Source organism: Caballeronia humi, from assembly GCF_001544475.1.
Taxonomy (GTDB): domain Bacteria; phylum Pseudomonadota; class Gammaproteobacteria; order Burkholderiales; family Burkholderiaceae; genus Caballeronia; species Caballeronia humi.
Map to the genome: position 1 here is coordinate 1 of NZ_FCNW02000003.1, position 56,578 is coordinate 56,578.

53 protein-coding genes and 1 tRNA gene (1 of these 54 cut by a window edge) are annotated in these 56,578 nt (G+C 63.6%); 26 read left to right on the forward strand and 28 right to left on the reverse strand.

Annotation, left to right across the window (positions count from 1 at the left end):
• From AWB65_RS36835 to AWB65_RS04675, 4 genes are all read left to right on the forward strand, one after another.
• Positions 1-181: hypothetical protein (locus tag AWB65_RS36835; protein ID WP_235007505.1), on the forward strand; the 181-nt coding region annotated here is incomplete at its 5' end.
• Between the two features lie 128 nt (positions 182-309).
• Positions 310-1,194, forward strand: coding sequence for a translesion DNA synthesis-associated protein ImuA (imuA, locus tag AWB65_RS04665; RefSeq protein WP_087666049.1), 885 nt, complete (start codon positions 310-312; stop codon positions 1,192-1,194).
• Complete coding sequence (locus AWB65_RS36840) at positions 1,127-3,691, forward strand: Y-family DNA polymerase (protein WP_235007520.1); 2,565 nt, start codon at positions 1,127-1,129, stop codon at positions 3,689-3,691. The genes imuA and AWB65_RS36840 overlap by 68 nt, the downstream gene beginning before the upstream one ends.
• A gap of 5 nt (positions 3,692-3,696) precedes the next feature.
• Positions 3,697-7,146: an error-prone DNA polymerase gene (locus AWB65_RS04675; protein WP_087666307.1), complete on the forward strand. Its 3,450-nt coding sequence runs from the start codon at positions 3,697-3,699 to the stop codon at positions 7,144-7,146.
• Here AWB65_RS04675 and AWB65_RS04680 read toward each other — a convergent pair.
• Both AWB65_RS04680 and AWB65_RS04685 read right to left on the reverse strand, forming a co-directional pair.
• Entirely contained in the window at positions 7,140-8,069 is a 930-nt protein-coding gene (locus AWB65_RS04680; protein ID WP_087666050.1) for a dTDP-4-dehydrorhamnose reductase family protein, read from the reverse strand. The genes AWB65_RS04675 and AWB65_RS04680 overlap by 7 nt on opposite strands.
• Entirely contained in the window at positions 8,066-8,272 is a 207-nt protein-coding gene (locus AWB65_RS04685; RefSeq protein ID WP_087666051.1) for a heavy-metal-associated domain-containing protein, read from the reverse strand. Before AWB65_RS04685 ends, AWB65_RS04680 begins: the two co-directional genes overlap by 4 nt.
• Positions 8,273-8,364: 92 nt before the next feature.
• On the opposite strand from AWB65_RS04685, the gene cueR reads away from it, so the two are divergent.
• Both cueR and AWB65_RS04695 read left to right on the forward strand, forming a co-directional pair.
• Positions 8,365-8,751: a Cu(I)-responsive transcriptional regulator gene (gene cueR / locus AWB65_RS04690; RefSeq protein WP_087666052.1), complete on the forward strand. Its 387-nt coding sequence runs from the start codon at positions 8,365-8,367 to the stop codon at positions 8,749-8,751.
• A 242-nt stretch (positions 8,752-8,993) separates the two neighbouring features.
• A complete protein-coding gene (locus tag AWB65_RS04695) occupies positions 8,994-9,140 on the forward strand; it encodes a DUF3563 family protein (RefSeq protein WP_087656293.1) in 147 nt (48 codons plus the stop codon).
• A 94-nt stretch (positions 9,141-9,234) separates the two neighbouring features.
• On the opposite strand, the gene copM is transcribed toward AWB65_RS04695, so the two are convergent.
• Complete coding sequence (gene copM / locus AWB65_RS04700) at positions 9,235-9,627, reverse strand: CopM family metallochaperone (RefSeq protein WP_087666053.1); 393 nt, start codon at positions 9,625-9,627, stop codon at positions 9,235-9,237.
• A 133-nt stretch (positions 9,628-9,760) separates the two neighbouring features.
• On the opposite strand from copM, the gene AWB65_RS04705 reads away from it, so the two are divergent.
• Positions 9,761-10,102, forward strand: a complete 342-nt coding sequence (locus AWB65_RS04705) for a hypothetical protein (protein ID WP_235007506.1) — start codon at positions 9,761-9,763, stop codon at positions 10,100-10,102.
• A 5-nt stretch (positions 10,103-10,107) separates the two neighbouring features.
• Here the strand turns inward: AWB65_RS04705 and AWB65_RS04710 are convergent, their stop codons facing one another.
• Positions 10,108-10,953, reverse strand: coding sequence for a 23S rRNA (adenine(2030)-N(6))-methyltransferase RlmJ (locus AWB65_RS04710; RefSeq protein ID WP_087666309.1), 846 nt, complete (start codon positions 10,951-10,953; stop codon positions 10,108-10,110).
• Between the two features lie 287 nt (positions 10,954-11,240).
• On the opposite strand from AWB65_RS04710, the gene AWB65_RS04715 reads away from it, so the two are divergent.
• Together AWB65_RS04715 and AWB65_RS04720 are read left to right on the forward strand one after the other, a co-directional pair.
• Positions 11,241-12,035: a 3-hydroxybutyrate dehydrogenase gene (locus AWB65_RS04715; protein ID WP_087666054.1), complete on the forward strand. Its 795-nt coding sequence runs from the start codon at positions 11,241-11,243 to the stop codon at positions 12,033-12,035.
• Positions 12,036-12,051: 16 nt separating this feature from the next.
• On the forward strand, positions 12,052-13,287 hold the full coding sequence (locus AWB65_RS04720; protein WP_087666055.1) for a DUF3734 domain-containing protein: 1,236 nt from the start codon (positions 12,052-12,054) through the stop codon (positions 13,285-13,287).
• Between the two features lie 60 nt (positions 13,288-13,347).
• Here AWB65_RS04720 and AWB65_RS04725 read toward each other — a convergent pair whose 3' ends face one another.
• A complete protein-coding gene (locus AWB65_RS04725) occupies positions 13,348-14,547 on the reverse strand; it encodes an amino acid aminotransferase (protein ID WP_087666056.1) in 1,200 nt (399 codons plus the stop codon).
• 387 nt (positions 14,548-14,934) lie between these two features.
• Between AWB65_RS04725 and uvrB the strand changes: the two genes are divergently transcribed.
• From uvrB to AWB65_RS04755, 6 genes are all read left to right on the forward strand, one after another.
• Positions 14,935-17,025 (forward strand): excinuclease ABC subunit UvrB, encoded by a 2,091-nt coding sequence (uvrB, locus tag AWB65_RS04730; protein WP_087666057.1) that lies wholly within the window; start codon positions 14,935-14,937, stop codon positions 17,023-17,025.
• 300 nt (positions 17,026-17,325) lie between these two features.
• Positions 17,326-17,874 carry an iron transporter gene (locus AWB65_RS04735; protein ID WP_087656300.1) on the forward strand — a complete coding sequence of 183 codons (549 nt, stop codon included), beginning with the start codon at positions 17,326-17,328 and terminating at the stop codon, positions 17,872-17,874.
• 48 nt (positions 17,875-17,922) lie between these two features.
• Positions 17,923-18,255, forward strand: a complete 333-nt coding sequence (locus tag AWB65_RS04740; RefSeq protein WP_087666058.1) for a cupredoxin domain-containing protein — start codon at positions 17,923-17,925, stop codon at positions 18,253-18,255.
• A 67-nt stretch (positions 18,256-18,322) separates the two neighbouring features.
• Positions 18,323-19,168 (forward strand): FTR1 family iron permease, encoded by an 846-nt coding sequence (locus AWB65_RS04745; RefSeq protein ID WP_087666059.1) that lies wholly within the window; start codon positions 18,323-18,325, stop codon positions 19,166-19,168.
• Positions 19,165-20,571, forward strand: a complete 1,407-nt coding sequence (locus AWB65_RS04750) for a 4Fe-4S binding protein (RefSeq protein ID WP_200821663.1) — start codon at positions 19,165-19,167, stop codon at positions 20,569-20,571. The genes AWB65_RS04745 and AWB65_RS04750 overlap by 4 nt, the downstream gene beginning before the upstream one ends.
• Before the next feature lie 15 nt (positions 20,572-20,586).
• A complete protein-coding gene (locus tag AWB65_RS04755) occupies positions 20,587-21,000 on the forward strand; it encodes a GlcG/HbpS family heme-binding protein (RefSeq protein ID WP_087656304.1) in 414 nt (137 codons plus the stop codon).
• Between the two features lie 272 nt (positions 21,001-21,272).
• On the opposite strand, the gene hemP is transcribed toward AWB65_RS04755, so the two are convergent.
• From hemP to AWB65_RS04775, 4 genes are all read right to left on the reverse strand, one after another.
• Positions 21,273-21,521, reverse strand: a complete 249-nt coding sequence (gene hemP / locus AWB65_RS04760; protein WP_087666311.1) for a hemin uptake protein HemP — start codon at positions 21,519-21,521, stop codon at positions 21,273-21,275.
• 141 nt (positions 21,522-21,662) lie between these two features.
• Positions 21,663-22,157, reverse strand: a complete 495-nt coding sequence (locus AWB65_RS04765; protein ID WP_087666060.1) for an SRPBCC family protein — start codon at positions 22,155-22,157, stop codon at positions 21,663-21,665.
• Positions 22,158-22,201: 44 nt separating this feature from the next.
• A complete protein-coding gene (locus tag AWB65_RS04770; RefSeq protein WP_087666061.1) occupies positions 22,202-22,600 on the reverse strand; it encodes an OsmC family protein in 399 nt (132 codons plus the stop codon).
• A 129-nt stretch (positions 22,601-22,729) separates the two neighbouring features.
• Positions 22,730-23,602 (reverse strand): pirin family protein, encoded by an 873-nt coding sequence (locus AWB65_RS04775; protein WP_087666062.1) that lies wholly within the window; start codon positions 23,600-23,602, stop codon positions 22,730-22,732.
• A gap of 121 nt (positions 23,603-23,723) precedes the next feature.
• Between AWB65_RS04775 and AWB65_RS04780 the strand changes: the two genes are divergently transcribed.
• Complete coding sequence (locus tag AWB65_RS04780) at positions 23,724-24,686, forward strand: LysR family transcriptional regulator (protein WP_087666063.1); 963 nt, start codon at positions 23,724-23,726, stop codon at positions 24,684-24,686.
• A gap of 334 nt (positions 24,687-25,020) precedes the next feature.
• Here the strand turns inward: AWB65_RS04780 and AWB65_RS04785 are convergent, their stop codons facing one another.
• The 9 genes from AWB65_RS04785 to AWB65_RS04825 all read right to left on the reverse strand — a co-directional run bounded on the left by AWB65_RS04785 (position 25,021) and on the right by AWB65_RS04825 (position 32,336).
• Positions 25,021-25,443: an ExbD/TolR family protein gene (locus tag AWB65_RS04785; RefSeq protein ID WP_087666064.1), complete on the reverse strand. Its 423-nt coding sequence runs from the start codon at positions 25,441-25,443 to the stop codon at positions 25,021-25,023.
• A 12-nt stretch (positions 25,444-25,455) separates the two neighbouring features.
• Complete coding sequence (locus AWB65_RS04790) at positions 25,456-26,202, reverse strand: MotA/TolQ/ExbB proton channel family protein (RefSeq protein ID WP_087666065.1); 747 nt, start codon at positions 26,200-26,202, stop codon at positions 25,456-25,458.
• Positions 26,203-26,234: 32 nt separating this feature from the next.
• Entirely contained in the window at positions 26,235-26,978 is a 744-nt protein-coding gene (locus tag AWB65_RS04795) for an energy transducer TonB (protein ID WP_087666066.1), read from the reverse strand.
• Positions 26,979-27,233: 255 nt separating this feature from the next.
• Positions 27,234-27,476 (reverse strand): (2Fe-2S)-binding protein, encoded by a 243-nt coding sequence (locus AWB65_RS04800; protein WP_087666067.1) that lies wholly within the window; start codon positions 27,474-27,476, stop codon positions 27,234-27,236.
• A gap of 153 nt (positions 27,477-27,629) precedes the next feature.
• On the reverse strand, positions 27,630-28,511 hold the full coding sequence (gene murI / locus AWB65_RS04805; protein WP_087666068.1) for a glutamate racemase: 882 nt from the start codon (positions 28,509-28,511) through the stop codon (positions 27,630-27,632).
• Positions 28,512-28,524: 13 nt separating this feature from the next.
• Positions 28,525-29,001, reverse strand: coding sequence for a bacterioferritin (gene bfr, locus AWB65_RS04810; RefSeq protein ID WP_087666069.1), 477 nt, complete (start codon positions 28,999-29,001; stop codon positions 28,525-28,527).
• 185 nt (positions 29,002-29,186) lie between these two features.
• Positions 29,187-30,710 carry a fumarate hydratase gene (locus AWB65_RS04815; protein ID WP_087666070.1) on the reverse strand — a complete coding sequence of 508 codons (1,524 nt, stop codon included), beginning with the start codon at positions 30,708-30,710 and terminating at the stop codon, positions 29,187-29,189.
• 48 nt (positions 30,711-30,758) lie between these two features.
• A complete protein-coding gene (locus tag AWB65_RS04820; RefSeq protein WP_087666071.1) occupies positions 30,759-31,346 on the reverse strand; it encodes a TIGR00645 family protein in 588 nt (195 codons plus the stop codon).
• Positions 31,347-31,436: 90 nt separating this feature from the next.
• Complete coding sequence (locus AWB65_RS04825) at positions 31,437-32,336, reverse strand: DMT family transporter (RefSeq protein ID WP_087666072.1); 900 nt, start codon at positions 32,334-32,336, stop codon at positions 31,437-31,439.
• 359 nt (positions 32,337-32,695) lie between these two features.
• Between AWB65_RS04825 and acs the strand changes: the two genes are divergently transcribed.
• From acs to AWB65_RS04845, 4 genes are all read left to right on the forward strand, one after another.
• A complete protein-coding gene (gene acs, locus AWB65_RS04830) occupies positions 32,696-34,678 on the forward strand; it encodes an acetate--CoA ligase (protein WP_087666073.1) in 1,983 nt (660 codons plus the stop codon).
• Positions 34,679-34,784: 106 nt separating this feature from the next.
• A complete protein-coding gene (locus tag AWB65_RS04835; RefSeq protein ID WP_087666074.1) occupies positions 34,785-35,114 on the forward strand; it encodes a DUF4212 domain-containing protein in 330 nt (109 codons plus the stop codon).
• On the forward strand, positions 35,111-37,150 hold the full coding sequence (locus tag AWB65_RS04840; protein WP_087666075.1) for a sodium:solute symporter family protein: 2,040 nt from the start codon (positions 35,111-35,113) through the stop codon (positions 37,148-37,150). Before AWB65_RS04835 ends, AWB65_RS04840 begins: the two co-directional genes overlap by 4 nt.
• Before the next feature lie 50 nt (positions 37,151-37,200).
• Positions 37,201-37,290 (forward strand) — tRNA-Ser (locus AWB65_RS04845).
• Positions 37,291-37,441: 151 nt separating this feature from the next.
• Here AWB65_RS04845 and gluQRS read toward each other — a convergent pair.
• Positions 37,442-38,317, reverse strand: coding sequence for a tRNA glutamyl-Q(34) synthetase GluQRS (gene gluQRS, locus AWB65_RS04850; RefSeq protein ID WP_235007507.1), 876 nt, complete (start codon positions 38,315-38,317; stop codon positions 37,442-37,444).
• The gene (locus AWB65_RS04855) at positions 38,314-39,180 is read right to left on the reverse strand and encodes a sulfurtransferase (RefSeq protein WP_087666077.1); all 867 of its coding nucleotides are present in this window, start codon (positions 39,178-39,180) and stop codon (positions 38,314-38,316) included. Before AWB65_RS04855 ends, gluQRS begins: the two co-directional genes overlap by 4 nt.
• Before the next feature lie 215 nt (positions 39,181-39,395).
• Between AWB65_RS04855 and dnaE the strand changes: the two genes are divergently transcribed.
• Both dnaE and AWB65_RS04865 read left to right on the forward strand, forming a co-directional pair.
• Positions 39,396-42,950, forward strand: a complete 3,555-nt coding sequence (dnaE, locus tag AWB65_RS04860; RefSeq protein WP_200821670.1) for a DNA polymerase III subunit alpha — start codon at positions 39,396-39,398, stop codon at positions 42,948-42,950.
• Positions 42,950-44,020, forward strand: a complete 1,071-nt coding sequence (locus AWB65_RS04865) for a glycosyltransferase family 4 protein (RefSeq protein ID WP_087666079.1) — start codon at positions 42,950-42,952, stop codon at positions 44,018-44,020. The genes dnaE and AWB65_RS04865 overlap by 1 nt, the downstream gene beginning before the upstream one ends.
• A gap of 4 nt (positions 44,021-44,024) precedes the next feature.
• Here the strand turns inward: AWB65_RS04865 and AWB65_RS04870 are convergent, their stop codons facing one another.
• Positions 44,025-44,786 carry a glycosyltransferase family 2 protein gene (locus AWB65_RS04870; protein ID WP_087666080.1) on the reverse strand — a complete coding sequence of 254 codons (762 nt, stop codon included), beginning with the start codon at positions 44,784-44,786 and terminating at the stop codon, positions 44,025-44,027.
• 517 nt (positions 44,787-45,303) lie between these two features.
• Here AWB65_RS04870 and AWB65_RS04875 point away from each other — a divergent pair.
• The 4 genes from AWB65_RS04875 (at position 45,304) to waaC (ending at position 50,658) form a co-directional block, all read left to right on the forward strand.
• The gene (locus AWB65_RS04875; protein WP_087666081.1) at positions 45,304-46,434 is read left to right on the forward strand and encodes a glycosyltransferase family 9 protein; all 1,131 of its coding nucleotides are present in this window, start codon (positions 45,304-45,306) and stop codon (positions 46,432-46,434) included.
• A complete protein-coding gene (locus AWB65_RS04880) occupies positions 46,431-47,714 on the forward strand; it encodes an O-antigen ligase family protein (RefSeq protein ID WP_087666082.1) in 1,284 nt (427 codons plus the stop codon). The genes AWB65_RS04875 and AWB65_RS04880 overlap by 4 nt, the downstream gene beginning before the upstream one ends.
• A gap of 198 nt (positions 47,715-47,912) precedes the next feature.
• On the forward strand, positions 47,913-49,631 hold the full coding sequence (gene msbA / locus AWB65_RS04885) for a lipid A export permease/ATP-binding protein MsbA (protein ID WP_200821671.1): 1,719 nt from the start codon (positions 47,913-47,915) through the stop codon (positions 49,629-49,631).
• Between the two features lie 49 nt (positions 49,632-49,680).
• Positions 49,681-50,658, forward strand: coding sequence for a lipopolysaccharide heptosyltransferase I (gene waaC, locus AWB65_RS04890; protein WP_087666084.1), 978 nt, complete (start codon positions 49,681-49,683; stop codon positions 50,656-50,658).
• A 12-nt stretch (positions 50,659-50,670) separates the two neighbouring features.
• On the opposite strand, the gene rng is transcribed toward waaC, so the two are convergent.
• The 7 genes from rng to purD form a co-directional block, all read right to left on the reverse strand.
• Positions 50,671-52,140 carry a ribonuclease G gene (rng, locus tag AWB65_RS04895; protein WP_087656346.1) on the reverse strand — a complete coding sequence of 490 codons (1,470 nt, stop codon included), beginning with the start codon at positions 52,138-52,140 and terminating at the stop codon, positions 50,671-50,673.
• An 8-nt stretch (positions 52,141-52,148) separates the two neighbouring features.
• Complete coding sequence (locus AWB65_RS04900; RefSeq protein WP_087666085.1) at positions 52,149-52,775, reverse strand: Maf family protein; 627 nt, start codon at positions 52,773-52,775, stop codon at positions 52,149-52,151.
• Positions 52,776-52,848: 73 nt separating this feature from the next.
• Complete coding sequence (gene rlmH, locus AWB65_RS04905) at positions 52,849-53,319, reverse strand: 23S rRNA (pseudouridine(1915)-N(3))-methyltransferase RlmH (RefSeq protein ID WP_025527716.1); 471 nt, start codon at positions 53,317-53,319, stop codon at positions 52,849-52,851.
• A 25-nt stretch (positions 53,320-53,344) separates the two neighbouring features.
• Positions 53,345-53,788: a ribosome silencing factor gene (gene rsfS / locus AWB65_RS04910; RefSeq protein WP_087666086.1), complete on the reverse strand. Its 444-nt coding sequence runs from the start codon at positions 53,786-53,788 to the stop codon at positions 53,345-53,347.
• A 2-nt stretch (positions 53,789-53,790) separates the two neighbouring features.
• Positions 53,791-54,531: a nicotinate-nucleotide adenylyltransferase gene (locus AWB65_RS04915; RefSeq protein ID WP_087666312.1), complete on the reverse strand. Its 741-nt coding sequence runs from the start codon at positions 54,529-54,531 to the stop codon at positions 53,791-53,793.
• Between the two features lie 16 nt (positions 54,532-54,547).
• Positions 54,548-55,471, reverse strand: coding sequence for an oxygen-dependent coproporphyrinogen oxidase (hemF, locus tag AWB65_RS04920; RefSeq protein ID WP_087666087.1), 924 nt, complete (start codon positions 55,469-55,471; stop codon positions 54,548-54,550).
• Between the two features lie 109 nt (positions 55,472-55,580).
• Positions 55,581-56,578, reverse strand: partial view of a phosphoribosylamine--glycine ligase gene (gene purD / locus AWB65_RS04925; RefSeq protein WP_087666088.1) — the 3' portion only. Its footprint extends 292 nt past the window's final position; the window shows 998 of its 1,290 coding nt (coding positions 293-1,290); its start codon lies beyond the right edge, outside the window; it ends in the stop codon at positions 55,581-55,583.

The following is a 56,578-nucleotide window of genomic DNA, read 5'->3' on the forward strand; positions in this document are numbered from 1 at the left end:
CCGTGTGAAAGTAGGTAATCGTCAGGCTCCTCATGCCTCAAACAAAAACCCCACCCCAAAAGTGGGGTTTTTGCGTTTCTACGCCTCAGTATCGTTAGTTTTAGTTTTCACCGAATCTTTCCGGGATAACAAAAACGTCCTTACCAATGGCGAAAACGCAGCAAAATCCTCCGATTCCTAGTCACCCCTCCATACCATTTTTTCCTTACTTCTACCTCTGCAATACTGTATAAATATACAGTAAATCGAGAGGTTGCCAATAGCTCGCGCATTGAGCAGGCCCCTTATTCGTATCGCACCGGGGAGTTCATGGGCGCAGCAATTTCACTGATCGAGATCGGGTTGGAGTCGTCCCTGGAGCGCCAGCTATGGATTGGCGACCCGTCCAGCGAGTCCGATCCCGGCATCATTTCCAGTGGCCATCGAAGGCTTGATTGCGTTTTGCCTGGCTCGGGCTGGATGGCTGGCGTGCTCACCGAACTTCTTGTCGAGGACAGTGGGGTCGGGGAGATGCGGCTGCTTTCGCGTGCGCTCCGCGAGTTGACGACGATCCAAAACCGATCCGCCATCTTCGTGGCTCCCCCGTGGAAGCCCGGTCTGGCGGCGTTTCGTGCGTGGGGCATTGCGACGGAAAAGCTGTTTTGGGTCAAGGCCCCGGACGATCAGGCGCTCTGGGCGGCGGAGCAATCGCTGAAGCAGAAGGGCGTTGGCGCGGTGTTGATCTGGTTACCGAAAGCGCGTCCCAAAGCATTGCGGCGTTTGCAGGTAGCCGCGCAGGAATCGCAGGCACTGGCGTTTTTGTTTCAACCGATCGACGCGGCGTCGCAATCGTCGGCGGCGCCGTTGCGCATGATCTGCCGCCCCGTGTTGCCCGACGAGGCGCAGACCATGAACCGCCGCGAATGGATGCAGCAGGTGATGCTGGAGATCGACATCATCAAGCGGCGCGGGCCGATGCTCGAAAAGCCGCTGCGTCTGCGATTGCCGCTGCAAATGCCGGCACTGCCGGAGCATATCCGTCAGTCGCGCCTCGCCCGATTGGCCAGGAAAGTACGAGAGGTCAACCATGTTGTGGATAGCGGTGACATTGCCGCTTTTGTCGCTCGAAGCAGTCAAGCCGCCCTCGATGGCGACGCCGGAGACGAATTCGACCTTGCCTGGAGTGAAAACCGCCTCCGCCCCGTCGATCAGTGATGAAGGGCAGCCGTGCTTCGCGCTCGCGGATCATGCGCGCATCCTGCTGCCCGATATCGTCGCGTTCCGGCTCGGCGTGCGGCCGGGCAGCACGCGCTCGCATGCCTTCGCGCTCGCGCCGCGGTTGACCCTGCTTGTCGAGGACAGCCGTCTCGAAATGCAGGCGCTGGAGGCCGTTGCGCTCGCGTTGCTCACTTTCACGCCGAAAGTCGTGCTGGCTCACGCGAATACGGTGCTGCTGGAAGTGAGCGGGAGCGTGCGGCTGTTCGATGGCCTGAAGGCGCTGTTTTCGAAAGTGACAGCGACGGTGAAAGACAGCGGCTTCACGTCGCGGATGGGTTGCGCGCCGACTGCCTGGGGCGCGTGGCTGCTCGCCCACGCGCGTACGCGTCGGGTGATCAGGCGCACGCGCATCGTGAAATCGACGACGCTCCCCCACATTCTCGATGTGCTGCCGGTGTCGCTGTTGCCGTCGGCGGCGACGCACGCGAATCTCTTCGAGCAGATCGGCTGCAATACGCTCGCCGATTTGCGTCGTTTGCCCCGCTCGGGCGTGGCGCGCCGTTTTGGCGCGGGCGTCCTGCAACTGCTCGCGCAGGCGTATGGCGAGGCGCCCGATCCGCGCGCGGCGTTTTGCGCGCCGGCATCGTTCGAGGCGCGGCTCGAGTTGCAGGCGCGCGTCGAGAGCGCGGAGGCATTGCTGTTTGCCGCGCGACGGCTCGTGCTGCAGCTTGCCGGCTGGCTGAGCGCGCATCACGCGGCCGTCAGCGAGTTCACGCTTTTGCTCGAGCACGAACTCGCCGCGCGCAACGCGCCGAAGACGTCGACGATGAAAGTCGCGTGGGCCGTGCCGACGCGCGACGCCGATCACGTGCTCTGGCTCCTGCGCGAAAAGCTGAATCAGACGGCGCTCGCCGCGCCCGTCATCGAGATGAAGCTGCTCGCCGACAAGGTCAGCGAGCATGCACCACCACCAGACACACTTTTTCCGATGCCTAACTCCGATAGCGAGTCGATGGCGCAATTGCTCGAGCGGTTGAGCGCGCGTCTTGGCGCGGAGAATGTGTTGCAGCTTGTCGCGCGCGACGATCATCGGCCGGAAGCGGCAATGGGCGTCGAGGTTTATCAGCCGGCGGTGGAGGGAAAGACCAAAGTGAAAGCGAAGGCGACGCGCAAGAAAAAGGCGCCCGTTCAAGCGAGGGGCGCCGCTGCCGCTGAACCGACGCCCGAAGAAGATCAGGAGGATTTGGAGGGAAACGTTGGGCGCGATCTTGGCGAGGAATCCGGGCAAAGTCTTCGGCAAAGCTCGGTCGGACTAAATCTCGAGTCGAATCTTCGGCAAAACGTTGAAGGAAGACTCGAAGTCTCTTGGGAAAGCTACAAACAAAACTCCACGCCAATCGATCAAAGCTTCGACCGAAGCCTCGGGCAAAACTCCGGAGAAAGCCTCTCAGGAAATCTCTCGGAGAACCTCTCGGGAAACCTCTCGGGAAACCTCTCGGGAAACCTCAGACAAACCGAGCAAAATCCCAAGAAAAACTCCGGGAACAACCTTGAGAAAATAGTAGGACCAAACCCCGGGAAAAATCTTGGAAAAAAAATCGGCAAAAACTCCAAGCCAGCTAGCGAACAGTGCTCCGGGCCCACCACTGAACAAAATCCAGGGAAAACTTCCGAACAGGAACTCTGGCAAAAGATCAGGCAAAACGTCGTGCAGAGTCTCGACCTGAATCTTTGGCCAAGCGTCGGGTTAAACCTCGGAGACAATCTCACGTCGAGGCTTTGGCCAAACCCTGCGGAAAATCTCTTGCATTCCGGGCCAGGGCTTGGTCAAAATTCCGGGGAAGGCGGCAAAAGCTTCAGGGAAGCCTCCACGAGGAATCCCCATCCAAACTTAGGGAAAAAGCGAAGCCCCGCACCTAGCTCCGGGCAAAATCTCGGGAAGAGCTGCGAACAAGACCTCAAGCAAAAGCGCAAACAAAGCGGCGAAAAAAGCGGCAAACAAAACAGCGAGCAAAGTCTCAAGCCAAACCTTGGAGACAATCTCGATCCGAAGCTTGGGCAAAAAGCGCACCTCGATCATCGCGAGCCAAGCCTTGAGCACGACTTCGCAAAGCGCTTCGAGCAAAAAATCGAGGCAGATTTTCGCCAAAATTCCGGAGAAAGCCTTGGGCAAAACTTCGACCAAAGCGCCAGCCCAAACCCCGAGCCGACCCCGGACTCCCCCCTAAACCTCCCCGACCGCGCCGTCCCCTCCCAACCGAGACCCTGCTGGATCCTCGAAACCCCGCTAAAGCTCCTTCTACGCAACGAGCGCCCGTTTTACCGCCGTCCGCTGAAAATCATCAGCCGGACCGAGCGGATCGAAGCCGGCTGGTGGGACGGCAACGGCGTGCAGCGCGATTACTACATCGCCTCCGACGATCGCGGCCGCATGTTCTGGCTCTATCGCGAGCGGCTGTCGGGCGACTGGTTCCTGCACGGATTTTTCGGATGACGATGATGGACGGCATAGCCCTCAAAAAATCCGCGCGCTCGGCATCGATGAAGTCGTCGGCGTTGCTGCCCGACTATGCCGAACTGCATTGCTTGAGCAATTTCTCGTTCCTGCGCGGCGCCTCACATCCGCAGGAACTGGCCGAGACCGCGCTGGAACACGGCTACACTGCGCTCGCGATCACCGACGAATGCTCGCTCGCGGGCGCCGTGCGCGCGCACGGCGCGATCAAGGACATCGAGGCGCAAGCCAAAGCCGCTGCCGATGCCGCCTCGAAAGCCGGTCAGCCGATGCCCGAGATGCGCCTCCTGAAGCTCATCATCGGCAGCGAACTGCATCTCACCGATGCCGACGGCGCCCCGTTCTGCACGCTGATCGCGCTCGCGACCAACCGGACAGGCTACGGCAATCTAGCCGAACTGATTTCGCTCGCGCGCTCGCGCGAACGCAAGGGCAGCTACCGGCTTAGCCCCAAGGATTTCACGAATCCGGCGGATTCAGCGGCCGATGTGAGGGATTCGACCGATCTTCGCGGCGACGTCGCGCATCTGAAGCATCTGCCCGACTGCCTGCTGATCCTCGTCCCGCAACGCTCGGCGACGCTCGCGCAAACGCTCGGCTGCGCGCACTGGCTCGCCGGTTTCGCCGCCGGCCGCGCGTGGCTCGCGCTGGAACTGTGGCAGGACGGCAGCGATGACGAGCGGCTCGCGTCGTCGCGGCTCATTTCGCAGGAGAGTGGCCTGCCGCTCGTCGCGGCCGGCGGCGCTCTGATGCACGCGCGCTCGCGCAAGCCGTTGCAGGACACGCTGACCGCGATCCGTCTAAATTGCCCGCTCGCCGAATGCGGCTACGCGCTCGAAGCGAACGCGGAGCGGCATTTGCGCTCGCGTCTGCGGATCGGGGCGCTTTATCCGGCCGATACGCTCGCCGAGACGCTGAAGGTGGCCGCCCGCTGCACCTTCCAGCTCGACGAATTGCAGTATGAGTATCCCGAGGAACTCGTGCCGGCGGGCGAGACGCCGGCCAGCTACCTGCGCAAGCGCGTGATGGCGGGCGCCCTCGAGCGCTGGCCGGACGGCATGGACGCGCAGACCATTGCGCAGATCGACAAGGAACTCGCGCTCGTCGCCGAACTGAAGTACGAGAAGTATTTCCTGACGGTCTACGACATCGTCGCGTTCGCGCGCAGCCAGAAAATTCTCTGTCAGGGACGCGGCTCGGCGGCGAATTCGATCATTTGCTATTGCCTGCACATCACCGAAATCGATCCGGTGCGCATGGACATGCTCGTCGAGCGCTTCATCTCGCGCGCGCGCAACGAGCCGCCCGACATCGACGTCGATTTCGAGCATCAGCGGCGCGAAGAGGTCATTCAATACATTTATCGCAAATACGGACGGCATCGCGCGGCGCTCGCGGCGTCGCTGATCACGTACCACACGCGCAGCGCGCTCAAGGACGTCGGTCGTGCGCTCGGGCTGGATGCGTCGCTGATCGAGCGGATCGGCAAGTCGCAGCAGTGGTGGGACGGGCCGGCCGCTGTCGCGGGCTATCTGGCGGAGGCCGGTTTCAAGGCGGATTCGCATATCACGAAGCATCTGATCCGCCTGACGCGTGAGTTGCGAGGCTTTCCGCGGCACTTGTCGCAGCACGTCGGCGGCTTCGTGATCGCGCGCGAGAAGCTCTCGCGGCTCGTGCCGATCGAGAACGCGGCGATGAAGGACCGCTGCGTGATCCAGTGGGACAAGGACGACATCGATGCGCTCAAGCTGCTGAAAGTCGACGTGCTCGCGCTCGGCATGCTGTCGGCGGTGCGGCGGGCGCTCGAATTCGTCGCGTTGCGGCGCGGGCTGCCGTCGTTTCCCGTCGAGCGGATTCCGTGCGAGGACAAGGCCGTCTACGAAATGTGCTGCCACGCCGACACGATCGGCGTCTTCCAGATCGAATCGCGCGCGCAGCAGGGCATGCTGCCGCGCCTGAAGCCGCAAAAATACTACGACCTCGTGATCGAAGTCGCGATCGTGCGGCCCGGGCCGATCCAGGGCGGCATGGTGCATCCGTATCTGCGGCGCAAGCAGGGGCTCGAAGCGGCGGAGTATCCGAAGGAGGAGTTGCGGCCGGTGCTCGAACGCACGCTCGGCGTGCCGATCTTCCAGGAGCAGGTGATGAAGCTCGCGATGGTCGCGGCGGGCTATTCGGCCGAGGAAGCCGACCTGCTGCGTCGCGCGATGGCCGCCTGGCGACGCGGCGGTCATCTCGAAAAATATCAGGCCGATCTGATGACGAAGATGCTCGCGCGCGGTTACGAGCAGGAGTTCGCGGAGCGCGTCTGCAAGCAGATCGAGGGTTTCGGCGAGTACGGTTTTCCGGAGAGTCATTCAGCGAGTTTCGCGCTGCTCGTGTATGTCAGCGCGTGGATCAAGCGCTACGAGCCGGCGGCGTTTCTAGCCGGGTTGCTGAACAGCCAGCCGCTCGGCTTCTATTCGCCGTCGCAGCTCGTGCAGGACGCGAAGCGCCACGGCGTCCGGGTTTTTGCACCCGATGTTTCGTTGAGCGACTGGGAGTCGGTGCTCGAAAAGCCGGAGGGGCTTGGCGAGCGCGTCGTGTTCGATGTCGACAAGGCGCTGCGCCGCCAGCAGTTCTACGGCACGCCGGTGCCGCGCCAGATTTTCCGCAAGACGATGCGGCGCGCGGCGCGGAGGCTTGCGGCGCGGATCAGGAAGCCGTCGAAGGCGTACGGCGCGGGCGGGCCGGGCGTGCGGATCGGGCTGCAGCTCATCAAGGGTTTCTCGCAGGCGCCGGCCGAGCGGATCATGGCCGCGCGCAGCGAGGCGCCGTTCGCGAGCGTCGACGATCTCGCGCGCCGCGCGGCCTTGTCGCGCCGCGATCTCGAAGCGCTCGCGGCGGGCAACGCGCTCGCGAGCATCGCGGGGCATCGGCGGCAGGCTTGGTGGGAGGTCACGGCGCAGCAGCAGGCGCCGGAACTGCTGCGCGACGCGCCGATGACCGAGGCGCCGCTCGTCTTGCCGCAGGCGCCAGAAGGCCGCGAAATCGTCGACGATTATGCGAGCCTCGGTCTCACGCTGAATCGTCATCCGCTGGAATTGCTGCGGCCGCGGCTCGCGCAGATGCGTTTCAAGACGGCCGCCGAACTCGCGCACTACCGGAACGGGCGTTCCGCGCGGGCGTGCGGGATCGTCACGGTGCGACAGCGGCCGGGGACGGCCAACGGCACGATTTTCGTCTCGATCGAGGACGAAACCGGCGCGATCAACGTGATCGTCTGGCCGGCGCTCGTCGAGAAGCAGCGCAAGATTCTGCTCGGCGCGTCGATGCTGGCGGTGTATGGCGTCTGGCAAAGCGAGGGCGAAGTGCGGCACCTGGTGGCGCAGCGACTCGAAGATCACAGCGCGCTGCTCGGACGGCTCGCCGCGCCGAGCCGGGATTTTCACTGAGACGGAGCTTGCGGGTCCGGATAGTTCGCGAGCACCTGTGCGATGGCGGTGTCGAACCGCGTGCGACGGCCGATTCCAAGCGTTTCGAGCGCACCCGAATTCAGATGGCAGTCGCGCGGGCGCGGGGTCGAATCGGCGGGGGTGGTCTGCGCGACGAGCCGCGCTTCGACTCGCAGCACCCGCGCGATGTGTTCCGCGATGTCAAATTTGGTCATCGGTTCGTCGCCGGACCATTGCGTGATGCCGGTAATCGCTTCGCCGCGCGCGTGGCGCTCGGTCATCTGCCGGATCACGACGGCTACATCGGGCGTGAACGTCGGGTAGCGTGTGGCCCATGCGTCCATCAGCGCGGGCTCGGCGCCCGCCCCGGACGATTTCACGATGGCCGGCGTGAGACTCGTGACCGCCGATTCACTCCAGTCGAGCACCGGGCCGTAAAGCAGCGGCAGCCGCAACACGCAGGCGTTCGCGCCCGAGTCGAGCAGCGCGCGCTCACCTTCGAACTTGCTGCGGCCGTAGGCGTTGAGCGGCGAGGGCGGATCGGCGGGGAAATAGGGCGGCGCCGTGCCGTCGAAGACGTAATCGGTCGAAATCGACAGGACCCACGAGTTCAGTGCGCGCGCGGCCCTGGCGATCGAGCAGAGCGCATCGACGTTCAGCGCGCGGGCAAGTCCCGGATCGTTCTCGCAGATATCCGGGCGACGCTCGGCCGCCGCGACGACGATCGCATCGGGCTTTTCATGCTCGATGAACGCGTGGACGGCGGTGTCATCGCGGATATCGAGCTTAACGCTCTGCGCATCGCCGCGGCTGTGGGCGGTGCGCACGACCTGCCAGCTGGCGACATCCGCCAATTCGCCGGCGACGGCACGCCCGAGCAAACCCGACGCGCCGATCAGGGCGACTCTGAAACCCTGCGTCATGCGCCGCTCGACGGGACGACGGTGTAGCCCGCTTCGTCGATCGCGTCCCGGAGCGCATCGGCCGATTGCGTCGATTCGACGGCAACCCGGCCGCGCGCCAGATCGACGCTGACCTGCGCGTTCGGATCGACTTCCTGGATGGAGCGCGTCACGGCGGCGACGCAATGCTGGCAGCTCATGCCTTGAACTTCGAATTCGGTCATGTCCGGTCCTTTCGATGTCAGTGAACGTTCCCATCGTATACCTTCCTACCGTTGGAAGGTGTAGAGTCAGGTTCAGTTTTCCGGAGTCGGCGATGAATATTGGTGAAGCAGCCCGCGCCTCGGGCGTGACGGCGAAGATGATCAGGTACTACGAGAGCGTCGGTTTACTGGCGCCGGTCGGGCGGACGGCGTCGGGGTATCGCGTATACAACGAGCAGGAGGTCCACGCGCTGCGTTTCGTGCGGCAGGCTCGTCGTCTGGGCTTTCTCGTCGAAGATATTCGCAAGCTGCTAGCGCTCTGGCAGGACCGTTCGCGGGCGAGTGCCGAGGTGAAGTCGATCGCATTGGAGCATGTCGCGGAGCTGGATCGGCGAATCGCGGAACTCACTGAAATGCGCGACACGCTATCTCATCTGGCGCAACACTGTCACGGTGATGCGCGTCCGGATTGTCCGATATTGGAACGGCTCGCGCAGTAAGAGCAAAAGAGCACCAAATTAGTGCTTTCGATGAATGCATCGAGGATTTCGAGCAAAAATCTTAGTTAAAACAGTCGCTTGTATCGCGTCAGTGCATGCACCATTCCGAAACGGAATGCACAGTATTCAAGCATTTCACTAACACATGAAGACTTCCTTCGCTATAATTCGGGTTAACCCTTTTGAGGGAAATCCCTGACCCGAACTGCCGGGGATTCAACCGTAATCCTTGGAGAAACACCATGTTTGCTTTCTTGCTCGAAAAACTCAGCATTTGGTTTGAAACCGCTGAACGCCGCCGCCGCGAAGAATATCTGGCGCAATCGTCGGATATCGTTCAGCTTGAAAAGCGTATCCGTTCGCTCGAGACCAACGGCTACATGCTGTAAGTCCCCGACGCCGAACGCTGGCTGAGTCGTGAAAGCCCCGCATTGCGGGGCTTTGTCGTTTCTGGGCGTCGACTTCAGTGAGGTCGCTTGTCGTTTACTTGGCCTGCGGGTGCGCGGCAAGCCACTGTTTCATGAACGCGATTTCCCTATCCTGTGCAGCGATGATGTCTTTCGCGAGCTTGCGCAGTTTCGCGTCCTTGCCGTACTTCAGTTCGACCTTGGCCATTTCAACCGCGCCCTCGTGGTGCGGGATCATGTGTGCAACGAAATCGCGATCTGGGTCGCCGCTGTACTGGACGCTCGACATGCCGGCCATCATCGACTTGTCCGCGGCGCGGTAGGCGGCGGTCGCGGGCGACTCGCCAGCGGGCGCGGCCATGCCGGGCATCGCATCGTGGGAAGGCGCGGTGGTTTGTGCGAACGCATGCGGGGCGAAAGTGGCGCAGGCGAAGGCCAGCGCCGCCAGCCGTTTTAGTTGTGATTTCATCGCTTCTCCTTGAGAGTCGGGACGGCTAGCGTAAAGCTTGCCACCACGGTAAGGTAAAGTGTTTTCGTCCAAAGAATCGATGGCGCGCGATATGAACTGCAGACTTGCCGGAAAATGGCCCGGGCGGTGCATCGTGATAGGCGCGGCCGTTGCCGCAACGTTCGTCTGCGCGGGTCAGGCGCTCGCGAAGCCGGGCGGCGAACCGCTCGTACTCGATACCCAGACGGGCATTCACAGCGGCGTCCCCGGCACCGTGTTGCAGAGCGGCTCGTTGGGCGGCCCGGGCATGGTCCACGCCCAGCCGATGGCGACGCTGCCCGAATTGCCCCAGCAGGAACAGATGCCTATTATGGTCAGCCCGTACGTTCAGTACGGGGGACAGACGTCGGGTCAGTCAACTCAACCGTATCAGCCTCAGGGCTATGGCTACGGCCAACCCGGATACAACCGCTCGTCTCGCCCGCCGTCCCGCTGACCGCCTCAGTCCCCGCGATGTTCCAGCTTGAAAGCCGCCTTGGCATCCTGTCCGAGCGTCTCGACCAGATACGGCATCGCTTGTTTCAGCGCGCCGGCGAGCGTGTACGGCGGGTTGTAGATGAACATGCCGCTGCCGAAGAGACCGAAGCCATCGGTCGGATGAGTGCTCACCGTCAAATTCACATGCAGCCAGTTCTTCTGCTGAAGACGCTTCAACTGATCCGGAAAACGCTGTGACTCCAGCCGCGTGACCTGCGGATACCAGACCGCATAAGTGCCGGTCGCAAATCGCTTCAGACTCTCTTCGATGCAGTTCAGCGTGCGCGCGTAGTCGCGCTTGTCCTCGTAGGACGGGTCCACCAGCACGAGCGCGCGGCGCGGCGGCGGCGGAAGCAGCGCCTTGATGCCGTCGAATCCGTCGCCTTCGTAGATCATCGCGCGGCGCCCGGCGTCGCGGAAATTGTGGCGCAGCACGTCTATCTCGGTCGTGTGCAGTTCGAAAAGGCGCGTGCGGTCCTGCTCGCGCATCAGCCGCCACGCCAGATACGGCGATCCCGGGTAGAAGCGCAGCGTGCCGTCCGGATTCAGGGCACGGACTTCATCGACGTAGTCCGACAGCATCGGCGGGAGATCTGTACGCTCCCAAAGCCGTGCGATGCCGCTTTCGAACTCGGCCGTTTTCGTCGCGTAGCCCTCGGTCAGCGAATACACGCCGGCGCCGGCGTGGGTGTCAATGTACCAGTACGACTTGTCCTTCTGGCCGAGATGGCGCAGCAACTGGACGACGACCGCGTGTTTCAGCACGTCGGCGTGATTGCCTGCATGGAAGGCGTGGCGATAGCTGAGCATGACGTGTGAGCCGTTGAAGGCAAAAGGGGAGCCAAGCGCGGCATTGTAGCGGAGACACGTCGCCAGTCTCCCGGCGCGCGGCTGCGGCAAGCCATGACGATAGCTGCGGTGCGTCATGGGCTTCATGCACAATAGTCGCATCGAACGTCGCGGGATAGTCGGCCGAATGGCATAGGCACAAGGCAATTCGCCTAGCCCGTTCGACCAGCTTGTTGAACCCCCGCGCCGCATGTTGTCATTCGTCATCTATTCGTCACCTGTCGTTACCCACGAGGAAGGAGGTTCGCATGGCACTGAACACGAAGCTGGACGGGAAGGTTGCAGTCGTCACGGGCGCGGCGAGCGGCATCGGCCGGGCGATCGCGCTCGCGTACGCCGAGGCGGGCGCGGCCGTCGCCATCGCGGACCTGAACCAGGCCGGCGCCGATGCCGTCGCCGAAGAGATTCGCGGCAAGGGCGGTAGGGCGATCGGCGTCGCGATGGACGTGACGAGCGAAGAGGCGGTCAACGAAGGCATCGACCGGGTGGCGACGGAACTCGGATCGGTCGATATCCTCGTGTCGAACGCGGGCATCCAGATCGTCAATCCGATCGAGAACTACGCCTATTCCGACTGGAAGAAGATGCAGGCGATTCACGTCGACGGCGCGTTTCTCACGACCAAGGCGGCGCTCAAGCACATGTACAAGGACGATCGCGGCGGTGTCGTGATCTATATGGGATCGGTGCATTCGCACGAGGCGTCGCCGCTCAAGTCGGCCTACGTGACGGCCAAGCATGGGTTGCTCGGGCTCGCGCGCGTGCTTGCGAAGGAGGGCGCGAAACACAACGTGCGCTCGCATGTGGTGTGTCCGGGTTTCGTGCGCACGCCGCTCGTCGACAAGCAGATTCCGGAGCAGGCGAAGGAACTCGGCATCAGCGAGGAGGAGGTCGTGAAACGCGTGATGCTCGGCGGCACGGTGGACGGCGTGTTCACGACCGTCGAGGACGTCGCACAGACCGTGCTCTTCCTCACGGCATTCCCGACGGCGGCGCTGACCGGACAGTCGTTCGTCGTGAGTCACGGCTGGTATATGCAGTGATCGGGCGGAGTACGGAATGTCAGTGAACGAAGGGAAGAAGAAGCCGCGGCGGGCGGCCGTCGAAGATGCCGCGCCAGCGCAGCCGCCCGGCAGCCGCATCGAGCTCCCGCCCTACGAAACCATCGCGCTGATGTTGCAGGGCGGCGGGGCGCTCGGCGCGTATCAGGCGGGTGTCTTTCAGGGCCTCGACGAAGCCGGCATCACGCCGAACTGGCTCGCGGGCATCTCGATTGGCGCGCTCAATACGGCGATCATCGCGGGCAATGCGCCCAAGGATCGCGTGTCGAGGCTGCTCGAATTCTGGGAGACCATTTGCCAGCCGGCGTTTGGAATTCCGCTCGCCGGTTTCGTCGAACGGGCGCTCTTCAATTCCGCCGACGAGATCCGCAAGGCGTTCACGGCGATGCAGGCGGCCGGTGCACTGGTCGAAGGGCAGAAGGGCTTTTTCGTGCCGCGCTTTCCGCCTCCGTCGCCGCTTGCGGCCGGCCTACCGCAGGCGGCAAGCTACTACGACACCGCGCCGCTCAAGGCCACGCTCGAGCGCCTGTGCGACTTCGACCGGATCAATTCGGGCGAGATGCGGGTGTCGGTGGGCGCGGTAAATGTCGCGACTGGCAATTTCGCCTATTTCGACAACACGCACATCACGCTGCGCGCCGAGCATTTCATGGCGTCCGGAGCGTTACCGCCGGGTTTCGCGGCGGTGGAAATCGACGGCGAGTATTTCTGGGATGGCGGCCTGATGTCGAACACGCCGCTCTACGAGGTCGCGATGGCGAGTCCGCGCCGCGACACGCTCGCGTTCCAGGTCGATTTGTGGAGCGCGCGCGGCCCGGTGCCGGACAGCATCGTCGACGTGATGGGGCGCGTGAAGGACGTCCAGTTTTCGAGCAGGACGCGCATGGTCACCGACATGATGCAGCGCTCGCAGCGCTATCGGAACGTGCTGCGGCATGTGCTGGAGCAGGTGCCGGAAGCCGTCCGCGAGACCGATCAGTGGTGCAAGCTCGCCGCGGAACTGGCGTGTTCGAAGCGTTACAACGTGATTCACCTCATTTACAGGCACAAGGAATATGAGGGGCATTACAAGGACTATCAGTTCGGCCTCTCGACGATGCGCGAGCACTGGGAAAGCGGGCTTGTCGATATTCGCGGTTCGCTCGCGCATCGTGACTGGCTCGAGATGCCGAACGGCGAAGCGCGCTTCGTGACGCACGACATCCATCGCGACGGGCGCAAGGACGCGGGATAGGGCGAAAAAAATGGCGCCCTTCTCAGCAGGGCGCCATGTCCAGTACAGCTTCGTACGGGTTTACTTCAGCACGTGCGCGACGGCGTTCGCCACGACGTCGAGGTTGCGCGTGTTCAGCGCAGCCACGCAGATGCGGCCAGTGCTCACCGCATAGATGCCGAACTCTTCGCGCAGGCGATCGACCTGCGGCGCCGTGAGGCCCGAGTACGAGAACATGCCGCGCTGACGGCCCACGAAGCTGAAATCGCGATCGACGCCGCTCGCCTTCAGGCGCTCGACGAGGCCGTTGCGCATCGCGCGGATGCGGTCGCGCATTTCGCCGAGTTCCTGTTCCCACGTCGCGCGCAGGTCCGGCGAAGCCAAAACGGCCGCGACGACGGAGCCGCCGTGCGTCGGCGGGTTCGAGTAATTCGTGCGGATCACGCGCTTCAGTTGCGACAGAACGCGCGCGGATTCTTCCTTGCCCGTCGTGATGATCGACAGAGCGCCGACGCGCTCGCCATACAGCGAGAACGACTTCGAGAAGGACGACGACACGAACACGTTCAGATCTGCGTTCGCGAACAGGCGCACCGCGGCTGCATCCGCTTCGATACCATCGCCGAAGCCTTGATACGCGATATCGAGGAACGGCACGAGGCCGCGCGCCTTGACGACATCGACCACCTGGTGCCACTGCGCGTCCGTCAGGTCGACGCCGGTCGGGTTGTGGCAGCACGCGTGCAGCACGACGACCGTACCGGCCGCGTAGGCGTCGAGCGCCGCGAGCATGCCTTCGAAGTTCACGCCGTGGCTGGCTGCGTCGTAGTACGGGTAGTTCACGACCTCGAAGCCCGCGCTTTCGAACAGCGCGCGGTGGTTTTCCCAGCTCGGATCGCTGATCGCGACCTTCGCGCCAGGATTCACGCGCTTCAGGAAATCCGCGCCGATCTTGAGCGCGCCCGTGCCGCCGAGCGCTTGCGCCGTGACTGCGTGGCCGGCCGCGATCAGCGGTGAATCGTTGCCGAGCAACAGTTTCTGGACGGCGGCGTCATAGGCGGCGATGCCTTCGATCGGCAGGTAGCCGCGCGGCAAAGCGGCGTCGACGCGGGCTTTTTCCGCCTCGCGAACGGCGCGCAGGAGCGGAATCTTGCCTTCTTCGTTCGTGTACACGCCGACGCCCAGGTTGACCTTGGTCGTGCGCGTGTCGGCGTTGAAGGCTTCGTTGAGGCCCAGAATCGGGTCGCGGGGAGCGAGTTCGACGGCAGAGAAAAGAGACATGATTTTTCGGCAGTAGTGGAAAGACGTGCGGCAAGGACCAGCGAGGAGGGCGAGGCGACTGGGGGCAATTCGAACCACGTCGCAGCCCGGAAGAAGCTGAAAACGAGCACTGGATAAGCTCAATTTGCCATTGTAACGAATCGCCCCGTGCTTTTTCGCGGACGTCTGGCCGGTTTTTTGCGTTTTTTGGGCTCGATTTCCGTCAAAACGCCGGTTAAATACGGGATCGCGGCACTTGCCATATCGTCGATCGCCCGCATCTCGAAATATCAGGCGTGCGTTTCAGGCTGGGCGCGCGTCCCTTCCGCAACTCCGAACCGCCGATCACGTGCCCCGGCGCGAACCGCTAGAATGAGCGTTTGCTCTCGGCTAAGGCTACGTTTCCTCATGTCCGATACCCTCATCGAAGCGCCCGAAGCCCTCGACGAATCGAAGTTCATCAGTTTCGATGGCTCCCCGTTTCAGCTCTACCAGCCGTACGCGCCCGCCGGCGACCAGCCCGAGGCGATCAACACGCTCGTCGAAGGCATCGAGGACGGGCTCTCGTTCCAGACGCTGCTCGGCGTGACCGGCTCCGGCAAAACCTTCACGATGGCGAACGTCATCGCGCGCATGGGCCGGCCGGCCATCGTGTTCGCGCCGAACAAGACGCTCGCGGCCCAGCTCTACGCCGAATTCCGCGAGTTTTTCCCGCGCAATGCCGTCGAGTATTTTGTCTCGTACTACGACTATTACCAGCCGGAAGCCTACGTTCCGCAGCGCGACCTGTTCATCGAAAAGGACTCGTCGATCAACGAGCACATCGAGCAGATGCGCCTCTCCGCCACCAAAAGCCTGCTGGAACGGCGCGACGTGGTGATCGTCGCGACCGTGTCGGCGATCTACGGTATTGGGAATCCGTCCGAATATCACAAGATGATTCTGACGCTGCGCACCGGCGACAAGCTCGGCCAGCGCGACATCATCGCGCGCCTGATCGCGATGCAGTACAACCGTAACGAAGCCGATTTCCAGCGCGGCTCGTTTCGCGTGCGCGGCGACACGATCGATATTTTCCCGGCGGAACACGCCGAAATGGCCGTGCGCGTGGAGCTGTTCGACGACGAAATCGAGTCGATGCAGCTCTTCGATCCGCTCACCGGGCGCGTGAAGCACAAGATTCCTCGCTTCACCGTCTATCCGTCGTCGCATTACGTGACGCCGCGCGACACCGTGATGCGCGCGATCGAAACGATCAAGTCCGAATTGCGCGAACGGCTCGAGTTTTTCCACAAGGACGGCAAGCTGGTCGAGGCGCAGCGGCTCGAACAGCGCACGCGTTTCGATCTCGAGATGTTGCAGGAACTGGGGTTCTGCAAGGGCATCGAGAACTATTCGCGGCACTTTTCCGGCGCGGCGCCGGGCGAACCGCCGCCGACGCTCGTCGATTACCTGCCGCCCGATGCGCTGATGCTGCTCGACGAGTCGCACGTGCTGATCGGCCAGTTGAACGGCATGTACAACGGCGACCGGGCGCGCAAGGAGAATCTCGTCGATTACGGGTTCCGGATGCCGTCCGCGCTCGATAACCGTCCGCTCAAGTTCAACGAGTTCGAGCGCAAGATGCGCCAGGCGATTTTCGTGTCCGCGACGCCGGCCGATTACGAAAAGCGCACGTCGGGTCAGGTTGCCGAGCAGCTCGTGCGGCCCACCGGTCTCGTCGACCCGGGAATCGAGGTGCGCCCGGCGCGCTCGCAGGTCGATGACGTGCTCTCCGAAATCAACACGCGCGTAAACGCCGGCGATCGCGTGCTGGTCACGGTGCTGACCAAGCGCATGGCCGAGCAACTGACCGAATTCCTCGCCGATCACGGCGTAAAGGTGCGCTATCTGCACAGCGACATCGATACGGTGGAACGCGTCGAGATCATCCGCGACTTGCGGCTCGGCACCTTCGACGTGCTGGTCGGCATCAACTTGCTGCGTGAAGGGCTGGATATTCCGGAGGTGTCGCTCGTCGCGATCCTCGACGCCGACAAGGAAGGTTTCCTGCGCGCCGAGCGCTCGCTGATCCAGACGATCGGCCGGGCTGCGCGCAACGTGAACGGCAAGGCGATCCTCTACGCCGACAACATGACCGATTCGATGAAGCGCGCGATCGACGAGACGGAGCGGCGGCGCGCCAAGCAGATCGCGCACAACGAAAAGATGGGCATCACGCCGCGCGGGGTGACGAAGCGCATCAAGGACATCATCGACGGCGTCTACAACGTCGACGATGCCCGCGCCGAACTGAAGGAAGCGCAGACGCGCGCAAAATTCGAGGACATGTCCGAGAAGCAGCTCGCGAAGGAGCTCAAGCGGCTGGAAAAGCAAATGATGGATCACGCCAAGAATCTCGAATTCGAAAAGGCGGCCCAGACGCGCGACCAGTTGTCGCTGTTACGGCAGCGTGTGTTCGGTGCGAACGTCGGCGATCATCTGACCGGCATCGACTAAGCGTCGGCCCCAAGCAAAAGCGCGTCGATTCATACGAATCGACGCGCTTTTTTTTGTGCATGGCGCATTGGCGGAATCGGCCGGAAACCCCTGTCGTGACAAGGCTGTAAGCCTGACCAAATTGTTATGCCGAACGAACAGTGCTAAACTCGATAAATATTGAGAATGGTTCGTATTAACGTTCCATAAGTATTCTCAATGACGTCTCAGGGCGGCCGGCACCGAGGGTCGGCTACACGGATCATTTCGAGGCGGGCGCGAGAGGCGTCCCAGTCCATCGATAAAAACAAGGAGTGACTGATGCTGGGTTCAACATTGATGCGCGGCACGCTCGCCGCAGTGGCGCTGGCAGCGACGACTTCGGCGATGGCAGCCGAATATCCGATCGGCAAGCAGCACATCGAAGGCGGCATGGAAACGGGCGCGGTCTACCTGCAGCCGATCACGATGGCGCCCGAAGGCATGATGCGCAAGGCATCGGAGTCGGACATCCACCTCGAAGCGGACATCCACGCAGTCAAGAACAACCCGACCGGCTTCGCGGAAGGCGACTGGATGCCGTACCTGCAAGTCACGTATGAACTGTCGAAAGTCGGCTCGACGCAGTCGATCAAGGGCGACCTGATGCCGATGGTTGCAAGCGACGGCGCGCACTACGGCGACAACGTCAAGCTGTTTGGCCCGGGCAAGTACCACCTGAAGCTGCATATCTCGCCGCCGGCGCAGAGCGGCCACTCGGCGTTCGGCCGTCACGTCGACAAGGAAACGGGCGTGGGCCCGTGGTTCAAGCCTTTCACGATCGAATACGACTTCCCGTTCGCCGGCATCGGCAAGAAGGGTGGTTACTAAGCACGTATGGAGGCGCGCCGCGCGTGCGCCTCATTCCAGGAAGGTCGCATGAAAGTCAAAAACCAGGTGGCTGCGCTTGCGTTGTCGGCGCTCTTTGCCGGCATCGCCCATGCCGCCGATCTGCCAACGTTCAAGCTCGAAATGAATGACGGCAAGCTGAACCCCGAGCGCATTGAAGTGCCGGCGGGACAGCGCATCAAGATCGAAGTGCACAACATCGGCAAGGGGGCCGCGGAATTCGAAAGCCTCCAGCTGCGCAAGGAAAAAGTGCTGGCGCCCGGCGCCGACTCTTTCGTTGTGATCGCGCCGCTTTCCCCCGGCGAATACAAGTTCTTCGACGATTTTCACCAGACGGCGCAAGGCGTGATCGTCGCGAAATAGGCTTTGCGCGCGCGGCGGCCGGTTCGACGCGCTTTTGCGTGAAAGCAGCAATGGCTGGAGGTTTTTGATGGGTCAGGTTCTTTTCATCGTATGGCGCGAAAGCGTCGAGGCGCTCTTGGTCGTCGGCATTCTGCACGCGTGGCTCAAGAACGGCGATCACCACGCGCGGCGCGGCCTGCCGTATCTGTGGATCGGCGTGGCGATCGGTCTTTTGGCCGCGATCGCGCTCGGCGCGGCGCTGATCGGCTTCACGGAAGTCCTCTCCGGCGACGCCCAGGATTACTTCCAGGCGGCGATGGTGCTGGTCGCGTGCGTGCTGATCGTGCAGATGGTCCTCTGGATGCGGCGCCACGGCCGCACACTCAAGAAGGATATGGAAGCGTCGCTACAGAAGAGCACGCAGGACGGCCACTGGTGGGGCATCGCGCTTCTCGTCGCGCTCGCGATCGCGCGCGAAGGCAGCGAGACGGCCGTGTTCCTCTACGGCGTCGGCTTCGGACAGTCGGGACATGTGGCGGCGTCGCAATACGTCGCGGTGATCATCGGACTGGGCCTCGCGTTCCTCACGTTCTACATCCTGCAACTGGGCGGCAAGTACTTCTCGTGGCGCATCTTTTTCCGCGCTACCGAGATCATGCTGCTGTTCCTCGCGGCGGGACTCTTCGAAGCCGGCGTCGACAAGCTGATCGACAAGGAAATCCTCCCGATCGTGATCAATCAGGTCTGGGACACGTCCTGGCTCCTCGACGATTCCAGCACCTTCGGCTCGCTCGTCGCGACGCTGACGGGTTATCGCGCGCATCCGGCGGGCATGAACCTGATCGCGTATGCCGTCTACTGGGCGGTGATCTACCTACTGATGCGCCGCTCGAAGTCGAACATGGCGCAAAAAGCGGCGAGTCGTCCAGCATGAGCAGCGTCCTCGAACGGCCGGGCCGGCTGCGCCAAGCCGGTCAATGGATGCAACGGCACGGCAACGCGATCCGCGGAATTCAGTGGGTCGTGGTTGCCGTGTACGCGTTTCTGATCCTCGTGCCTGCCGTGATGCCGCTGCCCGACGGCACCGCGCACCTCTGGAGCAACCTGACGCTTGCCGCGCAGTTCGTGTTCTGGGGCATCTGGTGGCCGTTCGTGCTGCTGTCCATGGTGATGCTCGGGCGCGTGTGGTGCGGCGTGCTGTGTCCGGAGGGCGCGCTGACCGAATTCGCGAGCAAGTTCGGCCGCGGCTGGGCGATTCCGCGCTGGATGCGCTGGGGCGGCTGGCCCTTCGTCGCGTTCGGCCTGACGACCATCTACGGCCAGATGGTCAGCGTCTATCAATATCCGAAGGCGGTGCTGCTCGTTCTGGGTGGCTCGACGGTCGGTGCCATGATCGTCGGCGTGCTGTACGGGCGCGAAAAACGCGTCTGGTGCAAATATCTGTGCCCCGTGAACGGGGTTTTCGCGTTATTGGCGCGCCTCGCGCCGTTCCACTACAAAGTGGACGAAGACGCCTGGCGCCGCTCGTACAAAGAGGGCGAGCACGGGCATCGCGTGATTCCGATCAACTGCGCGCCGCTCGTGCCCCTGCGCAACATGAAAGGCGCCTCCGACTGTCACATGTGCGGCCGATGCAGCGGCCATCGCGATGCGATCGGGCTGTCGTGGCGCTCGCCGTCGGAGGAAGTCGTCCAGCTCGGCGACAAGCAGGCGAACGCGTGGGACACCGCGCTGATCCTCTACGGGCTGCTCGGCATCGCGATCGGCGCGTTCCACTGGACGGTGAGCACCTGGTTCGTCGATCTCAAGCAGATTTTCGCGACCTGGCTCATCGATCACGACATCCTCTGGCCGCTCGATACCAACGCGCCGTGGTATCTCTTCACCCATTACCCCGAGCAGAACGACGTCTTCTCGTGGCTCGACGGCGGCATGGTGATCGGCTATATCGTCGTCACCGGGATCGTTTATGGCACGGTGCTCCTCGCCCTCGTCGCGGGCGCGACACGCATGCTCGGCCGCTTCGAGTGGACGCGCCTGCATCACCTGACGCAGGCGCTGATTCCGGTCGCGGGGTGCGGCGTGTTCCTCGGCTTGTCGGCGACGACTGTCGCGCTTCTGCGCGCCGAACACGTGCCGCTGTGGTGGGTGACGGACCTGCGGCTCGGGCTGCTTGGCATCGCGAACGTGTGGAGCGCGTGGCTCGCCTGGCGTGTGACGGCCCGGTATACGGCTCAGCGTATTGTTCCGCGCGCGGTGGCGATGTTATGGTTTGTCGCTGCGCTGGCCGTTGTGGACAGCGCCTGGTACCTGATGTTCTGGGGCTTTTCCCGATAAACCTGTGAGCCGAATGTGAGAACCAAACCCGTACTGACCGACGACGACGTCAAGGCCATCGCCGCCGCAGCCGAAGCGCACGCGCTCGAACACCACTGGAACGTGACGATCGCGATCGTCGATGATGGCGGCCATCTGCTGCACCTGCATCGCCTCGAAGGCGCGGGCGCGAGCACCGCCGAAATGGCGACCGGCAAGGCGCGCACTGCCGTGCTCGGCCGTCGCGAAACCAAAGTCTACGAAGACATGATCAAGCAGGGCCGCGTCGCGTTCCTGAGCGCGCCGATGACCGCGATGCTGGAAGGCGGCGTGCCGATCATGGTTGGCGCGGACATCGTCGGCGCGGTGGGGGTGTCGGGCGTGAAGTCGGAGCAGGACGCGACGATCGCCCGCGCGGGCATCGCGGCGTTGAAGATCGAGAACGTCTGAGTATTCAAGCGCCAAAACAAACGGCGCGCTCTCCGTGAGGAAAGCGCGCCGTTTTCACATCTGGCGTCGCAGTGCTTTCTGGCGACCGCAATCGCAAAACCGAGCAGGAACCAAAAAAAGCGGCTTCGCTTGCTATCGACGACTGGCTGGTGTTTGCACGAAGGGGTCTAATTTCTCGCGTGCAAGTCGTCCTCGCTGGCTAATGCCAAACACCTCTCGAGGAGGTGGTCCCCACAATACCCGGTACAGCAATTCGTTCAAGCGTCGATTCGTTACTTCGTCAGGATCAGCTTGCCCAGCCGCGTGGCGCGCAACTGGTAGGTTTCCCCGTTATGCATGATGCTGACATGACTCTGGCCCTGCAGCAGCGCATCGCTGCGCAACGACCGTTCGCTCGATTGCGCCGATGGAGCCGAGACGCTGACCGTCGCGACGGCCGCCTGTTTGGGTCGCGTGATGGCGGCATCGCGAACGACCGGGCGACGCAGCCGAAGCGTGGAAGAGCGCAGGGTGTCGGTCATGTCGGAGAGTTCGTTCGTTGATTCGATGGATTCATAGTAAATGATAACCATTCCTATTTACAACAACGATTTCTTCATCGATAGACACTTTTTGATAGTTTGCGACGATGCAGTGTTTCTGACATGCCGCATCGTCATGAATCAGTGAAGCGGGCCTTCCTCGCTGCGTCCGTGCACGAACTGTCGAATTAGCCGCACAGTGTCGATGTCGTTCTCGCGATACGCCGATTTCACGATTTCCTGCGTTTGATGCGCATCGGCGCTGGCGGCGGCATCATCGGCGACGGGGAGGGTCGTCGCGTACGTGAAACGCAGGAAAAGCTGCAGTTCGTCCGGCTGCTCGATTGCCATCGTCAGCGATCCGCCGACGTAATCCGCCGTCGGTGAGATGTCGTATCGCACGCTGGTGCCGGCCGTCAGCGTCACGCGATCACGCACGACTGCCTGCCCGTAGTGCAACTCACGCTCCATGACATCGCCCTCGCGTGTAATGATCGTGCAGCTATCGAGGCCGAGCACGAAGAGCTGCGGCTGCTCCGCGCGCAGGACGAGGCCTTCCCACAACTGCTCGCGCGTCAGCGATTCGACGAACGGGTTCAGCGGGTCGTTGATCTGGATCAGGTGTTCGAAATTCAAAACGACAGTTTCCTTCTTCTTGATTCGATGCAGGTCGTGGCCGTTCAGACGTCGGCGATCCGGCTTTCGATGCGGATCGCGCCGGTCAGGATCTTGTGAACGGGACACGCATTGGCAATTTGCAAAAGGCGTTCCCGCTGTTCGGTGGAAAGCGCGCCGCTCAGCACGATGTTCCGGTCGATGGCGGTGCCCTCGGCGCCCGTCGTCATCGACAGGACGACACGCACCGCGTCGAGCGGCCAGTCCTTGCGCTTCGCGTACATCTTCAGCGTGATCGACGTGCACGCGCCGAGGCTCGACAGCAAGAGCGATGCGGGCGCTGGCCCGGTATCGCGTCCCCCGAGGCTCTCGGGTTCGTCGGCGAGCCACTTGTGCATGCCGTCGTCGAGTTGAACCTGGAAGTCGGTCGAGCCGATGGTCGCGATCACGGACGGTTCAGCCATTCAATGCTCCTGTTGTGTGTTTTAGTAGCCGCATCGCGCGAAAAAAAACGGCGCGACGCGAACGGTTATTGTGACGCAATGTCGCCGTTCGTGTCGCGCCGCATTGGCTGCAAGGCTTGAGCAAGCGCCTCAGTGCGTGATCGCACCCATGCGCCCCGCCTGATAATCGATGACGGCCTGGCGGATTTCGTCTTCCGTGTTCATCACGAAGGGGCCATAACGCACGACCGGCTCCTTCAGCGGCACGCCGCCGATCAGCAGCACTTCGAGCGGTTCATCGCCGGCAGCGAGCGTCACGGAGCCACCATCGTCGTTGAACAGCACCATCTGCTGCGCGCGTACCGGCGTGCGGTCCCCGCCGTAAAGCCCTGCGCCCGACAGCGGATATGCGAACACGCGGAAATCTTCCGGCACGCGCGTCTCGATCGACGCACCCGGCTCGATCGAAAAGTGCTGATACAGGATCGGCGTGCGCGTCTCGATCGCGGCTTTCACGCCGAGCGCCTCGCCCGCGATGACTTTCACGCGCACACGCCCGTCGTCGCTGACGGCGACCGGAATCTTCGCCGACGGAATCTCCTGATAATGCGGCGCGATCATCTTGTCGCGCTGCGGCAGGTTCACCCACAGTTGCAGGCCGTGCACGCGGCCGCCGGTACGCGTGAACTCGGGATCAGGCATTTCGCTGTGGACGACGCCCGCGCCGGCCGTCATCCATTGCACGTCGCCCTGACGCAGTGTGCCGGAGTGGTCCGCTGAGTCCTTGTGCCCGAACTGGCCTTCGAGCACATAGGTGACCGTTTCGAAGCCGCGATGCGGGTGATCCGGCGCGCCTTTCGCCTCGCCGGGCGCGTAGTCGACCGGGCCCATTTCGTCGAGCAGCAGGAACGGGTCGAAGTCCATCAGGAGGCGGGTCGGAAACGGCCGATGCACGACAAAACCGCCGCCTTCGACGGTCCTGAGTGCGGGAATGGTGCGTTCGATAGTGCGGGTCGTGGTCATGGTGTCTCGCTGTGCCGGAAAGGGGAATAGCGCCAAATTTGGAACATAGAGCTATTATATGGGCCGGATTTCTGCGAAAAAGCCCTCGAAACGCAATGGATTGTCCCGCCAGTGAAACGATATGAAACCCGACACCCACGATTTGAATGACCTGATGTACTTCTCGCACGTCGTCGAGAATGGCGGATTTTCGGCGGCGGAACGGGTGCTCGGCATCTCGAAATCGCGGCTGTCGCGGCGGGTGTCGGAACTGGAGGCGTCGCTCGGCGTGCGGCTGTTGCAGCGCTCGACGCGCAAGCTCGCGCTCACCGAGGCCGGCCAGCTCTTCTATCAGCACTGTCAGGCGATGCTGGCGGAGGCGCAGGCAGCCGTAAACGTCGTGCAGAGCCTGCGCGACTCGCCGCGCGGCACGGTGCGGGTAAGCGTCCCGGTGACGATCGCGCAGACGTTTCTGTCGGCGGTGATGCCCGAATTTCTGCATCGCTATCCGGAAGTGCGCGTGGTGTTGCGTGTCACCAATCGCGTCGTCGACCTGTTCGAGGACGCCGTCGACGTCGCCCTGCGCGTGCGCTCCGAGCCGCCCGCCAATTCGAATGTGGTCGCGCGGCCGCTCTGGCGCACGGAACAGATGCTGGTGGCAGCACCCTCGCTGCTCAAGCCGAACGCACCGCCGCTCACGCCCGCCGAGCTCGCGCAGTTCGACACGCTCGATACGCCTTCCAGCGACGGCCGCCACGTCTACCGCCTGATCGCACCCGACGGCACGCGCCACGAATTCGAACACGAGCCGCGCCTCGTCACCGCCGATCTCTCGATGATCCGCGAGGCTGTGTTGCGTGGCGTCGGCATCGCGGCGCTCCCGGAGATGATGTACGGCGCGCCTTTGCGCACGGGGCAACTCTCGCCGGTGATGCCCGGCTGGACGTTTCCGGCGCCACAACTGTACGCGGTGTTCCTGTCGCGGCAGGGGATGGTGCCGGCAATCCGCGCCTTTGTGGATTTTCTCGTCGAGTCGATCGATGACGGCAAGCGCTTCCCTGGAGAATGTCCTGTCGAGACGGCGCCCGTGCGCGAAACAGTGTGACTATTCGTGGCGCCGGGCATCGTTTCTCGCATTGAAGCGCGTGCTTGCGATGGACAGATTCAATCGCTGCAGCCTTGAACGACCAAGGGCACGGCGTTATATTGAAATCCCTTCGCTAAGGAGCCTCTTATGCGAAAACTGACGGCTACTCTTATAGTTAGCCTGATAGGGTTGATCGCGCTATCCGTGTCGACCACGGTTGCCGCATGTGGCGATTCTTCGAACTCGAGCTATTCGAGCCCGAAGTGACGCCCGCCCGAATGCGCCGAGTGCGCACAAAAAAAGGCCTTCATCCGACGATGAAGGCCTTTTACTTTCTGCAGCCTGAAAACGCTTATTTCCCGCCTTTAGGCTCGGTGACGAAACCGATCTTCGTCAGCCCGCCGGCCTGAGCCGCCGACATCACATCGGCGACGCGTTCATACGGCACCTTGCGATCCGCGCGCAGATGCAATTCCGGCTGCGGCGACTGCTGCGCCGCCTGCGCGATGCGCTGGGCGAGGGTGGCGTCGTCGATTTTCTGATCATCCCAGACGATCGTGCCGTCCGCCTGGACCGCGAGATTCACGTGCGCGGGCTTCGAATCCTGCGGCTGGCTGCTCGCGTGCGGCAGGTCGATCTTGACCGCGTGGTGCATCGCCGGGATCGTCACGAGGAAAATGATCAGAAGGACCAGCATGACGTCGACGAGCGGCGTCATGTTGATCTCGCTCATCATGCCGTCGTCTTCGTCGTTGGCGAAAGGGCTCATTGCCATCGAAACCTCCGCTTAGGACGCGCGCGTCGCGAGGCGCAGGCTGTCCGCGGCAGGCGACCCCGGACGCTGGCTCGACGAGAGTTTCGAACCCGTCACGAAGAACGCGTGCAGACCGTGCGCGAAGCGGTTGAGCTTCGTCACGATCGACTTGTTCGAGCGCGTCAGCGCGTTGTAGCCGAGCACCGCCGGAATCGCGACGAAGAGTCCGAACGCCGTCATGATCAGCGATTCGCCGACCGGGCCCGCGACCTGGTCGATCGACGTCTGGCCGGTCGCGCCGATCGTCAGCAGCGCGTGATAGATGCCCCACACCGTGCCGAAAAGCCCGACGAACGGCGCCGTGCTGCCGATCGATGCGAGCACCGCGAGGCCGGCCTGCATGCGGCCGACGCCTTCGTCCATCGTGTCCTTCAGGCAACGCGTGATCCAGTCGGACACGTCCATGCGGTCGTGCAGATGCGGTTGCGTCTGGTGATGGTGGTCGGCGGCGTCCTGGCCGGCGAGGGCGAGGGCAAGGAACGGGTTGTCGGCGGGGCTCGACGTGTGGCTGCCGAGCTTCTTGATGCCGTCGGCGAAATCGTCGGAGTGCCAGAACGCGCGCTCGGCGTTTTTCGTCAGGCGCACCAGGCGCAGCACGTTCCATCCCTTCACGACGATCACTGTCCACGACAGCACCGACATGATCACGAGCGCGAGCGCGATGCCGCGTGTCACGAAATCGCCTTGCGCCCACACGTGCGCAATTCCGTAGTTTTCCATTGCAGTTCCTGTGTTTGTATCTAAAAATGAGATCAGTCGGTCAGGCTGAAGACGAAAGGCACCGACGTGACGGCGCGAATCGCCTCGCCGTTTTCCTTATAGGGTTTGCAGGCGCTCGAACGCACTGCATCGAGCGCGGCTTCGTCGAGACGCGCCGACCCGCTGCTCTTCTTCAGCGCGATGTTTTCGAGTTTCCCGCCAGTTCCGAGGACGAAGCCGACGACCGAGGTGCCCGTCTCGCCGCGACGCTTCGACATCGCCGGGTAGTCCGGCTGGACGATGTTGCACGACAGGTGCGAGATGTCCTTCGGCGCGGAAATCGCCATCGTCGGACGGCCGACCGCGGGCGCGGCCGCTGCGGGCGGTTCCGCCGGGGCGGGCGGAGCAGCCGGCGCGGGAGTCGGATCAGGCGCGGGCGCGGCGATCGCCGACGGCGCGTCGCTCTGCGGCATTGGAACCGGTTTGGGCTGCACGCGCGGCTGAACCTTGGGCTTGGGCGTCGGCTTCGGCGGGACGGGTTTGGGCGGCGGAGGCGTCGGCGTCGATTCGACGGCAACGGGCGCCGCCACCGGAGCGGGCTCGGCGCTCAGCAATTCCGCGGTGATCGGACGCGACTCGACGACACGCGGCAGCGGTTCGTTGCGCATCGTCACGAGCACCGCGAGCAGCGCCACGTGAATCACGCCGACGGCCGCAGTCGCGGCGATCACGCGTCGATCGATACTGGCAGTCGTTTCCGGCCTGAAACCGGCGGAGGTCATTGTCGGGGACTGCATCGGTCAGTTCGGGCCAGCGATGAATGAATCCGCGCGGCCCGTCCAGCAAATCGGGCTAAACAACGTCATGTTCGGAAAATGAGCAGAGAGATAAACAGGGTGGTCACGAAGCCGATCAGCAATTCCATCTTTCCTCCCGATTCGGGGTGGCGCGGCTGGCTGATGTGACCTGGCTTGCTGGCGGTGCGGGTGAGCGGACATGCACTATACGAAGCGGGCGACGCGGTGGCCGCCCCGCGCGGCACGGATAAAGCGTCAGGCAGCCTTGCGTTCGTAGAACGTGAGCGGCACGGCGTGTTGATGATCATGATGTCCGACGCCGCAGCGCGTAGCGCACACGCCGCTTTCCAGCATGACGTCGCGCACGCTCTCTTCGCATTTGCCGCAGCAGAGCGCGACGCCGAGTTCGAATTGCAATTCGTCGAATGAATCGACACCCCCGGCGATAGCCGTACGGATCTTGCGGTCGGATACTGACTTGCAGACACAGACGATCATGATCGGTCGCGATAGCTTACGTTAATGCGAACCATTATCATTATGTTCTATAGGCTTTGCAAGCAGGTTTGTGTGGGCCACCGAACTTTTTTGTAACAGAAGAAGGGTCTAGGCAGGGTTTTCGCTCAGGGCCGCGCCCGGTGGGGCGTTGTATCAGGCGATACCGGAAAGCGGGCGCGTCCGGCGCGACGGAATAACCACGTGGCCGACGCGTGCATCGATGCCGAGCAGCGACGCGGCGAGTTGACGCTGCGACTCGCCGTCTGCGGTGGAGAAGAAACGGGGCACGAGCAGGGCGTCCGTATCGACAGTGCGCAGGCCGTGCGTGTCGAGTTGCCGTTCGAGTTGCCGCGCGATTGCGACGCTCGTATCTACGATCTGCAGCCGATCGCCCGCGATCGAGCGGATCGCTTCGTCGAGGAACGGGTAGTGGGTGCAGCCGAGCACGAGCGTGTCGGCGCCGGCATCGAGCATCGGCTGGAGATAGCCGGCCAAAAGCGCCATCAGTTCCGGCGATGACGTATCGCAACGCTCCACCGCCTGAACGAGACCGTGACCCGGTTGGCAGATAAAACGGCAATCGCTCGCGTAGCGGTCGAGAAGCGTCTGGAAGCGCAGGCTGCGCAACGTGACCGCCGTCGCCAGCACGCCGACGACCCGCGTCTTCGACAACAGCGCCGCCGGCTTCACGCCCGGCTCCACACCGATGAGCGGAATGGCAAGCCGCTCACGCACGTGCGCGATCGATTGCGCGGTCGCCGTATTGCACGCGACGACCAGCGCCTTCGCCCCGCGCGCGACGAGCCATTCGCCGATCGCGGTCGTGCGGTCGACGATGAAATCGTCGTCGCGCTCGCCGTAGGGCGCGTAGAGTGAATCGGCGACGTAGGCGAGCGGCTCGTGCGGCAGCGCGGCGCGCACGGCGCGCAGCACCGACAGCCCGCCGAGGCCGGAATCGAAAATGCCCACCGGCGCGCTCGTCCCGGAGACGGCGCGTTCGGCAGGCAATGAAGAAGAAGCGACTTCGAACAGCATCGAACGATAGGTCTTATTCGCCTTCGCCCATCATTGTTTGCTGATAATTCTGGATGCCGACCTTGTCGATCAGATCGAGCTGCGTTTCCAGCCAGTCGATATGTTCTTCGGTGTCGTCGAGTATGCGCTGGAAAATCTCGCGTGAAACGAAATCGCGCGCCGTCTCGCAATAGGCAATGGCTTCTTTGCACGTGCTTTGCGAAATCAGCTCGAGTTTTAAATCGCATTCGAGGATTTCTTTCGTCTCTTCACCGATCAGCAGCTTGTGCAGATCCTGAAGGTTCGGGAGGCCATCGAGCATAAATACGCGCTGAATCAGCCAGTCGGCATGTTTCATCTCGCCGATGGATTCGTCGTACTCGTGCTTGCCCAGGCGCTCCAGGCCCCAATGCTTGTACATCCGCGCATGCAGAAAGTACTGATTAATCGCAGTCAGTTCATTCTTGAGTTGCGAGTTCAGATACTCGATGACTTTCGCGTCGCCTTTCATGATTGTTCTTCCGTATTCGTCGTGGGGTCTTTGTAAAGGATAAACCCTAAGGCTAAAAATGCCAAGCGTAGAAGATAATCTTTTCTTTTAGAAATTAATGAGAATGAATCTCTTTATTGAGAAGGGCTCGTCAAAATAAAAAGCCGGGCGGAAAACCCCGGCTTTTTGTCCGCGAAGCCCGAATTTCAGGCCGTTGCAACCGGAATCTTCCCGATTTTCGCCTGCCACTCCGCCGGGCCCGTCTTATGCACCGAAGTGCCGGTCGAATCGACGGCGACTGTCACAGGCATGTCCTGTACATCGAATTCGTAGATCGCTTCCATGCCGAGGTCCTCGAACGCGACGACTTTCGCGCCGCGAATCGCCTTCGACACGAGATAAGCCGCCCCGCCGACCGCCATCAGGTACGCCGCGTTGTGCTTCTTGATCGCTTCGATCGCCACCGGCCCACGCTCCGCCTTGCCGATCATCGAGATCAGGCCGGTTTGCGAGAGCATGAGGTCGGTAAATTTGTCCATACGCGTCGCGGTGGTCGGGCCTGCCGGGCCGACGACTTCGTCGCGCACCGGATCGACCGGGCCGACGTAATAGATCACACGATTCCTGAAATCGACTGGCAGCTTTTCGCCCTTGGCCAGCATGTCGGCGATGCGTTTGTGCGCGGCATCGCGGCCCGTCAACATCTTGCCGGAGAGCAGAAGCGTCTGACCCGGCTTCCACGCGGCGACCTGTTCCGGCGTCAGCGTGTTCAGGTCGACGCGCTGGCTCGTCTCGGTGTTCGGCTCCCAGTTGACCTTCGGCCAGTCTTCGAGCGATGGCGCTTCCAGCTTCGCGACGCCCGAGCCGTCGAGCGTGAAGTGCGCGTGGCGCGTGGCCGCGCAGTTCGGGATGATCGCGACGGGCTTGCTCGCCGCGTGCGTCGGCGCGGCCATGATCTTCACGTCGAGCACGGTCGCGAGGCCGCCGAGACCCTGCGCGCCGATGCCGAGCGCATTGACCTTCTCGTGCAGTTCAACGCGCAATTCTTCGATCCAGTCCTGCGGGCCGCGCGCAATGATGTCCTGAATGTCGATCGGGTCCATCAGCGATTCCTTCGCCATGACCATCGCCTTTTCAGCCGTCCCGCCGATGCCGATGCCGAGCATGCCCGGCGGGCACCAGCCGGCGCCCATCGTCGGCACGGTCTTGAGCACCCAGTCGACGATCGAATCCGACGGATTCAGCATCGCGAACTTCGATTTGTTTTCCGAGCCGCCGCCCTTCGCCGCGACCTGCACGTCGACCTTGTCGCCCGGCACAATCTCGTAGTGGATCACGGCCGGCGTGTTGTCCTTCGTGTTCTTGCGGCCGCCTTCGGGCGGGCTCACGATCGACGCGCGCAGAACGTTGTCCGGGTTGAGATAGCCGCGGCGTACGCCTTCGTTGATCATCTCGGTGACGCCCATCGTCGCGCCGTCCCAACGCACGTCCATGCCGACTTTCACGAACACGGTCACGATGCCGGTGTCCTGGCAAATCGGACGCTTGCCTTCGGCGCACATGCGGCTGTTGGTCAGGATCTGCGCGATGGCGTCCTTCGCGGCCGGGCTCTCTTCGAGCTCGTACGCGCGGCCGAGCGCCTGGATGTAGTCGAGCGGATGGTAGTAGCTGATGTGCTGGAGCGAATCCGCGATGCTTTGAATCAGGTCTTCCTGTTTGATGACGGTCATGGCTTGGGCTCTTGGGGACGGGATTTTTAGTCGGCGTTCTGGCGACGCTCAGTCGAGTGCCTTCTTCGGCGCAATCGACTCGTTATGAAAATGCTGAGGATGCGTGTGCGTGGTCAGGCGGTCGACCCACGCCATGATCAGCGCGGACAGCAGGAACGCGAGGTGGATGATGACCTGCCACATGACGGCGTTCTGCGTGTGCTTGTCCGGGTCGATGAAGGTTTTCAGCAGATGGATCGACGAGATGCTGATGAGCGCCATTGAGAGCTTCACCTTCAGCACGCCCGCGTTCACGTGATCGAGCCACTCGGGCTCGTCCGGGTGGCCTTCGACGCCAAGCCGTGAGACAAACGTCTCATAGCCGCCGACGATCACCATGATCAGCAGGTTCGAGATCATGACCACGTCGATCAGGCCGAGCACGACGAGCATGATGTTGGTTTCGTCGAGCGTGAAAGCGTGCGTGACGAGATGCCACACTTCCTTCAGGAACAGCACGACATAGACCGCTTGCGCGACGATCAGGCCCAGATAGAGCGGGACCTGAAGCCAGCGGCTCATGAAGATGACCTTCGGAAGTGGGCTCATCGGGCGGGGGGATTGGGGCGATCCGGGGGCGTGCTGAGGGGCGGACATGGGCGTCGTCGATGGAGCGCGCGGCTCGGGTTAGGGGAAAGCCCGATATTGTATCTCGTAAAATTCGCGGCCTTTCGGTCGCCTGAAGCTTCACGACGCCATCGGCGGCACGCGGCGCGTTCCGATGCTCGCGAGCGCGATCCCCGCGATCACGCAGGCGAGGGCGATGCCGTGGGCGACCGTCGGGCGCTCGCCGAGGAATGCGATCCCGTAGATGGCGGCGGCGATTGGCAGCACGGCCGAGAACACGCCGGCGAGACTGCCGTCCACATGGCGGATGCCCTTCATCCATAGCCAGAAAGAGAATATGCTCGCCGACAGCCCGTACCAGAGCACGAGTGCCCACGTCCCCGCGCCGACGCTCGCGTAGTCGAACGCGACGAGCGCCGGGAGGCCCAGCGGCAGCATCAGCAAGAGGCCGAAGAAATGCGTGTAGGCGCAGATATCGATGGCGGGCAGCGTCTGCGTGAGGCGCCGCGACAGGATCACGTAGAACGATTCGCAGCAGACCGCGCCGAGCACCATCAGGTTGCCGGCGAACGAGCTCTCCGACCCGCCACCCACGCCGTGCGCGTTCTGCGCGACGTTGATCACGACGACGCCGACGATCGCGAGCGCGATCGATACGAGCGCGCGGCCGTTGGGCCGTTCCTTCAGAAAGAACCACGAGAACAGTGCGACCACGGCCGGAATCGTGCTCGTGATAACGCCCGCCGCGACCGCGCTCGTGCGCTGCACGCCGTTGAGCATGAGCAGCGTGAAGAGGAACGTGCCGAAGAGCGCCTGCAAAAAGAGGTTGATCCATTCGCCGCGCTGCACGCGTTTCATCTTCGACGGACGCAGAAGCGGCCACAGCACGCCGATGGCGATCACGAAGCGCAAGAGCGCGAAGAGCGAGACGGGAATGAATGCGACGATCGACTTGCCGACACCGACATTGCTTCCGACGAGCAGCATGGCTGCAATAAGGTAAAGGGCGTAGCGATTCAAGCTGGAATCCGGACGGCGAGTTCAGTTACGATTAGGGACGCAATTGTAAGTCGCTTGAGTTGCGACAGCATGATTTGAAAGCCGTCATAAATGCGCTGACTACTCGTTAACCCCGTGCCGATTAACGGCGTTGCGTAAGAAGCGGGTAAGCGAGCAGGCTTATCGTGCAGATAAAGAGGCGCGAACCAGAGCAATACACATTCGACGAACGGGCGTGCTGCAACGCGGCAACGGACTCGCGTCGAAGCAGGAGACAAGGTCAAGAGCGAGGCGCGCACGCGCGTTTCGCGTCACACGAAACACACGGCCCGCACCCACGCGGGCCGACGGTTTTAGATTCACCATCAAAGGGGCTGTCGATGTCTGCGATTGAATCCGTACTCCACGAACGCCGCGTTTTCCCGCCTTCGGACAAGGCTTCGGCCAATGCCGCGATCTCCGGCATGGACGCCTACAAGGCCTTGACCGCCGAAGCCGAAAGCGATTACGAAGGCTTCTGGGCGCGCATCGCGCGCGAAACGCTCTCATGGCACAAGCCGTTCACGAAGGTGCTCGACGAATCGAATGCGCCGTTCTACAAGTGGTTCGAGGACGGCGAACTCAACGCCTCGTATAACTGCATCGACCGCCACGTCGAAGCGGGCCACGGCGGCAAGAACGCGATCATCTTCGAAGCCGACGACGGCGCCGTCACCAACGTCACCTACCAGGACCTGCTTCAGCGCGTGAGCCGCCTTGCCAATGCGCTCAAGAAGCAGGGCGTGAAGAAGGGCGACCGCGTCGTGATCTATCTGCCGATGTCGGTGGAGGGCGTCGTTGCGATGCAGGCGTGCGCGCGTATCGGAGCCACGCATTCGGTCGTGTTCGGCGGGTTCTCGTCGAAGTCGTTGAATGAGCGACTGGTCGATGTTGGCGCGGTCGCGCTCATCACCGCCGACGAACAGATGCGCGGCGGCAAGGCGCTCCCGCTAAAGAGCATCGCCGACGAAGCGATCGCGGCCGGCGGCTGCGACGCGGTCAAGAGCGTGATCGTCTATCGCCGGACGGGCGGCAAGGTCGCGTGGAACGAAGGCCGAGACCTGTGGCTGCATGAACTCGTCGAGAACGAGTCGGATCAATGCGAGCCGGAATGGGTCAGCGCCGAGCATCCGCTTTTCATCCTTTACACGTCCGGCTCGACGGGCAAGCCGAAGGGCGTGCAGCACAGCACGGGCGGAATTCTGCTCTGGGCCGCGCAGACCATGAAGTGGACCTTCGACATGAAGCCCGACGACGTCTTCTGGTGCACGGCCGACATCGGCTGGATCACGGGACACAGCTACATCACCTACGGGCCGACCGCGATCGGCGCGACGCAGGTCATGTTCGAAGGCGTGCCGACGTATCCGCACGCGGGCCGCTTCTGGGAGATGATCGGAAGGCACAAGGTCACGATTTTCTACACGGCGCCGACGGCGATCCGTTCGCTCATCAAGGTATCGGAAGCGGACGCGAAGGTGCATCCGAAGAGCTTCGATCTCTCGACGCTGCGCATCCTCGGAACGGTCGGCGAGCCGATCAATCCGGAAGCGTGGATGTGGTATTACGAGAATGTCGGCGGCGCGAAGTGTCCGATCGTCGATACGTGGTGGCAGACCGAGACCGGCGGCCACATGATCACGCCGCTGCCGGGCGCGACGCCGCTCGTGCCGGGTTCGTGCACGCTGCCGCTGCCGGGCATCATGGCCGCGATCGTCGATGAAACCGGACAGGACGTGCCGAACGGGCAGGGCGGAATCCTGGTCGTGAAGCGTCCGTGGCCGTCGATGCTGCGCAACGTCTGGGGCGATCCGGACCGCTACAAGTCGAGCTACTTCCCGGAAGAGCTCGGCGGCAAGCTGTATCTCGCCGGCGACGGCGCCGTGCGCGACAAGGACACCGGCTATTTCACGATCATGGGCCGCATCGACGACGTGCTGAACGTCTCCGGCCACCGGCTCGGGACGATGGAGATCGAATCGGCTCTGGTGTCGAATCCGCTCGTCGCGGAAGCGGCGGTCGTTGGGCGGCCGGATGAAACGACCGGCGAAGCCGTCGTCGCGTTCGTCGTGCTGAAGCAGGCGCGCCCGGAAGGTGACGCCGGCACGAAGATCGCGAACGAATTGCGCGCGTGGGTCGCGAAGGAAATCGGGCCGATCGCGAAGCCGAAGGACATCCGCTTCGGCGAGAACCTGCCGAAGACGCGCTCCGGCAAGATCATGCGGCGTCTGTTGCGCTCGCTCGCGAAGGGCGAGGAGATCACGCAGGACGTTTCCACGCTGGAAAATCCCGCCATCCTCGATCAGCTCGGCGAAGCGCGTTAGGCAGATCGGCTCATCGGCTTCAATCGACGGCTGCCTTCGGGCGGCCGTTTTTCGTTCCGCTGTCGATCCTGATTGCCGGCGCATCGCGCTTTTGGTAAACAGTCGCATGCCCGTCGAGACCACGCCACCGAGCCTGCCCGAGCCGCCGCCCGTATCGGCGTCGATGGCGCGCGCGCATCGGGCGTACTGGCGCTTCAACGTGGCTTTGATCGCCGTGCTGATGACGATTGGCTTCGCGGTCTCGTTCGGCGTGCCGCTCCTGGCGGCGCGTTTGGAGCACGTGCGCGTCGCGGGCTTTCCACTGCCGTTCTACATCGGCGCACAGGGCGCGATCCTCGTGTACGTCGCGCTGATCGGCGTCTACATCGTGCTGATGCAGTTCGCCGACGCGCGGCTCTTGCGCGAGTCCAGAACGAGCGAAGCCGGCGACCGATGAAACTCACCCATCGCCTGATCCTTTCGTACGCGCTCTACACGCTAGGCTTCTTTCTTTTCATCTACGTGATGGAGCGCATCGAACGCGTGACGGGGCCGGGCATGTGGATCGGGTACGTGTTCCTGTTCGTGCCGATCGCGGTCTACGCGGTGATCGGGCTGCTCTCGCGCACATCCGATCTAGTCGAGTATTACGTCGCCGGGCGGCGCGTGCCGTCCGCATTCAACGGCATGGCGACAGCCGCTGACTGGCTCTCGGCGGCGTCGTTCATCGGTCTGGCTGGCTCGATCTACGCGACCGGCTACGACGGCCTCGCCTACGTGATGGGCTGGACGAGCGGCTACTGCCTCGTCGCGTTCCTGCTCGCGCCGTACGTGCGCAAGCTCGCGCGCTACACGATCCCCGACTTCCTCGGCACGCGCTTTTCAAGCAACACCGTGCGCGGGCTCGCCGCGCTGGCCGCGATCCTCTGCTCGTTCGTGTACCTCGTCGCGCAGATTCAGGGCATCGGACTGATCGCGTCGCGCTTCATCGGCATTGATTTCGCGATCGGCATCTTCTGCGGGCTCGCGGGCATTCTCGTGTGCTCGTTTCTCGGCGGCATGCGCGCTGTGACGTGGACGCAGGTCGCGCAGTACATCATCCTCATCAGCGCAATGCTGATTCCAGTCTCGATGATCGCGCATCGCGAAGGGCTCGGCTGGCTGCCGCAACTGAACTACGGACGCGTGATGGAGCGCGTCGAGGCGCTTGAGCGGGAAGTGGCCGCGTCGCCCGACGAAGCGCGCGTGCGCAACGACTACCGGCGTCAGGCCGCGGAGGTCCAGGAACAAATCGATACGTTGCCGCAGTCGTACTACAGCGAGTACGCGCGGCTCGTTCATGAGATCGCGGAACTGCGTCGACATAACGGGCCGTTGCGCGAGATCACCGCGCACGAGCGCGAACTGGCCGCGTTCCCGAAAGATCCCGCCGATGCCTTCGCGAAGTGGACGCGCGCCCGCGATGCACTCACCGAACGCGTCGCCGCACCGGTGCCGATGACCGAGGCGTTCCCGTCGACGCCATCCTCGAACCCCGCCCTCGATGAAGAGAGCCGGCGCGTGCATCAGCGCAACTTCCTGTCATTGCTGCTGTGCCTGTCGCTCGGGACGGCGAGCCTGCCGCACATCCTCACGCGCTATAACACGACGACGTCCGTCGCATCGGCGCGGCGCTCGGTCGGCTGGACGCTGTTTTTCGTTGCGCTGTTCTATCTGACGGTGCCGGTGCTCGCGGTGCTGATCAAGCACGAAATGTTGACGGGGCTCGTCGGCCATCGATTCGCCGATCTGCCGCAATGGGTGATGCAGTGGCGCAAGGTCGAGCCGTACCTGATCCGCATCAGCGACGTGAACGGCGACGGCATCGTGCGCTGGGCGGGTATCCAGATGCAGCCGGACATGGTGGTGCTGGCGGCGCCGGAGATCGCCGGCTTGCCGTACGTGATCTCGGGGCTGATCGCGGCGGGCGCGCTGGCGGCGGCGCTCTCGACCGCCGATGGTCTGCTGCTCACCATCGCCAACGCGCTTTCGCACGATGTCTACTACTGCATGGTCGACAAGACCGCGACGAGCCAGCGGCGCGTGACGATCTCGAAGATCCTGTTGCTTGGCGTGGCGCTGTTCGCGTCTTATGTGGCCTCGCTGAATACGGGGAACATCCTGTTTCTGGTGGGGGCGGCGTTTTCGCTGGCGGCGTCGAGTCTGTTTCCGGTGCTCGTGCTGGGCGTGTTCTGGAAGCGCACGACCAAGCACGGCGCGGTGGCGGGGATGGTGTCGGGGCTGGTCGTGTGCGTCTACTACATCGTGTCGACTTATCCGTTCTTTACGCAGATGACGGGGTTCGTCGGGCCGCGCTGGTTCGGCATCGAGCCGATCAGCTCGGGCGTGTTCGGCGTGCCGGCCGGATTCGTCGCGACGATCGCGGTGAGTCTCTTCGACCGCAAGCCCGACGCCTATACGCGGGCGCTCGTGGACTACATCCGGCACCCGTAGCGAGGGGGTGGCAGGGGCGAGGGAGTTTTTGCTATAATCCGCGTCTTGCCGGAGAGATGGATGAGCGGTTTAAGTCGCACGCCTGGAAAGCGTGTATAGGGTAAAACCTATCCGGGGTTCGAATCCCCGTCTCTCCGCCAGAGCCAGTCAAAAAGCCCCGTTACTTCAATGAGTAGCGGGGCTTTTGTTTTGCCAGGTCATCAGATAGCCCGTCAGCGAGTTCGCTCTCGCGTCAATGCGAAGACGCGTTTGCGAAATGCAGCGGCGGTCTGTTCCGGACGCCTCCATCGGCTACGGACAGAACCGCTTCGCCCATTCACCCGTCGCGACCGAATAAAACTCATCGAGCGTGCGAACCGCGACCGCTCCGATCCCCAGATATCGCGCCGCGTCGGAAATCGTCGCGAGCGGATCGTCGAGATTCAGCGCCGTAGCGCCCGTTTGCTTGCTGAGCTTCTCGCCGTCGTCGTTCGTGACGAGCGGCACATGCAGATACGCGGGCGTCGCCACGCCGAGACGCTGCTGCAGATAAATCTGCCGCGCGGTGGAATCGAGCAGATCGGCGCCCCGCACGACATGCGTAATGCCAGCCTCCGCATCATCGGCGACGACCGCCAGTTGATACGCCCACTGTCCATCGGCGCGCTTGAGCACGAAATCGCCGACTTCGGTCGCCAGATCCTGCGACTGCGCGCCCTGCCAGCGATCCACAAAACTCACGCGCGCCGCCACGCCATTGGGCACGCGCAGCCGCCAAGCGCGCGGCGCGCGGCCGTGCAGACCATCGCGGCAAGTGCCCGGATACGCGAGCGTCGCGTGCCGCATGTGCGTATTCAGAAGGGAATCGGCAATTTCGCGGCGCGTGCAGCCGCAGGGATAAACGAAGCCTGCCGCCTGCAAGCGTCCGAACGCCGCTTCGTAGGCCTCGTCGCGTTGGCTCTGCCACGCGGGTGGTTCGTCCGAGTGCATGTGAAAGCGCGCGAGCGTCGCGAGAATGTCGTCGGCGGCGCCGGGCACGGTGCGCGGACCATCGACGTCTTCGATCCGCACGATCCACGCGCCCCGATGCGCCCGCGCGTCGAGCCAGCTTGCCAGCGCGCTCACGAGCGAGCCGATGTGCAGCGGCCCGGTGGGCGAGGGCGCGAATCGTCCGCGATAGCCGCTCACGCCGCGCGTGACTCCCCGCGAGCGTCCGGATGACACGCCGGGCACGTCTTGCCGGGCACATAGAACTCGGACTTCTGATCCTCCACGCTCACCACCGCCCGGCAGCCGAAGCATTGCGACGTCGCCGTCGGCTCGAGGTTCGGGTTCAGCGCCGTGCGATAGTCGAACACGAAGCACTCGCCGTCGTAATGCGCGCCGCCGACTTCCTCGAAGTATTTCAGGATGCCGCCTTCGAGCTGATACACGTGATCGATGCCGACTTCCTTCATATGGATCGCCGCTTTTTCGCAGCGAATCCCGCCGGTGCAGAACGACACGACCGTCTTGCCTTCCAGATCGGCGCGATTCTGCTCGATCATCTCCGGAAACTCGCTGAATTTCGTGATGCGGTAGTCAAGCGCGTTGTCGAACGTGCCGACGTCGACTTCGAACGCGTTGCGCGTATCCAGCATGACGACGGGGCGGCCTTCGTCGTCATGGCCGCGATCAAGCCAGCTTTTTAGCGTCGGCGCGTCGACGAAAGGCGCGCGGCCGAGTTCGGGCCGGATCGCGGGCTTCTTCATCGTGATGATTTCGCGCTTGAGCTTCACCAGCATCCGTCGAAACGGCTGCTTTTCGGAAACACTTTCCTTGAACTGCAGATCGGCGAACTTGCCTTCGAAGAGGGCATCGCCGCGAATGTAGTCGATGAACGCGCGGACGTTTTCTATTCCGCCCGCGACAAACAGGTTGATGCCCTCCGGGGCCAGCAGGATCGTGCCCTTCAGGCCGAGCGCGGCACAGCGCTCGGTGACGAGCGGCCGCCACGCGGGGCAGTCGTCGATGGTCACGAATTTGTAGGCGGAAAGGTTGAGGATATTCATGTAGGTTGCTGTGAAAACCGGCGAAGCCAGACAGTCCGGCGGCTCGCGAAACCCGTATTATCCCGCAAACCGCTCAGGTGCCCGGATCGGCCGATCGGCCTATTCGCCGCACCCCGTGGTGCTTGCTTCTCCGGCCATTTTCAAGACAAAGCGCGGCCTTGTCCGATCGGCCAACGCGGGCGCGAGCGGGAATTTCGCGAAGAGGGGCATGTACAATATCGCCCATGTCAGATCCCCGCTTCGTTCATCTCCGCGTCCACTCCGAGTTCTCGATTGCCGATGGCATCGTGCGTCTGGACGACGTCGTCAAAGCCGCTGCCAAAGATGGTCAGGGCGCGCTCGCGCTCACCGATCTCGGCAACGCGTTCGGTCTCGTGCGCTTCTACAAGGAAGCGCGCGGCAAAGGGGTCAAACCCATCGCCGGCTGTGACGTCTGGATCACGAATCCGGCCGATCGCGACAAACCGTCGCGCCTCGTTTTGCTCGTGCGCGACAAGGTCGGTTATCTCAATTTGTGCGAGTTGCTGAGTCGCGCGTGGCTCACCAATCAGTATCGTGGGCGCGCGGAAGTCGAATTCGAATGGCTGGAAGGCGGCCTAGCCGAGGGCCTGCTCGCGATTTCCGGCGCGCAGCAGGGCGATATCGGCATGGCGTTCGCCGCCGGCAACGACCAGGCCGCGCAACGCAACGCCGAGCGCTGGGCGAAGCTTTTTCCGAACGCGTTCTACATCGAATTGCAGCGTGCCGGGCAGCCGGGCGCGGAGACGTACATCCAACAGGCGGTCGCGCTCGCGGCGAAGCTGAAGCTGCCGGTCGTCGCCACGCATCCGCTGCAATACATGACGCCCGACGATTTCACCGCGCACGAAGCGCGCGTGTGCATCTCGGAAGGCGACATTCTCGCGAATCCGCGTCGCCAGAAGCGTTTCACGACGGACCAGTTTTTCCGCACACAGGACGAGATGTGCGCGCTGTTCGCGGATATTCCGTCGGCGATCGCGAATACGGTCGAGATCGCCAAGCGCTGCAATCTCACGCTCGAACTCGGCAAGCCGAAGCTGCCGCTCTTCCCGACGCCCGACGGCATGTCGCTCGACGACTACCTCGTGCAGTTGTCGAAGGACGGTCTCGAAGTGCGCCTGGAACAGCTCTATCCGGACGAAGCCGAACGCGAGAAACAGCGTGAAACCTATTACGCGCGGCTCGATTTCGAATGCAACACCATCATCAAGATGGGCTTTCCGGGCTACTTCCTGATCGTCGCCGACTTCATCATGTGGGCGAAGAACAATGGCGTGCCGGTCGGCCCGGGGCGGGGCTCGGGCGCGGGTTCGCTCGTCGCGTACGCGCTCGGCATTACCGATCTCGATCCGCTGCGCTACAACCTGCTGTTCGAACGTTTCCTGAACCCGGAACGCGTGTCGATGCCCGACTTCGACATCGACTTCTGTCAGGAAGGACGCGACCGCGTCATTCAATACGTGAAGCAGAAGTACGGCGCGGACGCCGTCTCGCAGATCGCCACCTTCGGCACGATGGCGGCGAAGGCGGCGGTGCGCGACATCGGCCGGGTGCTCGATCTCGGCTACATGTTCACCGACGGCATCGCGAAGCTGATTCCGTTCAAGCCGGGCAAGCACGTCACCATCGCCGACGCGATGAAGGAAGAGCCCGCGCTGCAGGAGCGTTTCGACAACGAAGACGAAGTGCATCAGTTGCTGGAGCTCGCGCAGCGTGTCGAGGGCCTGACGCGCAACGTCGGCATGCACGCGGGCGGTGTCTTGATCGCGCCCGGCAAGCTCACGGATTTCTGTCCGCTCTACACGCAGGGCGAGGACGGCGGCGTCGTCAGCCAGTACGACAAGGACGACGTCGAAGCCGTCGGCCTCGTCAAGTTCGACTTTTTGGGTCTGACCACGCTCACCATCCTGGATTGGGCGGAGCGCTATATCCGCCGGCTCGATCCGTCGAAGGAAAACTGGAATCTCGCGCAGGTTCCGCTCGACGATCCCGCTTCGTTCAGCATCCTCAAGAAAGCGAACACCGTCGCCGTGTTCCAGCTTGAAAGCCGCGGCATGCAGGGCATGCTGAAGGACGCGCAGCCTGACCGCTTCGAGGACATCATCGCGCTCGTGGCGCTGTACCGGCCGGGTCCGATGGACCTGATTCCGAGCTTCTGCGCGCGCAAGCACGGGCGCGAGATAGTCGAATATCCAGACCCGCGCGTCGAACCCGTCCTGAAAGAGACCTACGGCATCATGGTCTACCAGGAGCAGGTGATGCAGATGGCGCAGATCATCGGCGGCTATTCGCTCGGTGGCGCCGACTTGCTGCGCCGCGCGATGGGCAAGAAGAAGGCCGAGGAGATGGCGCAGCATCGCGAGCTGTTCCGGCAGGGCGCGGCGGTCAACGGTTTGACGGCGACGAAAGCAGACGAAATCTTCGACTTGATGGAAAAGTTCGCGGGCTACGGCTTCAACAAGTCGCACGCGGCCGCCTACGCGCTGTTGGCCTACTACACGGCGTGGCTCAAGGCGCACCATCCGGCCGAATTCATGGCGGCCAACATGTCGCTCGCAATGGACGACACCGACAAGGTCAAGATCCTGTTCGAGGACTGCCTGAACAACGGCATGTCGGTGTTGCCGCCGAACATCAACCAGTCGGCGTATCGCTTCGAGCCGGTCGCGGAAGCCGACGGCAAGCGCTCGAAAACCATTCGCTACGGCCTCGGTGCCGTGAAGGGCAGCGGCCAGAACGCGATCGAAGAAATCCTGCGCGTGCGCGAGGAAGCGCCTTTCACCGATCTCTTCGATTTCTGCATGCGCGTCGACCGGCGCGTCGTGAACCGCCGCACGGTCGAGGCATTGATCCGCGCCGGCGCGTTCGACGCGCTGCACGAGAACCGCGCGCAACTGATCGCGTCCGTTCCGCTCGCGATGGAAGCCGCCGATCAGGCCGCCGCCAACGCGATGCAGGCCGGTCTCTTCGATATGGGCGACCATCCGCAGCAGGGCCACGAACTCGTCGACGAACCCGCGTGGTCTGACAAGAAGCGCCTGCAGGAAGAAAAGACAGCGCTCGGCTTCTACCTGTCGGGCCATTTGTTCGACGCCTACAAGTCCGAAGTGCGCCGCTTCGTGCGCCAGAAGATCGGCGAACTGAAGGAAGGGCGCGACAAGCTCGTTGCGGGCGTCATCACGATGATGCGCACGCAGATGACCCAGCGCGGCAAGATGCTGATCGTCAATCTCGACGACGGCACCGGCCAGTGCGAAGTCACCGTCTTCAACGAGCAGTTCGAGGCCAACAAGGCGCTCTTCAAGGAAGACGAGCTGCTCGTCGTGCAAGGCCAGGCGCGCAACGACGCGTTCACGGGCGGGATTCGCTTCACGGTCGAATCGGCGATGGATCTCGAACGCGCGCGCAGCCGTTATGCGCAGGCGGTGAAGCTCGAAATGAACGGCAACGCCGACGCGCTGCGCCTGAAACGCGTGCTCGAAGCGCATTGCGCCGGGCCCGACGAACCGGCGAGTGCCCCCGCGCCGATGCCCTCGCGCGGCGGCCAGCGCGGGGAGCGCGACTTCGGCCGGGGACAGCGCCAGCCGGTGCACATTCCGAGCGGCCTGAACGTGAGCATCGTGTATCGCAGCGAGCACGCCGAAGGCGAAGTGCGACTCGGCGATGCCTGGCGCGTCAAGCCCACCGACGATCTCATCACGGCGCTGCGCGGCGAATTCGCCGGCAGCTCGATCGAGATCGTCTATTGATGCGACTCGGCATCTCCGCCAACGCGCTGCGCTTGAGCGGCGGCCTCGAACGCTACGCGATGGACCTCGTGCGCGGCCTTGCGGAAGCCGGCTTCACGGGCAGCCGCAAGCCCGCGTTCTTCGCGCGCAAAATCGACGCGTCCTTGCCAGAGGCGCAGCTTGTCGAGGCGCACCGGATCAAGGTCGGCTTGCTGCCCGGTAAATTTCGCGACGCGTGGTTCTCCTGGGCGCTCAGGCGCGCGCGCCGCAAGGCGCAGGTGGACGTGCTGATCGGCTGCAATCGGGTGGAATCGTCGGAGATCGCGATTTGCGGCGGCACGCATATCGGCTTTCTGAAGGCCACCGGGCGGCGCGAAAAGCAGTCGGATCGCCGGCAGGTCGCGCTGGAGAAGCGCCAGTATCGGGACGCGCGTGTGATCGTCGCGCATTCGAAGCTGATGCGCGACGAACTGCGCACGCTCTACGGCATCGACGACCGGAAAATTCGCGTGCTGTATCCGCCGGTGGACAGCCGGCGCTTTTCCCCCGTCGATGCTCCGACGCGCGCGCAACTGCGCAAGCAGTTCAATTTCGCCGACGACGAAATCGTGCTGCTGTTTCCGTCGAGCAGCCATGTGCGAAAAGGCTTGCCGCTGATCGAAAAGGCGCTGGCCGGCACGACGCTGCCGGTGGTCGTCGCCGTCGCGGGGCGCGCGCCGGACAAGCTGTCGGCGTGCGTGCGCTATATCGGCTACGCGAAAAACATCGAGGACTGCTACCGCGCCGCCGATTTCACGATCCTCGCCTCGACCTACGAGCCGTTCGGGCTCGTCGGAGTGGAATCGGTGATGTGCGGCACGCCGGTGATCTTTCCGCAGAGCATCGGCTGCTGCGACGCGATCGCTGACTACGCGAAGCACATTTTCCGCCCCGGCGACGCCGCCGATTTGCGCCGCGTCGTCGAGCAGGCGGTTCAGACGCCCCGTTCGCGCGAACCTGTATCGCGCGAGGCAATTCTCTACGACGCGGACGTCTCCGTGCACGTCGCGGAGCTGCTCGCTCTCGCGAACGACATCCACGCGAGCCGCTGACGCTTCAATGCGGTGAGTTCAGTTGCGCGAGCTTCAGGAAACGGTAATAGACCGTTTGAGCGTTGAAGACCGCGATCATGAAGCCGGTGCGGCCGTCGAGAAAGCCGCGCCGCAGGAAGTACGTCCGCAGGAACGCCCACGCGCCGCGCGTCACCGCGATGCTGAAGCTGCCGCGCTTGCCTGCCGCGTGGCGCTGTTCGGCGCCGGCGCTCGAATAGGCGTCGAGCTTGCGCAACACCGTCTCGAAATCCTCGTACGAGTAGTGCATGAGCCGGCCTTCGAGCCGCGCGACCGGCTTTCCCGTCGATATTACGAGGCGCTCGTGCACGAGATCGTCGGAAAAGCGCGCCGTGCCGCGTTTGAAGAGGCGCGGGATCCAGTCCGGATACCAGCCGCTGTGCCGCACCCACACGCCGCAGAAGCTAGACAGCCGATCGACCGAATAGACGTCGGCGCGCGGGTCCGTGATCGCTGCGCGAATCGATGCGGCCAGTTCAGGCGTGACGACTTCGTCGGCGTCGATGGAGAGCACCCAGTCGGTGGAAAGCGCGTCGAGCGCGCGGTTTTTCTGCGGGCCGAAGCCCGGCCAGCCGCGCGCTTCGATCACGCGCGCGCGATGCGCCTCGGCGATGCCGGCGGTCGCATCGGTGCTGCCGCCGTCGATCACGACGATCTCGTCGGCGAACGAAACGGCCGACAGGCACTGCGCGAGCCGGGCCGCCGCGTTATACGTGATGATGGCGATGCCGAGGGTAGGCTGGGTCATGGAACGTGGTCGAATAAGGCGTGCGCGTTGTTATAATTGTTCAAAAATAGCGATGGAAAATAACAAGGTGAAGCGCGATCGAAAGTTCTTCCGTCATTCGTTGTCGTGCACGGTCGCCGAGGTTGGGAAAGAGGAGAGGATCGTCAGTATGCCGCTTCCCCGCACGAGACCCGCTGCTCTTCTCTGTATTGGCCGCACGTTTTCTCACGCTTCCTTACGCTTTCTCACGCTCGACCGGTGCACAATCCCGGACAACCGGTGCGAGGCTAGTATTTCGTCTTTAGCGGTCTGAAAGTGCTTCTGCAATGCCAGATCTTGAATCAACGAGATAATCAAAAGAACTGCTCGTCTAACGCAACTGGAAATCGATCGGCATTGTGCACTATCTAAAAGATCATGGACCTCGCGGCCTCAGGCGCGTTCCGCTCGCGGGCAAACCGGCGAGCGAAGGACTCGGCGCAGCGGCCGCCGTGCGCCGGGCGCGAACGCGCCGTCCATCCATCGAATTTCAGGAAACATGAGCCGACTCCCCGGGCGCATTCGCATCATTGCCCGCGCGCTCCCCCGGCTTGCGCTCAAACCGTGGCGCCGCAAGCCGGTGCAACCGCAGCGCATCCTGATCGCTCATCATCTCTTGCTCGGCGACACGCTGCTGCTCACGCCGCTCGTTGCAAAGCTGCGCGGGCAATATCCGCGCGCGCGCATCGTGCTGGCGTGTCCGAAGCCGATCATCCCGCTCTACGCAGGCCGTCCGTTCGACATCGACGTGATCCCCTTCGATCCGCGCGACGTCGCCACCGTCAGCGCGATCATCGCGTCGGGTCCGTACGACCTCGGCATCGTCGCGGGCGACAACCGGCACGCGTGGCTCGCGCTGGCGGCGGGTTGCCGCTGGATCGTCGGCCATGCGGGCGACGTTCCCGCATGGAAGAACTGGCCGCTCGACGAAGGCCGGCCGTATCCCGCCGAGCCGGCGGCATGGGCGGATCTCGCGACCGAACTCGTCGATGGCCCGCCGCCGCCGCGTTATCGCCCGGGCGACTGGCCCGCGCCCGCACACGCCGACCTGCCCGAACTCGCCGCGCTGACGCGGCCCTACGTCGTGCTGCATCCGGGCGCGAGCACCGAGGTCAAGCGCTGGCCGGACGAGCGCTGGCGCGCGCTCGCGGCGTTCGTCGAGTCGCAGGGTTTCGAGCCGGTGTGGAGCGGCGGCCCGAAAGAGGTCGACCTGATCCGCGCGATCGATCCGGACGCGCGCTATCTGAACTTCGCGGGGCGCGTGGGGCTCGGCGAGCTGTGGCATCTCTATGCCGGCTCGAAGGCGATTGTCTGCCCGGATACGGGCGTGGCGCACCTCGGCCGCCTGATCGACGTGCCGACGATCACGCTGTTCGGCCCCGGCAACGCGCTGATCCACGGCGCGGGCGAATACTGGAGCGCGGCGCCCTTCGTGCCGGTTACCATCGCGGACATGTCGTGCCGCGACGAGCCCTATATTTTCAGGCGGCACGTAGCGTGGGTGCGCCGCTGCGACCGCAATGAGACCACCTGCGTGGCGTGGCGCGGCGATCACGCGGACTGCATGGGCCTGATTTCGCTTGAAGCGGTCTGCAACGCGTTGCAGACCGCCCTGACGGGAGTGCAATGACAAAAGCGTGCATGCGGGTGGAGCGCGTACTCCTTGCGGCGTGTCCGCTGATCATGTTCGTCGTGGGATTCGCCCACATGACGGCGCTCGAGAACATCGCGCTCGGCTGGCTCGGCGTCGGCACGCTCGCGGCGGCCTGCTCGCTTGCGCGGCCGCCGGCGTATCGCTGGCCGCTGGTCCTGCCGATCTTCTGCTGGGGCGCGTGGTCGCTAGCGTCGGTATCGTGGTCGGCGTTGCCGCACGAGAGCATGCACGCGTGGCTCGACGAAGTGCTCTATCCGCTCGTCTCGTTCCTGGGCTTCTGGCTCGTCGGGACACAGCTCGAACGGCCACAGCGCATCGTCGCCGTGCACTGGGTCGCGTGCGTGCTGGTCGCGGTGACGAGCATCATTTATTGGGGCAAGCTCCAGCCGCCCACGGCTGATACCTTCCTGTTGCATTACTACAACCGCGTCGGGCACACGAGCACGATCGCCGTCTTCGCGATGCCGCTCTTCACCGGCCTCATGATCGAGCGGCGCTGGCGCTGGATGGGCGTGAGCGGGGTGCTCCTCGCGCTCTTCATCGGACTCGCGACGCTCAACCGCTTCTTCTGGCCAGCCGCCTGCGTGACGCTCGCGATCGCGCTTTTTCCGCTCTATCGCCGCCACATGGTGCTTGCGGCGGTGACGCTGGCGATCATCGGCGCGGCGGCGATCGGCACGCTCGAACTGAGTTCGCGCATGCGCTACGCCCACGCGCCGCCGCCGAATACGCCGCATGCGATCACGATCGATGGCGAGCACATTCCGATGCCCTCGTTCCTCACAGGCATTCGCGACAGCATGTCCGCCGATACGCGGCCGCGGCTCTGGGCCTTCTACGGCCATGCGGGCGAGCCGCACGCGTGGACGGGCGTCGGCTTCGGCAAGTCGCTGCCGGGGCAGGCGTACAAGTCGCAGATTCCGCCGAGCCTGCTCGCCGCCGAGCCGCAGGCGCTCACGCACGCCCACAACCTGTTCATGAATACGTGGCTGGAGACGGGCATCATCGGCGTGGTGCTGGAACTGGCGCTGCTCGGCGCGCTGGTCGTGCGGTTCTGGCGGGTGCGCCACGCGGTGCCGTGGGTGAGCGCGGCGGGCATTGCGCTCGTCGGTGGCATGGTCGCGAAGAATTTCACGGATGACTTCATGTGGCAGACCACCGCGCTTGCCTTCTGGTGCTTCGCGGGCCTCCTGTTGGGACGTGGCGAACGGCTGGCCGGACGCGTGCCGCCGCCAAAGCCGCGCGCCGGGCCGTGAGACTTGCCGGGAAGCGCCGCGCTGCCTGATGAGCCGGCGCACGGCACCGGATTACAATGGCGGATTGTTGCCGCACGCGGCCTGGATGTGCGCGGCGCCTGGCCGCGCACACTGCACCGACAGAGGAATGACTTGAGCGAGAAGCAGACACTGAGCAAGACCATCGGCACGGGCCAGACCACGTCGCCTACGGCCGTGATGAGGCGCTTGTGGCCCTACATCAAGCCGCTGATGGGCATCGTGATCCTCGGCCTCATCGCGATGGGTTTCGTCGCCGCGAGCGAGGCCGGCATTCCGATGCTGCTCAAGCCGCTGCTCGACCACGGCTTCGGCGCGAAGGGCAGCGACAAGGCCATCTGGGTCGTACCGGCGGCGGTGATCGGGCTGTCGGTCGTGCGCGGGGTCGCGCAATATGCGTCGGGGTATCTGCTCTCGTACGTGTCGAACAAGATCCTGCTGCAACTGCGGCTCAAGATGTTCGAACGCATGATCCACACGAGCGCGGGCTTCTTCCAGCGCGAGACGGCGAGCACGGTCATCAACGCGATCGTGTTCGAGGTCAACCAGATCCTGCAGGTGCTTTCCAGCGTCATCGTCACGCTGGTGCGCGATTCGCTCACGGTCGTGTTCCTGCTCGGCTATCTGTTCATCCTCAACTGGCGCCTGACGCTCATCGTCGCGGTGATCCTGCCGGGCATCGGGTGGCTCGTGTCGAAGATCAACCGGCGTCTGCGGCGCCTGAACCGCGAGCATCAGATGCTCACGAACGAGCTGTCGTACATCGTCGAGGAGACGGTGGGCGGCTACAAGGTCGTCAAGGTGAACAACGGCGAGCCCTACGAAATGGGCCGTTTCAACGAAATGAGCCACCGCCTGCGCGGCTATTCGATGCGCATGCAGGTCTCCGGCGGCCTCGCGCAGCCGCTCACGCAGTTTCTCGCGTCGATCGCGCTCGCCATCGTGATCACGATAGCGGTCGTGCAATCGGCGAGCGACCAGACGACGGTCGGCGGCTTCGTCGCGTTCGTCACGTCCATGCTGCTCGTGATCTCGCCGCTCAAGCACCTGATCGACATCAACCAGCCGATGCAGCGCGGCATGACGGCGGCGGAACTCATCTTCGGCCTGATCGACGAACCCGCCGAGCCGGAAGGCGGCGGCCGTCCGCTCGAACGCGCGAAGGGTCACGTCGAGTTCCGCGAGGTGTCGTTCAGCTACGGCTCGCCCGACCGGCCGACGCTCGATCGCGTGTCGTTCAAGGTCGCGCCGGGCGAGATGGTGGCGCTCGCGGGACCGTCGGGCAGCGGCAAGACGACGCTCGTCAACCTGCTGCCGCGCTTCTTCGATCCGACGCAGGGCGAAGTGCTCATCGACGGCGTGCCGCTCACCGAATACAGTCTGCACGACGTGCGCAGCCAGCTCGCGATGGTGAGCCAGGACGTCGTGCTCTTCAACGACACGATCGCGGCGAACGTCGCGTACGGCACGACGCCCGATCGCGACCGCGTGCAGGCGGCGCTCGTGGCGGCGAATCTCGCGGATGTCGTCGCGGCGATGCCCGACGGCGTCGATACGCTCGTCGGCGGCAATGGCATGCGGTTGTCGGGCGGGCAGCGCCAGCGGCTCGCCATCGCGCGCGCGATCTACAAGGACGCGCCGATCCTGATCCTCGACGAAGCGACTTCCGCGCTCGATTCCGAATCCGAGCGCCACGTGCAGTCCGCGCTCGAAACGCTGATGAAGGGGCGCACGACGCTTGTGATCGCGCACCGGCTGTCGACCATCGAGCGCGCGGACCGCATCCTCGTGATGGAGGCGGGGCGTATTGCCGAGCAGGGCAGTCACGCCGAGCTGCTACAGCACGACGGGCTCTACGCGCATCTGCACCGGATTCAGTATCAGCAGCAGGCGGCGTGAGGCGTCTTTTGATCAACCGGGCGGCTCACGCCCGTAACGTGGCAGCAGAATGAAGCGAATTTTGGTGGTGAAGGTCACCTCGCTCGGTGATGTGATACATGCGCAGTCGGTCGTGGGCGACCTGCATCGGGCGTTTCCTGGCGTGACGATCGACTGGGCCGTCGACGACGCCTTCGCCGACATTCCGCGCTGGAACCCGGGCGTCGCGCGCGTGTTGTGCGCGCCGCTTCGACGCTTCAAGAAGATGCGCAGCCTGGGCGATCTGTCGGCGATCTGGTCATCGATTTCGGATCTGCGGCAGGAGCGTTACGACGCCGTGCTGGACCTTCACGGCGTCTACAAGAGTGCGATCATTTCCTTTTTGACGCGTTCGAAGCGCCGCTTCGGCTATTCGGCGGTGAATCTGGGCGAGCGCGGCGCCGCGTTCGCCTACACGCATCGATTCGCGCCGCGCAACGATGCCAACGCGTGGGAAGGCATGCGCCGCACGCTCAGCGAGACGTTCGGCTATTCGATCGAGGCCGTCCCGCCTACCGTCTTCTCAATTCCGAAGCCAGCCGCGAAGCCCGAGGCGGTGAAGGACATGCCGTTTGCGCTGCTGTTTCACGCGACGTCGAAGGATGAGAAGAAGTGGCCGACGGCCAACTGGACCGCGGTGGGGCGCTCGCTTCTGGAGCGTGGGATTACGCCGCTGATTCCGTGGGGCTCGGAGGGGGAATTGCGTGAAGCGGAGGCGATCGCGCAAGGGCTGGAAGGCGCGAGGGTGCTGCCGAAGCTGTCGATTCAGGAGATCGCGCAGCATGTGGAGCTGGCGGCGCTCGTCGTCGGAACGGATACGGGGCTCGTGCATCTTGCCACCGCGCTGCGCAAGCCGACGGTGATGATCTTCACCGCGACGTCGCGGCCGCACTTCGGCGTGGAGATTCCCGGGGTGGTGCGGTCGATCGGGGATGACGGGCGGCCGCCTTCGGTGGAAGAGGCTTTGGCGGCGATCGAGGGGGTGAGTGGGCGAGGCGCGGCTATTTAGGCGCGCGCCAAACTACATCAACACAATATCGTACTGTTCCTGACTCAGATTCGACTCCACCTGCAGCGAAACCGGCTTCCCGATGAAATCCATCAGCATCGCCAGATGCTGCGATTCTTCCTCAAGAAACAGGTCAATCACCTGCTGTGACGCCACCACGCGAAACTCGCGCGGATTGAACTGCCGCGACTCCCGCATGATCTCGCGCAGCACGTCGTAGCACACGGTGCGCGGCGTCTTCACCTGCCCCTTGCCCTCGCACACCGGACACGGTTCGCACAGCACATGCGCGAGCGATTCGCGCGTGCGCTTTCTCGTCATCTCCACGAGCCCGAGCTGCGAGAACCCATTCACGGTCACCCGCGTGCGGTCCCGCGACAGCGCCTTCTTCAACTCGCCCAGCACCTGATCGCGATGCTCGACGTTCTCCATATCGATGAAATCGATGATGATGATCCCGCCCAGATTGCGCAGCCGCAATTGCCGCGCGATCGTGTGCGCGGCTTCGAGATTTGTCTTGAAGATCGTATCGTCGAAATTGCGTGCCCCGACGTAGCCGCCCGTATTGACGTCGATGGTCGTCATCGCTTCGGTCTGGTCGATCATCAGATAGCCGCCCGATTTCAGATCGACACGCCGCGACAGCGCCCGCTGAATCTCCGCCTCGATGTTGTACAAATCGAAGAGCGGCCGCTCGCCCGTGTAGTGATGCACGCGTGACGCCACCGCTGGCGTGAACTCGGCGGCGAAGTCGGCGAGCATCTGGTACGTCTCGCGCGAATCGACCTGAATGCGCGTGGTTTCATCGTTGACGAAATCGCGCAGCACGCGTTGCGCGAGGTTCAGGTCCTGATAAAGCAGCGTGGTCGGAGGCACGCGCTGCGCCTGAGCGACGATCGTCGCCCATGTCTTGCGCAGATACGCGACATCGGCGGCGAGTTCTTCGCTCGTCGCGTCCTCGGCGATCGTGCGCACGATGTAGCCGCCTTTCTCGTCGGCGGGCAGCACGGCGGTGAGCCGCGCGCGAACGGCTTCGCGCTCGGCCTCGCTCTCGATTTTCTGCGAAATCCCGATATGTGGTTCCTGCGGCAAATACACCAGCGTACGTCCCGCGATGCTCACCTGAGTGGACAGCCGCGCGCCCTTCGTGCCGATCGGGTCCTTCACGACCTGCACCATCAGCGACTGCCCTTCGAACACGATCTTCTCGATCGGCGTATGCGGCGTGTTGGAATGCGAGACGCCCGGAATGCGCGGATGCCAGATATCGGCGACATGGAGGAAGGCGGCGCGTTCGAGGCCGATGTCGATGAACGCGGACTGCATGCCCGGCAACACGCGCACGACCTTGCCGAGATAGACGTTGCCGACGCGCCCGCGCGAAAGCGTGCGTTCGACGTGAAGCTCCTGCACGGCGACTTGCTGAACGAGTGCGACGCGGGTTTCCTGCGGTGTGACGTTGATCAGGATTTCTTCGTTCATGGCCTGTTTTAGAAGTCGACGCGCGCCACGCGCAAGAGTGCTGCGGTTTCGAAAAGGGGCAGACCCATGATACCCGAATAGGACCCCTCGATCCGCTCGATGAACTCGGCCGCCCGTCCCTGGATGCCGTACGCGCCGGCCTTGCCGAGCGGCTCGCCCGTCGCGGCGTAACGCTGCAACGCAGCACGATCGACGGCGCCGAAGCGCACTTTCGAGCGCGACAAGGCGGGCGGCAGCAGCGCGCCCTCGGCATCGACGACGGCAAGCGCCGTCAGCACTTCATGCTCGCGCGCGGCCAGGCGTTCGAGCATCGCGACGGCTTCGGCGGCATCGGCGGGCTTGCCCATGATGGCGCCATCGACGGTAACGGTGGTATCGGCGACGAGGATCGGCGCGGCCGCGTGATGACCGCTTACGCGTCGCGTGTGCGCGGCCTCGGCCTTCAACGCGCAGACGCGCAGCACGTAGGCATCGGGCGCTTCGCCCGGAAGCTCGGCTTCGAGCGCTTCGGCGTCTTCGCCCGGACGCGGCAACAGCAACTCGAAGCGCACGCCGAGCTGTTGCAGCAGCTCCTGCCGTCGCGGGCTCTGCGACGCGAGATACACGAAGGGATGAAGCGGCGAAGAAGTCGTCATTAGGAAAGCGGGTCTCGGAAGGGAGGCGCGAGGATCGCTTTCGACGGGAGAAGGTCGGGTCTCTGGCGTGATCTCAGGCGCGATGATAGGGATGATTCTGCGTGATGCTCCACGCGCGGTAAAGCTGTTCGGCGAGCAGCACGCGGACCATGCCGTGCGGCAGCGTGAGGCTCGACACGCGCAGCAGCACTTCGGCGCGCGCCTTCACGTTGGGATCGAGTCCGTCCGCGCCGCCGATCACGAACGCGACGTCGCGTCCGTCCTGCTGCCAGCCGGGCAGGGCGCCGGCGAGCTGCATCGTGGTCCAGTCGCGGCCGCGTTCGTCGAGCGCGATCACGCGAGCGTTCTTCGGCAGCGCGGCTTCGATGCGCTGCCGCTCGGCCGCCATCACGCTCTCGGCATTGCGCCCCGACGAGCGCTGCTCCGGCTTGATCTCGCGCAGTTCGATGCGCAGTTCCGGCGGCATGCGCTTCGCGTATTCGTCGAAGCCGCTCGTGATCCAGTCGGGCATCTTGTGTCCGACCGCGAGGATATGCAGTCTCATGACGCGCGCCGCGTGAGGACGCGGCTTAGCGGCGCGTCGTCTTGCGGGCCGGCCGGGCGGCGGGTGCGTCGTCCTCGTCGTCGTCCAGAGGCTCGCTCGCGCGCGCGCCGCCAAACGTGTTCTGGGTCTGCAGCTTGACGCGCACCGGCTTGTCGCCCCAGACCTCTTCGAGGTTGTAGTACTGGCGCAGCGCGGGTTGCAGGATGTGCACGACGGCGTCGCCGCAATCGACCAGCACCCATTCGCCGACCTCTTCGCCCTCGGTGCTCACGACGTCGCCGCCCTGTCCCTTGACCTTCTCGCGTACGCTGTTCGCGAGTGCCTTGGTCTGCCGGTTCGAGGTGCCGCTCGCGACGATCACACGGTCGAAGAGGGCGGTCAGGTGCGTCGTGTTGAACACCTTGATGTCCTGCGCCTTGACGTCTTCGAGACCGTCGATGATCGCGCGTTGAAGTTTTTGAATTTCCATAGTTACCGTTGATACAGATGATGTTGAACAATATAGTCCCACACGGCGGGCGGGACCTGGCTTCTCGCGTCAGGGTGGTCCGCCGGGTGGGACTGGAGTGAGGAGCGGCTCATCGCCCGCACGGCTTCGCGGATGCCGGTCGCCGAGACTTGCACCGCCAGCGTCTCGTCGATCAGAAAGCCGCCGTGCGGCGTCGACTGCAACACGGACGGCGGCGCGCGGCGCGCGGCGACTTCGGCCGCCACCGCTTCCGGCACGGTCGATACGTCGAAGCCGGGCCGTGTTTCCACGCAGACGTGCGCGAAGTCGAAAAGGCGTTTCCAGTCGTGCCAGGAATCGAGATGCACGAGCTGGTCGGCGCCGATCAGAAGCGCGAGCGACGCGTCCGCGCCTTCACGCTCGCGCCAGCTTGCGAGCGTATCGACGGTGTAGGTCGGGCCGTCGCGCTCGACTTCATCGGTGGCGACGATCACCTCGACGTCCTCGAAGCGCATCGACGCCGCCGCCGCGCGCGTCATCGCGAGCCGGTGCTGCGGCGCCGAGACGTCCTTTTTTTGCCACGGCTGGCCGGCTGGCAGAAGCACGAGTTCGGTCAGTTGCAGCAAGTCGACGAAACGCGCCGCGAGCGCGAGGTGTCCGTCGTGGATCGGGTCGAACGTGCCGCCGAGCAGGCCGACGCGTCGCGCAGAGAGTCGATTCGAATTCAGTGGTCGATCCTTTGTCGGGTAGGCGTCCTGAAGCACAAGCGCCACGAGCGCATTACACCCAATCCCGCGGCACGAGGAAATCGGTATATAGCCGCGCTTCCGGCGTGCCCGGCTCCGGCTGCCAGTTGTAGCGCCAGTTAGCGACAGGCGGCATCGACATCAGGATCGATTCGGTGCGTCCGCCACTTTGCAGCCCAAAATGCGTGCCGCGATCGAAAACCAGATTGAATTCGACGTAACGGCCGCGCCGGTACGCCTGAAATTCGCGCTCCGCTTCAGTGTACGGCGTGTCGCGGCGGCGCTCGATGATCGGCAGATACGCCTTCAGAAACGCGTCGCCGACGCTTTTCATCATCGCGAACGAGCGCTCGAAGCCGGGCTCCGCGTAATCGTCGAAGAAAATTCCGCCGATGCCGCGCCGTTCGTCGCGGTGCTTCAGATAGAAATACTCGTCGCACCACGTCTTGAAGCGCGGATACAGATCGGCGCCGAACGGCGCCAGCGCGTCGCGGCAGACGCGGTGGAAATGTTGCGCGTCTTCTTCGTAGCCATAGCAGGGCGTCAAATCCATGCCGCCGCCGAACCAGAAGAGCGGCGCTTCGCCTTCCTTCGTCGCCATTAAAAGGCGCACGTTCATGTGCACGGTCGGGCAGTGCGGATTGCGCGGATGCATCACGAGCGAGACGCCGAGCGCTTCGAAGCCGCGTCCAGCGAGTTGCGGCCGCGCGGCGCTCGCGGAAGGCGGCAGCGCGTCGCCCGACACGTCCGAAAAGCCGATGCCGCCGCGCTCGAAAAACGCGCCGCCTTCGAGAATCCGCGTGCAGCCGCCGCCGCGCAGGCGCTCTTCGGGGCCGCGCTGCCATGTATCCGTGGCGAACGCGGCGCCGTCGAAGTCGCCGAGCGTCGAGGCGATCTGCGCCTGCAGGCCGGTGAGGTAAGTGCGGACAGCTTGTACGTCGGGAGTCGTGTCGGTCATCGTTGCTGCGTTGCGTGATACGGGCGCGCGGTTTTAAAGCGTTCCCTTAAAAACGCGCTGCCGGACGCGAAGGTCCGGCAGCGCAGTGTTGCCTCGTCCACCGGTCCGTTCAGCCGTGGCGATCGGCCTGCTTGCGGTTGACCGCGCGATAACCGATGTCGCGGCGATACTGCATGCCGTCGAAGGAAATCTGGTTCACTGTATCGTAGACCACGGATTGGGCGCCGCGCACCGAATCCGACAATCCGACGACACACAGCACCCGGCCGCCGTTGGTCGTCAGCTTGCCCTCCGCGAGCGTCGTTCCCGCGTGGAAGGTCACGGCGCTGGCGGTTTCGGCCGGAATGCCGCTGATGCGGTCGCCTTTTCGCGGCGTCTCCGGGTAATTGTGCGCAGCGAGCACGACGCCGAGCGCCGTACGACGGTCCCACTCTAGCTCCGCGCCGTCGAGCGTCCCGGCGATCGCCAGTTCGACCACTTTCGAGAAATCGCCCTTCAGGCGCGCCATGATCGGCTGCGTCTCCGGGTCGCCCATGCGGCAGTTGAATTCGAGCGTTTTCGGGTTGCCGTGCGCGTCGATCATCAGGCCGGCGTACAGGAAACCGGTATAGCGGATGCCTTCGCTTTCCATGCCGCGCACCGTCGGCAGGATGATTTCGCGCATCACGCGCGCGTGCAGTTGCGGCGTGACGATCGGCGCGGGCGAGTAGGCGCCCATGCCGCCGGTGTTCGGGCCGCGGTCGCCGTCGAGCAGGCGCTTGTGGTCCTGACTCGACGCCAGCGCCAGTACGTGCTTGCCGTCGACCATCACGATGAAGCTCGCTTCCTCGCCTTCCAGGAACTCCTCGATCACGACGCGTGCGCCGGCGTCGCCGAGCTTGTTGTCCGCCAGCATCGAATCGACGGCCGCGTGCGCTTCTTCCAGCGACGTCGCGACGACCACGCCCTTGCCGGCCGCGAGCCCGTCGGCCTTGATGACGATCGGCGCGCCTTTTGCGTCGAGATACGCGTGGGCGGCGGCGGCATCGGTGAAGGTTTCGTACTCGGCGGTCGGGATGTGGTGGCGCTTCATGAACGCCTTCGCGAAATCCTTCGAGCTTTCGAGCT

Excerpts from the sequence above, each read along its gene's own strand:
- AWB65_RS04840 (WP_087666075.1), top strand. The coding sequence starts at position 35,111 with ATGAAACTCACCCATCGCCTGATCCTTTCGTACGCGCTCTACACGCTA.
- waaC (WP_087666084.1), top strand. The coding sequence starts at position 49,681 with ATGAAGCGAATTTTGGTGGTGAAGGTCACCTCGCTCGGTGATGTGATA.
- AWB65_RS04820 (WP_087666071.1), bottom strand. The coding sequence starts at position 31,346 with ATGTCCGCCCCTCAGCACGCCCCCGGATCGCCCCAATCCCCCCGCCCG.
- AWB65_RS04900 (WP_087666085.1), bottom strand. The coding sequence starts at position 52,775 with ATGACGACTTCTTCGCCGCTTCATCCCTTCGTGTATCTCGCGTCGCAG.
- AWB65_RS04735 (WP_087656300.1), top strand. The coding sequence starts at position 17,326 with ATGCTGGGTTCAACATTGATGCGCGGCACGCTCGCCGCAGTGGCGCTG.
- rlmH (WP_025527716.1), bottom strand. The coding sequence starts at position 53,319 with ATGAGACTGCATATCCTCGCGGTCGGACACAAGATGCCCGACTGGATC.
- AWB65_RS04675 (WP_087666307.1), top strand. The coding sequence starts at position 3,697 with ATGGACGGCATAGCCCTCAAAAAATCCGCGCGCTCGGCATCGATGAAG.
- AWB65_RS04680 (WP_087666050.1), bottom strand. The coding sequence starts at position 8,069 with ATGACGCAGGGTTTCAGAGTCGCCCTGATCGGCGCGTCGGGTTTGCTC.
- AWB65_RS04785 (WP_087666064.1), bottom strand. The coding sequence starts at position 25,443 with ATGGCAATGAGCCCTTTCGCCAACGACGAAGACGACGGCATGATGAGC.
- AWB65_RS04855 (WP_087666077.1), bottom strand. The coding sequence starts at position 39,180 with ATGAATATCCTCAACCTTTCCGCCTACAAATTCGTGACCATCGACGAC.
- AWB65_RS04875 (WP_087666081.1), top strand. The coding sequence starts at position 45,304 with ATGAGCCGACTCCCCGGGCGCATTCGCATCATTGCCCGCGCGCTCCCC.
- bfr (WP_087666069.1), bottom strand. The coding sequence starts at position 29,001 with ATGAAAGGCGACGCGAAAGTCATCGAGTATCTGAACTCGCAACTCAAG.
- acs (WP_087666073.1), top strand. The coding sequence starts at position 32,696 with ATGTCTGCGATTGAATCCGTACTCCACGAACGCCGCGTTTTCCCGCCT.
- AWB65_RS04770 (WP_087666061.1), bottom strand. The coding sequence starts at position 22,600 with ATGGCTGAACCGTCCGTGATCGCGACCATCGGCTCGACCGACTTCCAG.
- cueR (WP_087666052.1), top strand. The coding sequence starts at position 8,365 with ATGAATATTGGTGAAGCAGCCCGCGCCTCGGGCGTGACGGCGAAGATG.
- AWB65_RS04880 (WP_087666082.1), top strand. The coding sequence starts at position 46,431 with ATGACAAAAGCGTGCATGCGGGTGGAGCGCGTACTCCTTGCGGCGTGT.
- AWB65_RS04740 (WP_087666058.1), top strand. The coding sequence starts at position 17,923 with ATGAAAGTCAAAAACCAGGTGGCTGCGCTTGCGTTGTCGGCGCTCTTT.
- AWB65_RS04870 (WP_087666080.1), bottom strand. The coding sequence starts at position 44,786 with ATGACCCAGCCTACCCTCGGCATCGCCATCATCACGTATAACGCGGCG.
- imuA (WP_087666049.1), top strand. The coding sequence starts at position 310 with ATGGGCGCAGCAATTTCACTGATCGAGATCGGGTTGGAGTCGTCCCTG.
- AWB65_RS04800 (WP_087666067.1), bottom strand. The coding sequence starts at position 27,476 with ATGATCGTCTGTGTCTGCAAGTCAGTATCCGACCGCAAGATCCGTACG.
- AWB65_RS04780 (WP_087666063.1), top strand. The coding sequence starts at position 23,724 with ATGAAACCCGACACCCACGATTTGAATGACCTGATGTACTTCTCGCAC.
- AWB65_RS04775 (WP_087666062.1), bottom strand. The coding sequence starts at position 23,602 with ATGACCACGACCCGCACTATCGAACGCACCATTCCCGCACTCAGGACC.
- AWB65_RS04790 (WP_087666065.1), bottom strand. The coding sequence starts at position 26,202 with ATGGAAAACTACGGAATTGCGCACGTGTGGGCGCAAGGCGATTTCGTG.
- rng (WP_087656346.1), bottom strand. The coding sequence starts at position 52,140 with ATGAACGAAGAAATCCTGATCAACGTCACACCGCAGGAAACCCGCGTC.
- AWB65_RS04815 (WP_087666070.1), bottom strand. The coding sequence starts at position 30,710 with ATGACCGTCATCAAACAGGAAGACCTGATTCAAAGCATCGCGGATTCG.
- AWB65_RS04795 (WP_087666066.1), bottom strand. The coding sequence starts at position 26,978 with ATGCAGTCCCCGACAATGACCTCCGCCGGTTTCAGGCCGGAAACGACT.
- AWB65_RS04715 (WP_087666054.1), top strand. The coding sequence starts at position 11,241 with ATGGCACTGAACACGAAGCTGGACGGGAAGGTTGCAGTCGTCACGGGC.
- AWB65_RS36840 (WP_235007520.1), top strand. The coding sequence starts at position 1,127 with ATGGCGACGCCGGAGACGAATTCGACCTTGCCTGGAGTGAAAACCGCC.
- AWB65_RS04745 (WP_087666059.1), top strand. The coding sequence starts at position 18,323 with ATGGGTCAGGTTCTTTTCATCGTATGGCGCGAAAGCGTCGAGGCGCTC.
- murI (WP_087666068.1), bottom strand. The coding sequence starts at position 28,511 with ATGCTGTTCGAAGTCGCTTCTTCTTCATTGCCTGCCGAACGCGCCGTC.
- AWB65_RS04720 (WP_087666055.1), top strand. The coding sequence starts at position 12,052 with ATGTCAGTGAACGAAGGGAAGAAGAAGCCGCGGCGGGCGGCCGTCGAA.
- AWB65_RS04685 (WP_087666051.1), bottom strand. The coding sequence starts at position 8,272 with ATGACCGAATTCGAAGTTCAAGGCATGAGCTGCCAGCATTGCGTCGCC.
- uvrB (WP_087666057.1), top strand. The coding sequence starts at position 14,935 with ATGTCCGATACCCTCATCGAAGCGCCCGAAGCCCTCGACGAATCGAAG.
- AWB65_RS04695 (WP_087656293.1), top strand. The coding sequence starts at position 8,994 with ATGTTTGCTTTCTTGCTCGAAAAACTCAGCATTTGGTTTGAAACCGCT.
- AWB65_RS04865 (WP_087666079.1), top strand. The coding sequence starts at position 42,950 with ATGCGACTCGGCATCTCCGCCAACGCGCTGCGCTTGAGCGGCGGCCTC.
- AWB65_RS04835 (WP_087666074.1), top strand. The coding sequence starts at position 34,785 with ATGCCCGTCGAGACCACGCCACCGAGCCTGCCCGAGCCGCCGCCCGTA.
- msbA (WP_200821671.1), top strand. The coding sequence starts at position 47,913 with ATGAGGCGCTTGTGGCCCTACATCAAGCCGCTGATGGGCATCGTGATC.
- AWB65_RS04750 (WP_200821663.1), top strand. The coding sequence starts at position 19,165 with ATGAGCAGCGTCCTCGAACGGCCGGGCCGGCTGCGCCAAGCCGGTCAA.
- AWB65_RS04710 (WP_087666309.1), bottom strand. The coding sequence starts at position 10,953 with ATGCTCAGCTATCGCCACGCCTTCCATGCAGGCAATCACGCCGACGTG.
- AWB65_RS04725 (WP_087666056.1), bottom strand. The coding sequence starts at position 14,547 with ATGTCTCTTTTCTCTGCCGTCGAACTCGCTCCCCGCGACCCGATTCTG.
- copM (WP_087666053.1), bottom strand. The coding sequence starts at position 9,627 with ATGAAATCACAACTAAAACGGCTGGCGGCGCTGGCCTTCGCCTGCGCC.
- rsfS (WP_087666086.1), bottom strand. The coding sequence starts at position 53,788 with ATGGAAATTCAAAAACTTCAACGCGCGATCATCGACGGTCTCGAAGAC.
- hemP (WP_087666311.1), bottom strand. The coding sequence starts at position 21,521 with ATGACCGACACCCTGCGCTCTTCCACGCTTCGGCTGCGTCGCCCGGTC.
- hemF (WP_087666087.1), bottom strand. The coding sequence starts at position 55,471 with ATGACCGACACGACTCCCGACGTACAAGCTGTCCGCACTTACCTCACC.